Here is a 57,671-nt window from a genome sequence, read left to right on the forward strand (position 1 = left end):
CCATCACGACGTACGGTCACTTCAACACGCTTGGACAGTGCGTTTACTACTGAGATACCTACACCGTGTAGACCACCAGAGAATTGGTAGTTTTTATTGGAAAACTTACCACCCGCGTGAAGCTTACATAGGATCAGTTCAACACCTGAAACCTTCTCTTCTGGGTGGATATCAACAGGCATGCCTCGACCATCATCGATCACTTCTAGTGATTGGTCAGCATGTAGGATGACTTGTACTTTTGAGGCATGTCCGGCTAGCGCTTCATCGACACTGTTATCGATAACTTCTTGGCCCAAGTGGTTTGGGCGCGCTGTATCCGTATACATCCCTGGTCGGCGACGTACTGGTTCTAGACCATTCAGTACTTCAATGGCACCAGCATTATATTGTTCAGTCATAATACGGAATTGTTCTCAAAGTTTACTTGTAACCCGAGCCTCACCGATGGGTGAGCGATACTCGAGAAACGAAAAAGCTACCCCGTCAGCACCCTTCTCATTGGTCGGTCATGCATAACAAAGTAGTCAGGGATTTACACCCCTAAGATCTTTTCGGCAAAACATAGTCGGAAAGCATACCCGCTATGTCAAGAAACGGTTGGATATATCAATAAAAACTATGAGCCTATTCCAATCGCTCTAGAAATCACAAATTTAAGAATTTAATGATTTGAGCAGGATAACGCTCAAAGCCAATAAAACTGTGATCACCGCCTTCTTCTACGGTTTTCTTAGCATCGGTAAATTTCTCTACCGCTTGGCGATAATCCAGAACCTCATCTTCTGTTTGCTGTAACAGCCAGAAGGATTGAGGCGACGCGATGCTTTTTACATCAAGAGCTTTCAGCTCGTCAATATGACAAGCTTCAAGTGTATAGGTTTCGTGCGTGTATGGGTTAGTTTGCTCACCCAAATAGTCAACCAACAGCTCATAAGGCTTCACCGCAGGGTTAACCACGACCGCACGAAAACCAAATTGCGCGTTCAACCACGTAGACATGTAGCCCCCCAGAGAGCTGCCCACTAAACCAATGTTATAGTCATCTTTATATTGCTCAACAATGTCTAATAGACATTGAGCGGCAAGCTGTGGAAAGCATGGCAATTGAGGCACAACAACTTTAATGTCTGGGCGCTGCTGTTCACAGTACTCTTTCATCAAATTCGCCTTCATTGAAAGTGGCGAACTGTTAAAACCATGGATATACAGTAGTAGCGCCGGTTTGCTCATAAAAGCCTCACAGAAGAAAAAGTAAGCCCGAACATAAAGTTCGGGCGTGATATTTGGTTAGTAGCCGTTTGAGGTAAAGTCTGGCTGAAACTGCCCATCCGTCAGGCGATTAACCTCAGTAGAAATGTCACCACTCGGGTGAAGTTCTAATTCTCGCCACCCTGGGCACTCTGTGTCTAACGCAAAGTCATCGGAGTTCGGCTTAAACTGCACACAGGTTGAAGGCGTTGCCATCACTCGAATACCATTATAAAGAACATTCATGTCTTGGTGCACATGACCACATAAAATGCCCTTTACGTTCTCAAAACGGTCTACAACTTGCCAAAATGCTTCAGCATCCTTCAGTGTATGCTGGTCAAGCCAAGCACTACCAACTAACAACGGGTGATGGTGCAATAACACAAGTGTGTGTCGGTCTGGGTAGTCAGATAACTTTTCTTCTAATAGGGAAAGTTGCTGATCACTTAAACGCCCATGAGGCACGCCCACAACTTGTGAATCTAGCAAGATCAACTGCCAATGTTCACCTAGCAAAAGGTGCTCAACAGATTGAATTTGAGGTGATGGTAGAACCGTCCCCATGTTTGGTTTGAAGTCGTGATTGCCAGGCAACCAAAAACACGCTTTCTCCAACGGTGCAATACCCTCGGCAAAACGCTGGTAAGACTCGGCACTGTGATCTTGTGAAATATCACCCGTCGCCAAGATGTATTCAAACTGCACTTGACGATGAAGAACTTCTTTCACCACGGCTTCAAAGCTGTCGGCGGTTCTTACGCTCAGCAAACTGCCCTCATCTGCAGCAAACAGATGAGTATCCGTGATTTGTATAAGCTTTATGCTGTCACTAGATGATTGCAAAATGAAAACCTGATTCGTCCACTATTTAATTTTTTGTTATTTTCCCTTAGTGACGTGACAATCAATTGAAGGCAAGTGGCGATCGACTAATGCCACTTCGTAAACAGAACGTCAGCCATTCACCAAGGAACGTATTAAGTTGATGTTTTTCATCTTTCTGCATCAACTGGTCGTTGGGATAATCATATTTAGCTTTGATGCGAGAGAACTCTCCGCTTGAGCATACTTCAGCAACTCTTGCATCGTGATAAAGCCTGACAGACATCGTCGGTAAAGGAAACACCGGCATCTCATCACTCTGACATATCTCAACAACTGTGGTGTATTTTGTGATTTCATTCACGGTCAGTTGGTAAACCATGTTCGCTGCTTGATAACAACGAATATCACCAACTTCGGCAGAAGCAGGCAGCAAAGCATTGAGCTTAGCGTAGTTGGTCTCATAAGTTCTCATCAGACCCGCTAAGTCGACATGGTATCGCTGTTTTACCGCTACTTGTGCCATTACTTATTCTCCACCGATTGGGGAAACTCCCCATTGTGATTTCAATTCTTGATGGTTAAGTTGTAACCATTGCAATGCAATGATCGAAGCACCATTTTCGAATTTTCCATCCTTCACCCATTGATACGCAGTTTCGCGACTCAGTACATGAACACGAATATCTTCATTCTCATAGTCTAAACCATGAATGCCATGCGCTTTAGTTGCATCCACTTCTCCAATGAACACATCTAATTTTTCCGAGCACCCACCAGAAGAAGGGTAATAAGAAGTAACCGAAGTGACACGTCCCACTTGGATCCCTGCTTCCTCTTCTGCTTCTCGACGAATCACTTCTTCAGCGGACTCATCACGGTCTATCATTCCTGCAACAATTTCGAATTGCCAAGGAGATGAATGTTCCAATGCCCCAACTCGGATCTGTTCAATGATCACAACTTGATCAGTCACAGGATCATACGGGAGCATGGCAGCAGCATGACCACGTTCGAACATTTCTCGTTCGACAATCCCACTCCAACCACCAGCAAATAACCTATGCTTAAAACGGTATTTCACCATTTTAAAGAAACCTTTAAACACAGTTTCCTTTGAGATTATTTCCACATCTTGGGGAGTAAAATCATTTTGTTGCTTGTCACACTGTTGCATTCAACACCTCTCTGAGTGAATCTTGTAGTTTACTCATTGTTATTCGCTTGCTCAAAGGACTTGGCTCAACTTTTTGTACAATAGTTATAAATTATTTTAAGCCTTTCTCAAAAATTTATTGCACAGGTGGATAATTACGTGTAAAAAAGTGCAAAGTTTAGAGTAAATATCGTCCAAATTAAGTTAAACTACTGAGAATTAACCAATCTATTGACCGCGGGAATGGAAAATGAAAAAACTGCTTCCACTATTTATCAGTGCAGCGCTAGGCAGTATGAGCACAGCAGCATGGGCAGACTCCCTTGCTGAAATTTATGACTTAGCAAAACAAAATGACCCACAATTGCTCAGTGTAGCAGCGCAGCGTGATCAAGCTTTTGAAGCAATCAACTCTAGCCGCAGTGCCCTACTACCACAAATCAACTTAACCGCTGGTTATGACATTGCTCGTGGTGATACTGACTACGACCAGAATAGCGCAACAGTAAGAGATCGTAGCAACGACCAAAATGTTCTATCCGCCGGTGTTGGCTTTACACAAGAGCTGTACAACCGCGCGTCTTGGATCACTCTAGATACTGCTGAGAAAACAGCACGTCAATCGGATGCGACTTATGCAGCAACGCAACAAGGTTTGATCCTTCGCGTTTCTCAAGCTTACTTTGAAGTACTACGTGCGCAAGACAACCTTGTGTTTGTTCGTGCAGAGAAAGCTGCGGTTGGTCGCCAACTAGAGCAAACGAAACAACGTTTTGAAGTCGGCCTATCAGCAATTACTGACGTACACGACGCACAGGCACAGTTTGACGCAGTATTGGCGGACGAAGTTCTAGCAGAAAACGATCTGATCAACAGCTACGAGTCACTACGTGAAATCACAGGCCAAGAACACAAAAACCTAAATGTTCTTGATACTGCTCGTTTCTCGGCGAGCCGTCCAAGCACACCAGCTGAAACATTAGTTGAAGAAGCAAAAACAACCAACCTGAGCCTACTGTCAGCGCGTATCTCACAAGATATTGCTCGTGATAACATCTCGCTAGCAAGCTCTGGTCACCTACCGACACTATCGCTAGACGGTGGTTACAACTACTCTGACACAGCAGAAAGTACAGCTGACAACACAACCGATGGCTTTAACGTAGGCGTGAACCTAGCAGTGCCGCTATACACTGGTGGTCGTACGACATCTGAAGTGAAACAAGCAGAATACAACTATGTAGCGGCAAGTGAAAACCTTGAAGCTGAATACCGTAGTGTTGTGAAAGAAGTGCGTGCACAAAACAACAACATTAACGCCTCTATCGGCGCGCTAAAAGCGTACGAACAATCTGTGGTTTCTGCACAGTCTGCACTTGAAGCAACAGAAGCTGGTTTCGATGTTGGTACTCGTACTATCGTTGACGTGCTAGACGCAACTCGTCGTCTGTACGATGCAAACAAAAACCTCTCAGATGCACGTTACAACTACATTCTTGCAGGTCTTCAGCTACGCCAAGCAGTTGGTACGCTAAGTGAGCAAGATATCCTAGATGTAGACGCGGGCCTTAAGCCAGCAAAATAAACGTCTAAGTAACACGCAAAACGCCAGTTGATTTTCAACTGGCGTTTTTTTTGTTGGGGTAAGTAACCAAGCCAAGTGCGCTTTAGATCCCCTCCCCTTTCAAAGGGGAGGGTTAGGGAGGGGTTGCTTCTCGATCTAATTGACGACACTGGTTTTCAATCAGACCGAGCATTAACCCCCTCTAACTCCCCCTTGAAAAGGGGGAGGACTGGAATGCGTTTGTGGTTAGATTCACTCCTCTAAAAACAACAAAGGCCGCTTGAAAGCGACCTTTAACAATCAGTTTGTAGTAATCAGTTTGGCGAGCAAGGTATTAACCCTTACCACCTTTGATAGCGTTGATGATCTCGCTGGTTGAACAACCATCTTCAAAGTTCAGTACACGAACTTCACCGCCTGCAGCGATCACTTCTTTACCACCCGCGATCTCTTCTGGTTTGTAATCACCACCTTTCACCAATAAGCTAGGCAGCACTTCTGAGATCAAACGCTGTGGTGTGTCTTCACTGAACGGTACAACCCAATCAACCGCGCCAAGACCCGCCAAGACTGCCATACGACGATCAGTTGGGTTCACTGGACGACCTGGGCCTTTCAAGCGTTTCACTGAGTCATCAGTATTCACTGCAACGATTAGGCGGTCACCTAACTCAGCAGCATGATTTAGGTAAGAAACATGACCTGCGTGTAGAATGTCGAAACAACCATTGGTCATCACCACCTTCTCGCCTTTTGCACGTGCTTTCTTCACGGCGTCAATCAGCGCTTGCTCTGAAATCACACCGTAGTCTGTATCTTGACTGCCGTGAATAGCTTCAGCCAATTCAATCTCAGATAGTGTTGATGTACCTAATTTACCAACCACAACACCTGCGGCTGCGTTTGCTAGTGCACAAGCTTCTTCAAACGATTTACCAGCGGCTACCGATGCTGCTAATACAGAAATAACCGTATCGCCCGCACCCGTTACGTCATACACTTCTTTCGCTTGTGTCGGTAGGTGGAATGGCTCTGCACCACGGCGAATCAATGTCATGCCGTTTTCGCTGCGTGTCACCAACAGAGCTTCAAATTCGAACTCTTCAACTAAAGCTAGCGCTTTTTCTACTAACTCTTGGTCAGATTTCACTTTGCCCACAACGTCTTCAAACTCTTTCATGTTTGGAGTCAGAAGGGTTGCACCACGGTAGCGTTCGAAATCCGCCCCTTTAGGGTCAATAAATACGGGAATGTTTGCTGCGCGTGCTTTTTGGATGTACGCCTGTACATGCTCAAGCGAACCTTTTGCGTAGTCAGACATGATGACCGCTTTCACGCTTGGTAGCGCGGCTTCCATGCGAGACAATACAGGCTCTGCATCTGTGTTCTCGAACTTGTCTTCAAAATCCAAACGAATCAACTGTTGACCACGGCTCATGACACGCAGTTTGGTAATCGTTGGGTATTCAGGAAGCGCCACAAAGTCGCATTTTACTTTTAGCGAGTTCAGGGTTTCAGTCAGCACTTTCGCTGGCTCATCTATACCCGTTAGACCAACAATGTGAGCGTGACCGCCAAGTGAAGCAATATTCATTGCTACGTTCGCAGCACCACCCGGACGCTCTTCATTGTTTTCTACTTTCACAACAGGTACTGGCGCTTCAGGAGAAATACGTCCAGTCGGGCCATACCAGTAACGATCTAGCATGACATCGCCGATGATAAGCACACCAGCGCTGTTGTAATCAGGTAGAATTGGTTTCATTATTGGTCTCCAAAAATTAAATCGTGGTGAGTTTAACACAGCCTTTTTCTAGGCTGAACCTTGCACATGACTTCTGCTTAGGCAAACCATTGATTCCATGCTTGCTTCACCCACTCGCGCTCCGCAACAAACTTATCTTCCGCCACATCAGCATCCAAATTAAGTAAGTTACGGCGATGAATCTCATCACGCATCGATGTGTATGCGCGAGTTAACTGCATCGCTTGATTTTCTTCCATGACACCCTGAGCAATCAAGGTTTCAAAAATTCTTACGTTATCGCACCAACGTATTAGTTTAGGCTTACTGTGACTGTAGTTGAGCACAAGGTATTGAGCGAGGAATTCAATGTCGGTAATACCTCCCTTATCTTGCTTAAGCATAAAGCGCTCAGACTTTTTCCCGCCAAGGTGATCACGCATTTTTTCCCGCATATCGACCACCTGCTTCTTCAGCGTATCTTGGTCACGCGATTTACACAGCACATCATGGCGCGTGTTATGGAAAGCTACCGCTAATGGTTCATCACCATAAATCATGCGAGCACGTACTAACGCCTGATGTTCCCAAGTCCACGCATCTTGATGTTGATAATCGTCAAATGCATCGGTCGGGCTTACCAGTAATCCTGATGCGCCTGAAGGACGTAAGCGAGTATCCACTTCGTACAGAATGCCTGATGCAGTGCGGGTCGAGAAAATATGAATGATGCGTTGTGCCAAACGAAGGTAAAACTGACGACCATCGATTTCTTTCTTACCATCGGTATACACATTCACCGGACAATCGTGCATAAACACGATGTCGAGATCTGAGTTGTAGCCCAATTCCCAACCACCGACTTTCCCATAACCAATCACAGCAAAACCTTTACCTTCACGATCTTTCACGTGTGTTGGTTCACCATACTTTTCCGACACTTGTAGCCAAGCTTGGTTCACTACGGCTTCTACGATGGCTTCAGCTAAGTACGTTAAGTGGTCACTTACTTTCATCACTGGTAACACACCAGCAATATCTGCAGCAGCAATGCGGAGGATGCAAATCTGCTTGAACTGACGCAACGCCTCCATTTGCTGTTCCATATCATCCTCTGGAATACGAGCAAGGAAGTCGCGCAGCTCCGTTCGGTAGCTGTCGAGTGGGATTGGGTTATACAGGTGCTGAGGGTCGATCAGCTCATCAAGCAGTATTGGGTAACGCGATAGCTGCTCGGAAATCATCGGACTTGCAGTGCACAGACGCACCAATTGCACCAATGCTGCTGGGTGCTCATCCAGCAATTCTAAATACGTAGTGCGCGTGCAAATGTTATGCAGCAAATGCAGAACTCGTGGCAGACCAAACTGTGCATCAGGATGGGCGAACACCGCATCGAAGACTTTCGGCATTAACTTAGTTAAGACTTCACGCCCACGCGGGCCAAGCGTTTTTTTCGCTAAGTCTGCCTTAAACTGCATGATGGTTTTAGCAAGCGCTTCCGAGTTCTCCGTTTTGATGTCTTCTTGCAACACATGTTCAAGCACATCTTGCTTGGTCGCCATGTCCCAAAGTTCATGGAAATGACGTGCGATGGTTTCCGTCTCGTCCTCTTCGTCATCACCAATTAAGTTCTCAAACACCTTATGTACGTTAGCCATATGCTGTTGAGTTTGAGCCATCAAATCATCCCAAGCATCAAATCGCATCGCAATGGCCAGTTTTAGGCGTTCATCATCGCAATCAGGCAAGGTTTGGGTTTGTTTATCGGCCATCGCTTGCAGTAAGTTTTCCAGCTTACGTAAGTATTTATAGGCCGTTTCTAAATTCTCGACTTCTGATGGGGTCAACTGGCCTAATTCACCAATAGCATTCAAGGTTTCTAGTAAACCACGACCTCGCAGAGAAGGCTCTCGACCACCACGAATTAACTGGAATACTTGAGCAATAAACTCAATTTCACGAATGCCACCAGCGCCTAATTTAATGTTGTTACTCAAACCACGGCGACGTACTTCACTGCTGATCATCGATTTCATTCGACGCAGAGATTGAATCGCACTGAAGTCGATATAACGGCGGAACACAAATGGGCGCAGCATCTGGCGCAATTCTTGGTATTGCGGATACATTTCGCTGCCCATGACGCGTGCTTTGATCATCGCGTAACGTTCCCAATCGCGCCCTTGCTCTTGATAATAATCTTCGAGAGCTGCGTAGCTCATGACCAAGGGACCACTTTCACCAAACGGACGTAGACGCATGTCAACGCGGTAACAGAAACCATCAAAGGTTTGTTGGTCGAGCGCTTTAATGATGCGTTGGCCCAAACGGGTAAAGAACTGTGCATTGGCAATACTACGACGTGCACCTTGGGTCTCACCATTTTCTGGATAGGTGAAGATCAAGTCGATATCGGAAGAAAAGTTCAGCTCGCCACCACCCAACTTACCCATACCGATGATCAGCATAGGTTGCGCTTCGCCTTCGGCATTGGTTGGGGTTCCCCACTCATTGCAACAAATCTTATATTGCCATTGGTAGGTCTCGAAGATCATCGCTTCTGCCAACTGTGATAAGTGACTAAGTGACTCTTCTAGCGTCCAAGTGTGGGTGAAGTCTTTCCACGCAATGTAAACCATTTCACGGTTGCGAAATTGGCGCAGTACACGGTGTCCAGCCATTTCATCTTGGCATTCCGCCAAGAGCTTTGCGAGGCTTACACGATAGGTTTGTTGTCGACTGCTTTCTGCCAGCATGCTAGGTAAATCTTGCGCGAGTTTCTCATCACGATGAATCGCTTCGGTAATGAACTTACTTAACCCAGACACAAAACGAAATTGCTCAGCGAGCTCGGTTGGCCATTGTTGAACGTATCCCGCTTGTTCCGCATTTTGTACCGCAGAATCCGCGACAGAAATCAGTGACGAAGGCAGCTGCATTTTTCTTCCTTGTTTGAAAAGCACTGTGATTAGGTGTTATCACTTATTTATACCAGAGTTAGCACAAATAAAAACGCCCACAAAAGGTTTGTGGGCGTTTTATCAAAGCTTGTCAGACTTAGACTTGGAAGGATTTAATCTTCTCATCTAACTCTTCGGCATTACTTTGCATCATTTCAGACGTTTCCAGCAACTCCGTCACAACAACAACAGATGCTTCCACCAACTCACGAACGTTAGTGAGGTTTTGGCTCATTTCTTCTGCGACGCTACTTTGTTGGCCTGAAGCCGTCGCAATCTGGAAGTTCATGTCGTTGATTTGTGTCACTTGACCAACGATGCCATCCAGTTCAGAGCCTGCATTGGACACTAACTCAACCCCTTCTGCTGCTTCAACCACGCTCTTTTCCATCAATTCGACGGCAGATTCAGCACTCGATTGAAGCTGTGTGATCATTTCTTGAATTTCGACGGTCGCTTGTTGTGTACGCTGGGCAAGGTTACGAACCTCATCCGCAACCACAGCAAAGCCTCGACCTGCTTCACCTGCACGCGCCGCTTCAATCGCTGCGTTCAATGCCAGTAAGTTAGTTTGTTCTGAGATGCCTTGAATGGTCCCTACTACACTACCAATCGCTTCTACGCGTTCTTCTACTTGGTTAACGGCACTTGCAGAAGACGCGATATCGGAAGAGAGTTCACTCATTTTAGACACGGTTTTTTGCAAGAACTGCTGGCCAGTCACCGCTTGAGTTGAAGCTTGCTCGGTTAAAGTTGACGCAGTTTGCGCATGTTCAGCTACAGTTTGTACGGTTGAAGACATCTCGCTCATGGCCGTCGCAAGCTGGTCGATTTCATTAAACTCTTCTTGTGCTGACTCTTTCGTCTCGGACATGCTCAATGTCATCACCTCTGTGAGGGTAGAAAGCTCTTCCGAAGAGTTGATCTGCATTTGAATGACATCATGCAGTTGGCGACGAGTGGTCTCAAGTTCACGAGCCACATCGCCGTATTCGTCTTTACAATCCATTCCAAAAGGAACAGAAAGGTTCTTACTTGCCATTAATTTGATGGCTTCATTAAGGTATTGCGTCTGACGCAACATCACGCGCGCAGCGGCCAGCAGTAGTACCACAAACACCACAATTAAGATCGCCGTTTGCCAAGCAACTTGAGTGAGATACGCTTCATAATGCTGCTGGGCAACTTGTTCGTTCTGAGTTGCCGCTAGTAATGAATCGTAGAATGTGCTCGCGTCCCACAGTTGCTTCGCCACAATTAGGATGGTGCTAAATACCATCAACATGACCATTTTCGGAACGAGCTTGATGTCGGATATCACCCTTTCCCACGGCTTAAATGCCAGCTTTTCCATTGTCAGTTCTCCACCGAGTCTTATATAGTCTTACTTATAGTTATGCGCGCACTTAACGTTGCCTGCGCGATTTATTTCGAGCTTCGTATGAAAAACCATGATATCAAAGACAGCACCAAACCGATGGGGCTGCTATCACTAATATTGTCCTTTATGGCACTATTTGTGATCTCTGGCCTGTTGTTTTTCCCGCTTGATAACGAAACCCGTCAAGTTCTTATCGGTCTGGATTTTATAATCTGTAGTATTTTTCTATTACAGCTCACCATAGATTTGATCCGGGCCACAGATCGCAGGTCATTTCTTAAGCATCACTGGATCGATTTTGTGGCGAGTATCCCAATGGTTGAGCCTTTACGCTTCGCTCGACTGTTTCATATCTTGCGTGTCATTTTGGTCTTACGCTCTTCAAAGTTCATTCTTTTACAGCTCAAGCAAAACCGCCGAGAAACCACTCTAGCCTCTATCTTATTGCTAATGGTGGTTCTGATAACTCTTGGTTCCAGTGCCATGTTGTTTATTGAAGGACAAAGCCCAGAGGCAAACATCCAAACGGGAACTGATGCATTGTGGTGGGCATTTGTGACCATTTCGACAGTTGGTTATGGTGACCATTATCCGGTGACGACAGGCGGCAAACTGCTGGCTGTAATGGTCATCATCTGTGGTGTCGGTATCTTCGGTATGATTTCTGGTTTGATTACATCGATTCTGACTGCGCCAACCAGACAGCAAGATCATCGCTCAAAAAATAAAGAAAAGCTGTTAAAGCAGGTGCTAGACAGACAAGAGCAGATTTTGAACCGGCTACAAGTGATTGAAGAAGAACTTCAAGAACAAAAGCAGCAGACAAAAAAGTAGGACCCTAAGGTCCTATTTTTATTGTTTGATCTTACTCTTGCCAGTAGGGCTCAACTTCCACGCTGATGGCTCGCGTCTGATCCATCGCGTGCAAGATAGAACGCTCTTGACGATGTAACCAACGTTCCAGTTGCTCTTGCTCTTCCCCTTCTAACATACCAACCAATGGCAATAGATGGTTCAACATCAGCAAGTCATCAATACCATGCACTAAATCAGCCCATGGCAGTCGGAAACTATTACGTTCTTCCGAATCGTACAAACTCGCAAAGCCGATGCCCGTATAGAGATTTCGTAATAGACGGTAACGTTGATCAACGTATTCTTGTCCTGACAACTGACGCTCCGCTGGGAATGCTTCCATCAGCTCCGCCCAAGTGCGATCCAATTGCGTGACAGAAAACGGCTGGATATTCGCAGACATTTTTTCACGAGCTTTGTCGTCTAAGAAAGGTTGCCAACCACGAGTGAGAATCCAACGGCTCAAATCCAATAGCAGACCGGTGTAACGTGCCGAACTGAGGAGTTGAAGGGTCTCTTCACGGCCTGGTAGCTCTTCTAGTTGCTGCGTCAACTCAGAAACTAAGAACTTACGAGCATCCAGTTTACGTAACACATTACCTTTATCATCTAAAAGCTCTTCTAAATGCGCGTGCTCGTCTAGCCACTCTAGCTCTTCTTCCAACCATTTTAGTTCTTGGCGTAAAATCGCACTGGCGCGACGCGGCACCATACCACCAAAGATAGTCAGAGTCTGACGAATAAAACGAATTGAATTACCAATTTCGCGCAGAGCCTCAACACTGTCTCTTTCAGTAAAAATTTGCTCATGGTAATGCCAATGAGAAAGCGCATGCTCTAACGAGTTAATAAAGCAGTACTCTACGGTATCTGTCTTACTACTATCGACTAAAGACAAAGGCTTTACTTCATCCCCTGCATAGCCACTCGCCAAGCGGTAACCTTTTGCGGCTTTGCTCAGGTTACCCAAGCGCATACCGCCGGCTTCACACAGGCTACGAGCAAGAGTAAACAGTGCATCGGTTTGACCTGATTTCAATTCCAGTTCAACTTCGCAAATAGGATCTTGTTTCTCTTCCCCTTCGGTATCAACAGCAATTACAGCACCTTGGTCAAAAGCCACTTCGATTTGACTGCCATCAGGCATACCAATCAGCCACTGTTCACGAGTGAAGTTGGTAGAAAATAGAGGGGTCAGTTCTGATTGTAGCGTCGCAACGTCTTTACCTACTGGCCAAATGTCAGAAGGGTGAAGCGTGAGTTCTGGCTCATTACTGGTGTGCTCAGCATTGTATTCTGGTCTTTGATGAAGGCCCGCTACAACGCGTCCTGCTGTTTTTACAGTTTGGACAAAAACGTCATCAAAACGGCGAATTCTTAAACCAATGTCGTGCTGCCTTAACCATTTATCAGCGGTATCAAAATAGGTGTTACCCAAGTCACGACAACTGTGCTGAAGTACCTTTGTTTCAGAAATTTTTGCTCTTAAAGTTTCTGAAAATTCAGGAGAAACAAAAAACTTCAGTTCTATCTCGGTTTCCATAGCTATACCTTTCAAAGCAGATAGAAACAGGATATTGCCTAATTTCTCACACGGCAAGAAAGAAATATCACCGGAATGATGATCTAAAACAGTTTTAAAGAGTGATTTAATGCGTTACCATGCGCGCCTTTATAGCCATCGTTCAACATTTCGCCAAGAAATGGTGTATGTTTTTTTAAGGTTATAGCTATTAGGTTGAATGACCATGCCAGTAAATACAATTATGGGGTTATTTGCAAAGTCCCCAATTAAGCCTTTGCAACGCCACGTTGTCTGTGTCAACGAATGTTGTTCACACTTGGTTAAGTTCTTTGAAGTGTCTTCAAAGGGTGACTGGGAAAAAGCAGCAGAAATTCGCGCTCAAATTTCTCACCTAGAGAAAGAAGCAGACGTTCTGAAACGTGAAATCCGTCTAAAACTGCCTCGCGGTTTGTTCATGCCAGTCGATCGTACTGACATGCTTGAGCTTCTGACTCAACAGGACAAACTTGCTAACCTGGCAAAAGACATTGCTGGCCGTGTATATGGCCGTCAACTTGTCATTCCAGAGGCTCTCCAATCAAATTTCCTCGCTTACGTTCAACGATGTCTTGATGCGGCTGACCAAGCGCAAAAAGTGATCAATGAACTTGATGAACTTCTTGAAACTGGCTTTAAAGGCCGTGAAGTAACGCTAGTTGCTGAAATGATTAATCAACTAGATGTTATCGAAGATGACACCGATGCCATGCAGATTGAATTACGCCAACAATTGATGGCGATTGAACCTGACATGAACCCTATCGACGTCATGTTCTTGTACAAGATTCTTGAATGGGTAGGTGGTATTGCCGACCAAGCGCAGCGCGTAGGTGCTCGTTTGGAAGTCATGCTATCTCGATCTTAAATCATAAGTTAACGACATAACGAAGAGCATTACGAATGCAAGTCAGATGGACGATGACGAGATTCACCGTCTTATGGGCTGACGCGCGCAAAATTTTGCTCCGCTTGTTATAAAACAACTAGGTATTACGATGGATATCCTCGCTAACTACGGCACTGTCCTGATTATTGTTGCAGCAGCTTTCGGTTTCTTGATGGCTATTGGTATTGGTGCGAATGACGTTGCGAACGCAATGGGCACCTCAGTCGGCTCGAAAGCGCTAACCGTTAAACAAGCGATCATTATCGCAATGATCTTTGAATTTGCGGGTGCATACCTTGCAGGTGGTGAAGTTACCGATACGATCCGTAAAGGTGTTATCGAAACCTCTCTATTCGCACATCAACCTGATGTTCTTGTATTTGGCATGATGTCTGCGCTTCTAGCGGCTGGCACATGGCTACTACTTGCGTCATACATGGGTTGGCCTGTTTCTACGACTCACTCGATCATCGGTGCAATCATCGGTTTCGCATGTGTGTCTGTAGGTACTGAAGCGGTTGACTGGGCAAGTGTTCAAGGCATTGTTGGTAGCTGGATTATTACGCCGGTTATCTCAGGTTTCTTTGCTTACGTTATCTTTGTCAGTGCCCAACGCCTGATTTTTGATACTGAGAACCCACTATTCAACGCAAAACGTTTCGTTCCAGTTTACATGTTCATCACGACAATGGTGATTGCACTTGTAACCATCAAAAAAGGTCTGAAACACGTTGGCCTTCACCTAAGTAACGGTGAAGCATGGATGTGGGCAGCGGTAATCTCAGCAGCAGTAATGGCTGGCGGTTACTTCTACATTCAGAAGAAATTCGCGAACCGTGAAGAAGACCACGGCTTCGCAGGTGTTGAAGGTATCTTCTCTGTACTGATGGTTATCACTGCGTGTGCGATGGCATTTGCACACGGTTCTAACGACGTAGCGAACGCGATCGGTCCACTGTCTGCGGTTGTTTCAACGGTTGAGCACATGGGTGAAATCACCGGTAAGAGCACCATCGCATGGTGGATTCTTCCTCTAGGTGGTTTTGGTATCGTAGTTGGTCTTGCGACACTTGGTCACAAAGTAATGGCAACCGTTGGTACAGGCATCACTGAACTAACACCAAGCCGTGGTTTTGCTGCGCAGCTTGCTACAGCATGTACGGTTGTTCTAGCGTCAGGTACTGGTCTACCTATTTCAACGACTCAGACACTGGTTGGTGCGGTTCTAGGTGTTGGTTTCGCTCGCGGTATCGCAGCACTAAACCTAGGCGTAGTACGTAACATCGTTGCTTCATGGATCGTTACCCTACCAGCAGGCGCACTATTGGCAGTCGTATTCTTCTACGGCATCCAAGCGATGTTCTCGTAAGACAGACCGTCAATAGATTGTAAGCGCTTTGTCATTATTGACTCAAACGCACAGAAAGGGAGGCTTTGCCTCCCTTCTTTGTTGCACCGAAGTTTGAAACTGCATAATATTCGTCTATTTCCGGCTCCAATCATTCGGTGCCAAAGCTGTATCCAAGAAAATCGTTAAGGGATTTATTGTGAAAAAACTATTCATCACGGTTTTGTTTACTTTGCTAGCAGCGCCAGCGGCACTAGCGGCAGACCGTTATATTTCTGATGACCTATTCACTTTTATGCACTCTGGTCCAAACAACACTTACCGCATTATGGGTAGTGTTAACGCAGGCTCTAAAGTACAACTGCTGCAAGCAAATAAAGACACAGGTTACACACAGATTCGAGACGACCGCGGCCGCACTGGTTGGGTGCAAAGCAAGTTCGTCACAAACCAAGAGAGCATGGCAATTCGTATGCCTCGCATTGAGAAAGAACTGAAAGAAGTGAAGTCTCAACTTGCGAACGCTCGTCAAAACTCAGACACAGAGAAAGCGGGCCTAGTGACGTCACTAGAAACGCGTAACCAGCAAATCTCTGACCTTGAGAAGAAATACTCAGAGATCAGTGACCAACTGACTTCTATAGAAACAGAGAACCGTGAGCTTCGCGCTAAGCTAGACACCCAAAAAGACGACATGCTACTTAAGTACTTCACTTACGGTGGTGGTGTTGCAGGTCTTGGTTTGCTGTTTGGTTTGATTCTTCCGCATATCATGCCACGCAGAAAGAAATCACCAGCAGGTTGGGCATAATCGCTTTCAGCTAAACGGATAAAGAAAAGCCAGTCGTACTCGACTGGCTTTTTTGTTGGCTTCGTTTAACGAGATACCTTGTTACTCACCCATTGAACTGGATGCTCGTCGTCTGTCCGTTGCGCCGTAAATCTTGCCATCCTTAACTTCAATCGCGTTCAACCCACTCACCACAGGTATTACGTGGACTGGGTAACCTAATTCCATGAACTCCGGAACGAGCATTTCTGCAAAGGTCTTCTTCTCCACCAACAAGCCAGTCGGATCGTAGGGCTTAGTTCGGTCAATCTTGGTGCCGTATTGAATATTCGGTAGATCAATCGCCTCCTGCGCAGACAAGTTCCAGTCGAGAACCCCTACAAGGGTCTTTAAAACATAACCTGGGATTTGCGAACTGCCAGGAGAGCCCACAACCAAACGTAAGTCATTGCTGCTGTCCATGACCATTAAAGGCGTGATGGCTGATCGCGGGCGTTTACCTGCCTCAATGGCATTTTGCGTCGGTTTACCATCGACTGTTGGCATGGGAGAGAAGTTTGCCATTTGCGCATTCAAAATCACGCCATCGACCATCACACCCGCTCCCATTCCAGTCCCAACGGTACTGGTCATCGCAATGGCATTGCCCTCTTTATCAATGATGGAAATATGCCCGGTATCTTTGCTCTCAAAGCCTTGGTATTGCGCATACTGCATTGGCGTTACCTGCCCAGCTTTAGGACTATCTTTTGCCACACCATAATCAGGAATCAATTCTCGTCTTTCATCGAGATAATCGTTATCTAACAGTTGCTCAATCGGAGTCTCTATATAATCAGGGTCACCGGCGTAAGCGATGCGATCGGCTTTTGCAACACGCATTGCCTCCGTCATCAAACGCCAAGGTTCAACATCTGTTTTCGCCATTTGAGAGAGACCATAAGGTTCAAGCAACTTAAGGCTTTGTGCGACCATCACTCCACCAGAAGCCGGATAACCAAATGACACAACCTTATTACCTCGATACTCGGTCTCAATGATGTCACGTTGCTTAACTTGGTAGTTTTTGAAGTCCGACAAAGACAGCTTCTCATGTCGGTCGCCAATACGGCTGTTGACTGTCTCAACGATGTGCTTACCAAACTCACCGCCATAGAGGTATTCATCACCTTGTCGAGCGATCTGTTTTAGCGTTTCGACCATCTTAGGGTTCTTCATCAACGTGCCTGTCGGCTTAATCTCATCACCTTGCCAATACAGTGCTTTTATCTCAGGGTCTTGTCTCAACCGCGCTTGCTCGCGTACGACAATATCGTAGGTGTAGCTGTTCATAGCATAACCTTCGCTTGCCAATTCAATTGCAGGCTTCATCAATTCAGACCACGCAAGCTTGCCGTATTGCTCGTGTGTGGAATAGAGCAATCGTAAGGTTCCCGGAACGGCAATAGAACGAGGGCCAAGAATGTCATTGCGGCTGAGTACTTCTCCGTTTTCTACAAACATATTCGGGTTCGCACTAGAAGGCGCTTCATCTCGACCATCAAGCGCAAGAAACTGTTGCTTATCGTGCTGGTAAAACAAAGCAAATGTACCGCCACCGATACCTGTCATATCCGGTTCAACGACCGACATCACCATCTGCATCGCCACCATGGCATCAACCGCGTTACCGCCTTGCTTCAATATCTTGTAACCAGTACTGCTCACATAAGGATTGGTTGCGCTTACCATAAAATGCTCACCAGTATTATCTGGCGTAATCGGAAAAGGTTCAGGCTTTGCGGCATAGCTCACCGCGGCAACCAAGCTCAAAGAAAAAGTAAGAATACGCATACGTTCCGTATAGACTCCTGTAATTTTATAGAGGTCTAACGTTGACCAAATGCTTATTGCCAAGTTCGTCAATATGGTGTTTTTTTACACAACCCTGACCCGATAGGCATGATCAATCCATCAGCAATATCGAAGCCCTTTTAAGCACTGGTGTAAGGTATATTTTGTTTCTTTGACGGTTTGGAAATCATTAACCAAACCAATAGGGAGAAGCTTGTAGAAGAGACAAAAAAGCCAGCGAATAACTTCACTGGCTTCTATTAGATTCGGGTTAGATCGTTACCCTTTCCATTCATATAATGCAGGAATTCGGATCTGTTCCCCTTGGAACTCGACGATCACCGCTTGTGGTTGGATCTCTTTTAACGTGATTTGACCATCCACCACATCACCTTGGTGGTATTCAACGTTATTGATCTTCACCCAACGTCGCTTAGTATCGCTTGAATACATGTGCGTTTGTAAATTCAATGCAGGCAAGCGGCCATGCCATTGGCGTGCATCATGCTCAAGATCGTTCATCTGAGCTTCTGAGCGCGTAGGCTGATCATTGTTCGCCATCGCATTTTCAACTTTCATCGCTAAATCAGGAGACAACGAAGACAAGTCGAGATCATCTAACGACAGTCCGAGATCATCCTGCCCAACTTTCGTTTGCGAAGTCTGTTTTGTTTTCTCTGGCACAGAAAGTAATGATTGCTCACCCGGCACTGATTCATTACTCACATAATCTTGCCCGACAAAGGTACCCATACTTCTCGATAACTCTGCGCTTGGCCACTCACGTTGCAACTGAGCAAGCTGAGTCACCTCAGGGTAGTCAAGCGTTTCAAAGTTTGGTCTTAACTTAACAGGCTCAGGAGCTTGAACTGGCACTTGAACCGTCATCGGCTCTTGGGCAACCCTGGGGGCTTGCATTTCTGGCGTCAAAAGGTCCATATACCAAGCGACGCCAACAGCGGTTAGGCTTACAGGCAGTAGAAAAAGCCCAATGTGTTTCATCATCGGCATTATGCTTCCTCCTCATTGATTTGCGCTAAGGCTGGAGCATCAGGTTGCGCGCTTTGTTGTAAGCGCTCTAATGTACGTTGACCTGCAATGCCATCCACACCAATGCCTTGCCAGCGCTGGAAGAGTTCCACACGCTCTTTCATTGCACCATCATAAATGTCTGTACTTAGTGGTTGTTCATTTACCGCTTCTGCCAGCAACTTGTCCAACACTTCAATTGCAGGCCCTTCCATATCAAGACGCAGAGTATCTTTTAGAGGCGCTTGCCATAACTCGATGATATTGCCCTGCCACAGTGGTTTTAGCCACGATATAGGTAGGCGTAGGCGCTCCTTACCATTGAGCACTTCCACCTTACCGTCACCAATCGCATACAAAATGACGTAACCCACTTCCCCTTGATAATTCAGTTCTAATATCACTGGACGATTCTGCTGAACCAATAACGGCCATGTTGCCATCTTTCGCTCACAACGCATTGTTGATTGTGGCTCAGATAAACAAAGATTGTCGCGAACTGAAGCGCGGTAGCCCCATAGTTTGTAAAGATCGTTAACGGCTAAATTTGATTGGGTTTGTGCTAACAGTTGTTCACGCTGTTCATTGGTCAATTGCTCATTAAAAATTGGGGCAACAACCGCTGGTTGTATTGGCGTGTGAGCAGCAACCGTAGGTACAGTATTTGTTGGCACCTTCATAGGCATATTGTGCGTCACTGCCCAACCAACCCCTAATGCCGCAAACACACCAATGGCAACCGAGCCCCATGCAGGCCATTCAAAGCTACGGCGAATTGGCTTATCCTGCTGATAAATCTCGGCTTGGAACTGCATCACCTCTTCACACGCTTGATGTACTGTCTGTCGATCAACGACTACATTGCCCTTGTAGTAACTCATGTTCAGTGACTTATCACACACAAGGTTGATAAGGCGTGGAATGCCATGGCTATACTTGGCAATCAGCTTAGTCGAACTGCGATCGAACAACTGCTGGTCACCACCTGCGGTATGCAAACGAAACGCAATGTAGTCAGCGGTTTCCTTTTCATCCAACGGCAATAAGTGATAACGACCAGTAATACGCTGTGCAAGCTGACGTAGCTGCGTCGTTTGCAGCAAGCGTTGTAGCTCTGGCTGGCCAACCAAGAGCACTTTAAGCAGCTTTCTGGTGTCCGTTTCTAAGTTGGTAAGTAGACGCAACTGCTCAAGAACATCAGCGGCGAGGTGCTGCGCCTCATCAATCACTAATAACGTCGTCCAACCTAATTTATGGTTACGCAGCAAGTACTCATGAATCGCTTGGTTAAGCTGCTTGAGCGTCGCATCTTGCGGATAAGTCACTTTGAACTCATCACAAATAGCCTCAAGCAAGTCTCGGCTAGAAAAGGTGGGATTAAGAATCAAGCCTGCTTTGGTGTTCTCATCCAAATTCGCCAACATGGCTTTCGCGACGGTGGTTTTGCCTGTCCCTACTTCGCCTGTCAGCATGGCAAAACCACCACCATCGCCTAACCCCGCCTGAAGATGCGTGATCGCCTCTTTATGACGTTGGCTCAGATACAGATAACGCGAGTTTGGAACAATCGAAAATGGCAGTTCAACAAACCCGAAAAAGTCCTTATACATTAGGATCTCCAGCTAAAACCCTCCCGCAATCAAATCGGGATATTCCTTATTAGACTTAAACAAAGCGCTAAGTTCTTTTAGATGTGAAGAAAAGTACCATTGCTTGCTACAATGTCCAACGTCATATCCATAAATTAAGAGGTAATCCGTGCAAGTTTATTTAGTTGGTGGTGCAGTTCGAGATCATTTGCTCGGAATCGACAGTTATGACAAAGATTGGGTGGTTGTCGGCTCGACACCAGAAATGATGCAAAGCCAAGGCTACACGGCTGTCGGGAAAGACTTTCCTGTGTTTCTTCATCCCAAGACTAAAGAAGAGTACGCCCTTGCACGAACCGAAAGAAAATCTGGCGCGGGTTACACTGGCTTTGAATGTTTCTTTGATCAAAGCGTCACGCTAGAAGAAGACCTTATCCGACGAGATCTCACCATCAACGCCATGGCGATGGATAATGACGGCAATCTATATGATCCTTATGGTGGCCAACAAGATTTGCAGGCGAAAGTGCTACGTCATGTATCGGAAGCTTTTGTTGAAGACCCTCTACGTGTTCTGCGTGTGGCTCGTTTCGCGGCGAAGTTGGCGCATTTGGGCTTTAGCGTGGCAGAGGAAACCATCCAACTAATGCGCGAGATCGCAGAATCTGGCGAGTTGAGCACCCTTACTCCAGAACGTGTTTGGCAAGAATGGCATAAGTCGCTTTCTACTTCCCGCCCAGACGTATTCTTATCTGTTTTAAGAGAGTGCGGTGCGTTAGCCATCGTCCTGCCAGAAATTGATGTCCTGTTTGGCGTACCTCAGCCAGAAAAGTGGCATCCAGAAATCGATACAGGTATTCACACTCTTATGGTGGCCGAGCAAGCAGCAAAGCTGAGTGATTCATTGCCGGTTCGATTTGCTGCACAAGTACATGATTTAGGCAAAGGCGTCACGCCAGAAAGCGAATGGCCGAGTCACAAAATGCATTGTCACACGGGTTTAAAGTTGATTAAAAAGCTGTGTGCTCGCGTGCGCGTTCCTAATGAATTTCGTGACTTGGCATTAATGGTCTGTGAGCAACACTCTAACATCCACCGAGCCGCCGAGCTTAAACCACAAACCATCATAAAAATCCTCAACAAGTTTGATGTGTGGCGTAAGTCAGAACGTTTGCAAGATATTTTAATCTGTTGCCAAGCCGATCATGCAGGTCGAAAAGGCTTAGAAGACCGACCTTACCCGCAAGCAGAGCTGTTTATGCAAGCTTACCAAGCTGCGGCATCTGTCGACGTACAAGCTATCATTAAAGACGGCTTCAAAGGCCCAACTATTCGCGATGAACAAGAGAAGCGCCGCGTTGAAGCAGTAAGAGTTACGCTAGGAAAATAAGCCGATAGGTACATAACGAACAAACAAAAACGCCCGCTATAGAAAGCGGGCGTTTTCATTCGGATTGGGTTTAAGTCGTCAGCAAGAAAGCAAACAAGCCAAAACCTAGAATCAGACGGTAGATAACGAATGGTGTCATGCCCATGCGTGAAATCATCTTCAAGAAGAAGTGGATACAAATATACGCACTGATAAATGAAGTCACGATACCCGTAAGTAAGAAGCCAACATGCACAGGTTCGCCGCTGGTTACTAACTTCATCCCTAAGTAGCCACCAGCCAAAGTGATGATTGGTATCGACATTAAGAATGAGAAACGAGCCGCCGCTTCACGGGTAAAGCCTAAGTAAAGCGCCGCGGTGATGGTTGCACCAGAGCGTGAAGTACCAGGGATCATCGCAAGTGCTTGAGCAATACCAATAAACAGTGCTTTCTTCCAACCCGTTTGGTATTCATCCGCGATTTGCTCTGCGTTCTTATCCACCCACCACAGCAACAAACCAAAGATGATCGTCGTCGTCGCGATCACATAAGCACTGCGTAGGTAAATCTCAATGATGTCTTTCATCAATAGACCGAAGACACATGCCGGGATCGTCGCCAATACAATCATCCAAGCTAATTTGGCTTCTTTGCTGCGGTCGCCTTTAAAGATCGAGGCAAACAACGCTTGGAATAGCGTGATCACTTCTTGGCGGAAATAAATCACCACAGCCATCAACGTACCAACGTGAACGGCAACATCAAATGCTAAACCTTGGTCTTCCCAACCAAATATAGCGGAAGGTAAAATCAAATGAGCAGAGCTGGAAATTGGTAAAAACTCTGTCAGACCCTGAATCAGAGCCAAAATAAAGGCTTCAAAGTAACTCATGTAAACAACTCAAAATTAAAGTGAAAAAGAAACGGGTTTGAGTGAATCAACGGGCTGCATCGCCTGCCAAATATCAGCGACAGTACGCCCATCGCCGGGGATCACTAGATGAGGTTCGAGATCATACAGGGGCTTTGTTACAAAAGGATATTTGTAGATATCACTGCGAGGTAACTCAGGTTTTTGTTGCGAAATGCACTCACCGAACAAGACTATATCGAGATCTAAGGTTCGATCCTGATACTTTTGCGCATTTTCCTCACGACCCCACTTAAACTCAATCTCGCGTAGATGCTGACTCAACTCTTCGAGTGACAACTCCGTAAAAAAACTAATCACGAAGTTGTAGAAGTTCTGACTGCTAAAGCCAATTGGCTCGCATTCATATATCGGTGATACGTGGAGATCCGTTCCAAGTTGCTGCAACTCTTGAAAAGCCGCCAACGAATGCCGCTCCCTATCTATGTTGGTACCGACACCGATATAAGCTTTTATCATGCCTGGCCTCGCTCAATCACAACGCCTACCGCGCGTGCTTGAGGAACGGCACCAGGTTTTGCCAAACGAATTTTTACCCAAGGCACAGAGAAGCGCTGCATGATGATGTCAGCCACTTCTTCTGCCACTCGTTCAACCAGAAGGAAACGACCATTTTCGATGTGATTAAGCACCGCTTCACTTACCTGCGAGTAGTCCAATGCGTCTTGAACATCATCACTTTTACCCGCCGGTTTATTGTCGTGCGCCATTTCGATATCCAGAACCAGCTTTTGCTTAATTTGCTGTTCCCAATCGTAAACGCCGATGGTGGTGATTACTTCTAGTTGTTCAATAAAAACTTTATCCAGAGCCATCTTATGTCCTTCTTTTACAGAGGTCGGATACCCGATACGGGCAATTTGATCGTACTATTCTATACCCAAGCAACCTACTGCGGCCTTTAACCACGTCAATTGGTGGCAAAAGTCACTTGGGTATAAACTGCGAAGACTCTTTATATACAAGAAATCCCATAATGCAAGCTCTATCGCAGAGAGTATTTTTGCTCAAAGCCGAATCGCGGTATGATAGCAACTACTCAGGAACTGAGCATTAAATTCCAATCCATCAAGGACTTCTATGGACGCACTGGCACTGATAATGACAATGGCCGCCTATTTGCTGGGATCGATCTCCAGTGCGGTACTCATTTGTCGTTTGTTAAGGCTGCCAGACCCTCGTAAAGTTGGCTCTAATAACCCTGGTGCAACCAATGTGTTACGCATTGGCGGCAAAGGGGCTGCCGTAGCCGTTTTACTCTGTGACATGCTCAAAGGCACCATACCAGTTTGGGGAGGGTACTTCCTCGGTATCGATCCGATCATTCTTGGTGTCATCGCGATTGCAGCCTGTCTCGGCCATATGTACCCAATATTCTTCCACTTTAAAGGGGGGAAAGGCGTCGCAACAGCACTTGGTGCAATCGCCCCTATCGGTCTGGATTTAACCGGTCTTGTTATGCTGACATGGCTGGGGATCGCCGTCTTGTTCCGCTACTCTTCTTTAGCTGCCTTAGTCACCGTTTTAGTGACACCGTTTTACACTTGGATGTTCAAACCTCAATACACCTTACCTGTAGCAATGTTGTGCTGTTTAATCGTCTTTAAACACCATCAAAACATCCGCCGATTACTCTCTGGCGAAGAACCAAAGATTGGTGAGAAGAAACTGATAGAAAAAAACTCGGCCTAAAACCGAGTTTTCTGTATCTAAATATGGCTTGAAAATCTAAGCGTGCACTTTATTTAAGAAGTCTAACAGCATCTGGTTAACGAACTCAGGTTGCTCCAATGAGCTAATGTGCCCTGCTTCTGGGATCTCAATCAATTGGCTACCCGTAATACAGTCGTTCATCAAGTAAGATTCAAACACCGGGCGAGGCTTATCTTCACGGCCGACGGCAATCAAGGTTGGCAAAGCGAACATTTCTGAATCTTCAATCACATCACGGCGGCCAAACACCATACGCCCAACACGAGCAACTTCGACTGCACGCTCACCTTGTAGAGCTTCAAGACTTTGTTTGAATGAAGCGACTAGCTCAGGGTTTACTTGCTCGGCATTATTGGCAAAAAACAGCGGAGTGACAGCCTCAATAATTGGCGCTGGTACAGCTTGCACTTGGTTAATCGTATCTAACATCGCAAAGTACTTCTTGTGCGTCACTTCAGGTTCAAGCCCAATGAAGGTATCCATCAACACCAATGACTTCACACGCTGCGGAGCTTGAGCAGTCAGCTCTGCACCCCACATGCCGCCAACAGACAAACCAACAATAGAGAACTGTTCGATCTCCAAATGATCCATCAATGCCAGCATGTGCTGAGCGTAATCCACCAAAGAACGGGTTGAAGCTGGTGCAGCATCTGACTCACCGTGTGCCCAAAGATCTGGCACAATACAACGGTATGACTGGCTTAGCACCTCAATCTGCGGAGCCCACATTTGGCAATCCCACAAATAACTGTGTCCAAATAGCAACACAGGGCCTTCCCCTTTATCTAAGTAAGCAAGTTTCTGACCTTCAATTTCAAACTTATTCATTGTTATATCCATTTATTATTCTTGCACATCATCCTATCACTGAAACGATATAGAACTGCTCGCATCAGTCAGGCTTTAACATTAATTACGCAAAGCCTTTCAGTCCAATAGGTAAAAATAAAGGCCTCTTATAAGCAGAGACCTTTATCGTGGTGAATCTATTTCAAACCTTCAGTAGAAGCTTACTTACGCGATTGGCGTCAGTTGGTCGATTGGCCAACGTGGGCGCGCTTCCACAGCCATGTCCGACACTTCGCCATTCTTCAGGCGCTGCATTCCAGCGTAGGCGATCATCGCACCGTTGTCGGTACAGAATTCCGTACGTGGGTAGTAAACTTCACCACCGACTTTCTTCGCCAGCTTCTCAAGTTCAGCACGCAGACGACGGTTAGCACTTACACCACCCGCAATCACAATACGCTTCATGCCAGTTTGTTCTAGAGCACGCTTACATTTGATTACCAGTGTCGCACACACAGCTTCTTCAAATGCTAAAGCGATATCTGCACGTGTTTGCTCGTCATCACCGTTTGCCGCAATGGTATTAGCAGTAAAAGTCTTGAGACCAGAAAAGCTCATGTCCAAACCTGGCACGTTGGTCATTGGGCGTGGAAACTTAAAGCGACCCGGAGTGCCTTTTTCTGCCAGTTTAGACAGTAGTGGACCACCAGGGTAATCCAAGCCCATTAACTTCGCGGTTTTATCAAACGCTTCACCCGCTGCATCATCAATCGACTCGCCTAGGATTTTGTACTCGCCGATGCCTTTCACTTCCACCATCATTGAGTGACCGCCCGATACCAATACCGCAACAAACGGGAATGGTGGTGGATTGTCTTCTAGCATAGGTGCCAGTAGGTGACCTTCCATATGGTGAACAGGCACTGCAGGAACACCCCAAGCGTAAGCAATACTACGACCAATCGTTGCACCAACGAGCAAGGCACCAACAAGACCAGGCCCAGCGGTGTACGCAACGCCATCAATGTCTTTAGGTGTCAGATTTGCTTCCTTTAGCGCCTCTTTAATAAGAGGAATAGTTTTCTTAACATGGTCACGTGAAGCCAACTCAGGCACCACGCCACCGTAATCCGCGTGAAGTTTTACTTGGCTGTAAAGCTGGTGTGATAGCAGACCTTTTTCATCGTCATAAATCGCGATGCCAGTCTCGTCACATGAGGTTTCAATACCGATAATGCGCATGGTTTTCTCAGTGGGCTTTCTGTATAGAGGAAATTTGGGCGTCATATTACCTTGCCTTGGTGCTTCAAACAAATTTTGTACAGACAATAAGCGATAAAAGGCTTTACAAAGCTTATGTGATCGGATTAAAATTCCGCACCATTTTTGATCAAGCTGGTAATAGACCAAATAATTGTGATTTGGTTTACTGAAATCCAGCGTTAACGAATAACCCCTGAGGTGAAAGGCATATGCCAGTAGTTAAAGTACGTGAAAACGAACCGTTCGACGTTGCTCTACGTCGTTTCAAGCGCTCTTGCGAAAAAGCAGGTATCCTTTCTGAAGTGCGTCGTCGTGAGCACTACGAAAAACCAACTACAGTTCGCAAACGCGCTAAAGCAGCAGCTCAAAAGCGTCACGCTAAGAAGCTAGCTCGCGAAAACGCTCGTCGCGTTCGCCTGTACTAATAACTGAGCTCCGGAAAGGAATTTAGTTATGGCTCTGATTGAACAACTCAAAGAAGAGCAAAAATTAGCGATGAAAGCCAAGGACAAATTGCGCCTTGGTACTATTCGTTTAGCCTTATCAGCAATTAAGCAACGTGAAGTTGACGAACAGATCACTCTGAACGACGACGACATTCTTGCTGTGTTGACCAAAATGGTTAAACAACGTCGCGACTCTGTTACGCAGTTTGAAGCAGCAAATCGTCAAGATCTTGCTGATGCTGAACGAGCAGAAATTACGGTTCTTGAGGATTTTATGCCTCAACCACTGACAGATGAAGAAGTAGCAGCTCTTATCGAGAACGCGATTACTGAATCTGGTGCAGCTGGCATGCAAGACATGGGCAAAGTAATGGGCGTTCTGAAGCCGCAAATTCAAGGGCGTGCAGATATGGGTAAAGTGAGCGGTTTAGTTCGCGCTAAATTGGCTTAACACCCCACCCAATTGCAGCAAGCCGTGCTATCCTTTGGAACGCACGGCTTGTTTGTATCTGAATGAATGGAATAACGCACGGTCGTATGCATGCTTTTCTCCATAACTCATTCACACCAATCATGATTTTTCTTTTTTGTTAGGTTTTATGGCTGGACACATCCCACGCAGTTTTATTGATGACCTCCTAGCTCGACTTGATATTGTCGACATCATTGACGCGCGCGTGAAACTTAAGAAAAAAGGTAAAAATTACGGCGCTTGCTGCCCTTTCCATAACGAAAAGACCCCTTCATTCAGTGTCAGCCAAGAAAAGCAGTTCTATCACTGTTTTGGTTGTGGCGTGCATGGCAATGCCATCGACTTCATTATGGAGTTCGAGCGCTTAGAGTTTGTCGAAGCTATTGAAGAACTGGCGTCTTACCTCGGGTTAGATGTTCCTCGCGAACAACGCAGCGGTGGTGGCGGTCAGTTTCAATCAGGACCACAAGCCAGCAGCAGCGAAAAACGTAGCCTTTACGATTTAATGGGCAGTATTTCTCAGTTTTATCGTAATCAACTCAAGCTACCAGCAAGCAAAGTTGCCATTGAATACCTAAAAGATCGTGGATTATCTGGCGAAATCGTCCAGAAGTTTGGCATCGGCTATGTGGCCGATGAATGGGACTTAGTCCGTAAGAACTTCGGCCAGAACAAAGATAACCAAGACATGCTAGTTACAGGCGGCATGTTGATTGAAAACGAAAAAGGTAACCGTTACGACCGCTTCCGTGGCCGTATTATGTTCCCAATTCGAGATCGACGAGGCCGAGTGATTGGTTTTGGTGGTCGTGTATTGGGCGACGGCACCCCGAAATACCTCAACTCACCGGAAACGCCAATCTTCCATAAAGGTAAAGAGCTATACGGCCTTTATGAAGTCTTACAGGCATATCGTGAACCACCACGAATTTTGGTGGTTGAAGGGTATATGGATGTTGTCGCGTTAGCGCAATATGGCGTAGATTACTCTGTCGCTTCATTGGGCACGTCAACGACTGGCGACCACATTCAAATGCTGTTTCGTCAGACCAACACCGTTGTGTGTTGTTACGATGGCGACCGCGCAGGTAAAGAGGCCGCTTGGCGCGCGCTGGAAAACGCACTTCAATACCTGAAAACAGGTAACACATTGAAGTTCTTGTTCTTACCTGATGGCGAAGACCCGGACAGCTACGTTCGTAAATACGGCAAACAAGCCTTCGAACAACAAATCGAACAAGCGACACCGCTTTCGAGCTATCTGTTTGATAACCTAATTGAATTGCACCAAATCAACTTGGGCAATAATGAAGGTAAGTCGGCACTGCGTGCCTACGCAAGTGCACTTATCGACAAGATACCTGATCCCTACTTTCAGGAGTTACTCGAAAAGCTGCTTGATGAACGCACTGGTTTTGATAACCGCTTACGTCAACCACGTAAGAAGAGCAATGAAACTCGACCTCAGCCGCACAAAGAGATCAAACGAACTCCGATGCGCGAGGTTATCGCTCTACTTATTCAAAATCCGAGCTATGCTCAAATGGTACCGGATCTTTCCTCAGTGAGAGATTTATCCATACCAGGCCTAAGTTTATTTGTTGATGTACTTGATAAATGTCAGGCACATCCCCATATCAACACAGGCCAATTATTAGAGCATTGGCGAAATAGCCAAAATGAGACCCTTCTGTCTCGTCTGGCGAGCTGGGATATTCCGCTCGTAGAAGACAACCTTGAAGAAATATTTTTAGACTCACTGGACAAAATAATTGCCCAGTGCGTAGAAAAGCAAATTGAAAACCTGCAGGCCAAAGCAAGAAGTGTCGGTTTATCAGCCGAAGAGAAAAGGGAGCTGCTAGCTTTAATGCTAGATTTAAAAGCGTAACCCTGATTAATTAGTCAGCAACAATTAAATTTGCTATAGTAAGTGGTTTGCATTTCGCATACTGATTCCTTCACCAGATTACGAAGTTGGATACCGTCTATGGATCAAAATCCGCAGTCACAGCTAAAGTTACTTGTTATTAAAGGCAAGGAACAAGGCTATCTGACCTACGCCGAAGTAAATGACCACCTACCTGCTGAAATCGTAGATTCAGAACAGGTAGAAGACATCATTCAGATGATCAACGATATGGGTATCAAAGTAGTTGAAACTGCTCCTGATGCCGATGATCTAGCACTGAACGATGACACAAACATTACCGATGAAGATGCTGCCGAAGCCGCAGCCGCTGCACTTTCTAGCGTAGAAAGTGAAATTGGTCGTACAACAGACCCAGTGCGCATGTACATGCGTGAAATGGGTACTGTAGAGCTACTGACTCGCGAAGGCGAAATCGACATCGCAAAACGTATTGAAGAAGGTATTAACCAAGTTCAATCGTCTGTTGCTGAATACCCTGGCACTATCCCATACATTCTTGAGCAGTTTGACAAAGTTCAAGCAGAAGAACTTCGTCTAACTGACCTTATCTCTGGATTTGTTGACCCTGACGCAGATGACACTGCTGCTCCAACAGCAACGCACATCGGCTCTGAATTGTCTGAATCTCAACTAGAAGAAGAAGACGAAGAAGACGCAGAAGAAGATGAAGAGAGTGATGACGATTCAGATGATTCTGAAGAAGATGTAGGTATTGACCCAGAGCTAGCGCTTGAGAAATTCAACCAGCTACGCAGCACGTACCAAAACCTTCAGCTTGCGATCAACGAACACGGCTACGAAAGCCCGAAAGCAACCGTTGCAAACGAATTGATGCTAGACGTATTCAGAGAATTCCGTCTAACACCAAAACAGTTCGATCACCTCGTGAACGAGCTTCGTACTGCGATGGATCGCGTTCGTACTCAAGAACGTTTGATCATGAAGTCAGCGGTTGAATACGGCAAAATGCCGAAGAAATCATTCATCGCGCTATTTACAGGTAATGAATCAAGCGAAGCTTGGCTAGATGAGATTCTTTCATCTGATAAGCCTTACGCTGAAAAAATCAAACGTAGCGAAGAAGAGATCCGTCGTTCAATCATGAAGCTAAAAATGATTGAAGAAGAGACTTCTCTAAACGTTCAAAACATTAAAGACATCAGCCGTCGTATGTCTATCGGTGAAGCAAAAGCTCGCCGAGCGAAGAAAGAGATGGTTGAAGCGAACTTACGTCTAGTGATTTCTATCGCGAAGAAATACACCAACCGTGGTTTACAGTTCTTGGATCTAATCCAAGAAGGTAACATCGGCCTGATGAAAGCGGTAGATAAGTTCGAATACCGTCGTGGTTACAAGTTCTCGACTTACGCAACGTGGTGGATCCGTCAGGCTATCACTCGTTCAATCGCGGACCAAGCACGTACGATTCGTATTCCGGTACACATGATCGAAACGATCAACAAGCTAAACCGTATCTCTCGTCAAATGCTACAAGAGATGGGTCGTGAGCCGCTACCGGAAGAACTGGCAGAGCGCATGCAAATGCCAGAAGACAAGATTCGTAAAGTACTGAAAATCGCTAAAGAGCCAATCTCTATGGAGACACCAATCGGTGACGACGAAGATTCGCATCTAGGTGATTTCATCGAAGATACAACGCTAGAACTGCCGTTAGATTCAGCAACTGCGACAAGCCTGAAAATGGCGACAAAAGACGTACTTGCAGGTCTAACACCACGTGAAGCAAAAGTTCTTCGTATGCGCTTTGGTATCGACATGAACACTGACCACACTCTAGAAGAAGTAGGTAAGCAGTTCGACGTTACTCGTGAACGTATCCGTCAGATTGAAGCGAAAGCACTACGTAAACTGCGTCACCCAAGCCGCTCAGAAACTCTGCGCAGCTTCCTAGACGAGTAATCGAAGCGATTAAAAGCAAAAAAGGTGACCGAGTGTCACCTTTTTTATTATCGGTGAAGCTAAGTGAATAAAAACTAAGCGCAATTGCCCTACCTAGTGGCTAGACACCTTGCAACGCTTCCCCTATAATCGTTGACCTATTAAGGCCCCTTAGCTCAGTGGTTAGAGCAGTCGACTCATAATCGATTGGTCCCCAGTTCAAGTCTGGGAGGGGCCACCAAATTTCGAAAAGCTCGTAGAGAAATCTACGAGCTTTTTTGTTTTTGGAAACGCGCTTCATTTAAGCCACTAAGCTTATTAGTTTTACGAACGTTCTAGCTCGCACCTTGAGGCTTGATACTCTTGTGTTGCAGAGACTAAGTCTGGGCGATTGATCGCTCTCCACAGAAAATAAGGGGGGATCAAGAACGCGACAAAATAAAACGATTCATGGAAAAACAATTGAGCCGTATCTTCTTGATGTTCACAAAACGCCACCAAGGCACATAAATCCAACAACACACTCAATGCACCGAACACCACAGAAACCACAATTGCTAAACCAAGCAATTCTCTGAGGTAATGTTTGTAAGCCATTCTAGCAATTCCTTCTAGCGAATAAGTGCGGTCAAAATTACGCCTCTAAACCCCTATCTGAATTGACTTTTATCAACTTCACGGCCGAACAAATAAGAACTTAGTTTTATAAAAGATCACTTGCACAAATAAGAAAAAGAGCGGCAACTAGAATGCAATTGATTGAGCATTAAAAAAACCAATCGAATGACTGGCTTTTACTTTTTTATTCAGTGGATAGTAAGACGTAGAGTTAATCGGACAAGTAATATTGAACGGTTGAAACAACGCGTACTTTTTTAATATAAGGCGTGTTGCTATCACGATCGTAAATGGAGAACTGACCTTGCGTCGCACGCTTGATTTTACCAAGCGAGCTTTGTGAATCTTTCGCGAACTTCTCTGCCACTTCACGAGCGTTCTTAGTCGCTTCTTCAATCATGTCTGGCTTGATGTCATTAAGCTTAGTAAAACTGTATTCAATGCGATTTGCATAAGGATCTTGGTTAAGCAAAACGCCCTGTTTGCCTAGCTCACCGATTTCATTGATAGCCGCTCTAACGACATCAATGTTCTGGCTGTAGACCGTCACCGTTCGATTGGCTAAGTAACGATACTCAATGTCCTGTTCGTTACCATATTGCTGTGCTTTACGGTCTGTTACGGCTGGAGAGGATAACGAGAAGTTGGATTCATCCAGTCCCTTTGCTGCGAGAAAATCGAGTACTAGCTTCGTCTGTTGATCAATCTCATCAAACATCGTCGGCATGTCATTACTCGCTACGGTAAACTGAATCGGCCAAATCACCGTATCCGCGGGGTACTCACGTTCAGATAGCCCTTTTACGGTAACCACACGCTCGTAAGCTTTGTACTTAATCGCCGTCTGTTGGATAAAAAAACCCAGGACACCAAGACCAATGATCAGGCTTAACCCCAGCCATACTGACGACTTATTGGTAATTCGCTCCATTCATACTCCTAATTTCGCTCAATCAATCAATTTGTTATGTCGATAAGATAGTCTAGTTATGGCAATAAAATAGCGACCGGAAGCTAAATTTGTGTCATATCGCTCGAAATGATGAGCTCGATAACATAAAATCGAACAGTGTTTTATTTTTGAGTTTATCACTATGTTGAAAACAAAATTAATATTGCTCTGTGGACTGCTGATCTCCAGCTTTTGTGTCAGTGCCAACGAGTTTGCACCTGAAGAATCATTAGCTGAAGAGCAAGTCACTAATGAAAACACCATTGAAGAAAATGCACAGGCTTGTTCAGAAGAATCGTGCAAGGGCAAAGGTTTTGATGGACGCATACTGCTAGAAAACGAACCCACTAAGCAGGTGCTGAGCTCTCTAGAAAGCCTGGGTGAAACACTCAACTCTCTTAGTATCCTCATGTTTGCTGGTGATAAAGCTTAAACTTCCCAATACCACCTTCATTATGCTTCGCCTTTGGTCAACAAAGCTTCACCACTTTGTCACCAAAGGCTCATGCTTTTGCCTCTGAACTGTCATCTGTAATTTCTACTATCCAATCAGCAACTTATACGCTGAGGTAAATATGGATAGTTCAACCCCTTTTCGTCTCCCCCGTAAAACGCCTTTTGGTATTGGTGAAAACGTTGCTGAATGGGCAACCGGTTTAAACCAGCTGGATAAGTTCTACGCTCAACGCCCCGTCAATGCCGATACCAAAGCCTTTCTCCGCTTTACGCTGGATATCTTAGGCATCGACTATCGTATCTCCCATGGCTCACTCGACTCAGTTCCAAAACAAGGTGCTACCGTTATTGTGGCGAACCACCCGCTTGGTTGTGTGGAAGGCGTGATCTTGGCTGAACTCTTGTTGATGGTACGAGACGATATCCAAATCTTAGCCAATCAATACCTCAAAACCGTGCCAGAGTTAGATCAGCTCTTCATTGGCGTCGATGTGTTTGAAGGCAAAGACGCCATGAAATCGAACATGAAAGCACTCAGAGCAGCCAACAAACATTTGGCGAAGGGCGGCTTGTTGCTTGTCTTTCCTGCCGGTGAAGTGTCCCAGTTAGTCGATGCCAAACAGCAACGCTTGGAAGACAAAGAGTGGAGCCGAAGCGTGAGCAGTCTGATCCGAAAGAATAAAGCGACGACGGTTCCGATATTCATCAGTGGTCAAAACTCGAAACGCTTCTATATGGCAGGAAAAATCCATCCACTTTTGCGTACCCTAATGCTCGGACGAGAGCTACTGAACAAACATGCGCAAACCATCGACTTATCCTTTGGCCAAGCGATTAAATTTAAAGAGCTAAATACACTTAGCGATGATCAAGTGGTGAACTATTTGCGGCTCAACACTTACTTGCTCAATCGTGAAACCCAATCAGTGAAGCCTTCTTCTTCATCAGAACAGCTCTCTCCAATAGCGGCAGGGTTACCTGTAGGCGAATTGCTTGGAGAGCTGAACAACTTACCAAAAGCGGCCAAGCTGTTAACAAGTGGTGAGTTCGACGTCTACTGTACGGAGTCGCAGAATATCCCTTCCCTACTGCATGAAATTGGTCGCCTACGTGAGCTCAATTTTCGACAAGTTGGCGAAGGAACGGGGCTAGCAATAGACATTGACCATTTCGATCATGATTATCTGCATCTGTTTGTGTGGGACAGAGAAAACCAATGCTTGGTGGGCGCGTATCGCTTAGGTCTGGTTGATCAGTTGATTGAAAAGTGCGGCGTAGCAGGTCTGTATTCACGAACATTGTTTAACTATGACCAACGTTTTATAGACCAGATGGGCAAATCCATTGAGATGGGACGCTCAGTGATTGCGCTGCAATATCAAAAGAGCATGAGCGCGCTGCTGCTGCTGTGGAAAGGCATCGCAACGTTCGTACATCAAAACCCAGATTACACACACCTATTTGGTCCGGTGAGCATTAGCAACGACTACAGCGATACTGCACGCCAACTGCTTGCCCAATCAATGACACTGCACCACTACGACAACAACTGCGCAGAGTACGTCACGCCTTCTAACCCACTTCCTGAGCACCACCGTGACTGGAACACCGGCATGCTTACCGCTCTGGGGGACTTACAGCTATTATCACGCGTTATTGCCAGAATTGATGAAGGGAAAGGTGTACCCGTTTTGCTGCGTCAGTATTTAAGCCTCAATGGCAAGCTGGTGTGCTTCAACGTAGATCCTGCGTTCAATAATGCTCTAGATGGGTTGATCATGGTGGACTTACGCGATGTAGAAGAGAAAACGCTAGCAAGGTATATGGGACGCGAGCAAGCTCATGAGTACCTCACCTACCATACTAATAGCTGCCATAAGTAAGAGCAGTAAGTAAGAAGAGAGTTGTGAATCAATAAAAAGCCGAATAGCGACTCTCTTTTATTTTTCTATCAATTAGATAAGAACACTTCGTGAAGTGCGCCGAAAAGACTCGTATAGACACACTCTATCAGAAAGGTCGCAATGACATTGATCACATCAATCCCGTCACAAACTTTCATAAAACACCAAAGCGGACTTAGATCACACTTCACACCCAGACCAAATCGACACAAAATGCGACATTGATCGTCACTGGTATTTAATTTGAATTTCAAAAGAAATCAAAGGTGATCAAAGTCACAAAGTATTTTAACTTTAAATTTGTCAGAAGGTCGAATTGATCACTAAGATTTTTATTGACAGATTTGAAAGTGGCTTTTTGTTATTAAGTTACAAGTTAATAAGTTGAACTTGGTCACTTAAAAACCGTTTCTCAGCCTAAGAAATGCGGGCGTAGATCACGAAAAACCCGTTGTCAGTTCCAATTGGAAAATGTGTGGTAAATTGATTGGGTACTAAGCAATCAAACAAACGGTTTTGGCGAACCGTTTACTACAACAAGATTCATCAGAACATCGAACGGGGAATTGTTATGATATCACCAGATGCCAAGATCAAGATACAAAATTTTGGTCGTTTTCTGTCAAACATGGTAATGCCAAACATCGGCGCGTTTATCGCGTGGGGCTTTATCACTGCTCTATTTATCCCAACTGGATGGCTACCAAACGAAACGCTAGCCTCTATGGTTGGCCCAATGATTACCTACTTGCTGCCACTACTTATCGGTTATACCGGTGGTAAATTAGTTGGTGGCGATCGTGGTGCGGTAGTCGGTGCAATCACAACAATGGGTGTGATTGTCGGCACAGACATCCCAATGTTTATGGGTGCAATGATGGTCGGCCCAATGGGCGGCTGGGCTATCAAGAAATTCGATAACTACATCGATGGTAAAGTAAAAAGTGGTTTCGAGATGTTGGTTAACAACTTCTCTGCGGGCATCATCGGCATGTTGTGTGCGATCCTTGCTTTCATCTTTATCGGCCCATTCGTAAAAATTCTTTCTGGTGGCTTGGCGGCAGGCGTTAACTTCCTAGTTTCTGCTCACCTACTACCACTGACTTCAATCTTCGTTGAACCAGCGAAGATCCTGTTCCTAAATAACGCGATCAACCACGGTATCTTCTCTCCACTAGGTATCCAACAAGCGTCTGAAACAGGTCAATCAATCTTCTTCCTAATTGAAGCAAACCCAGGTCCTGGTCTAGGTATCCTGCTGGCTTACATGGTGTTTGGTAAAGGTACGGCTCGTCAAACTGCAGGTGGTGCATCAATCATCCACTTCTTCGGCGGTATCCACGAGATTTACTTCCCATACATCCTAATGAACCCTCGCCTAATCCTTGCGGCTATCGCAGGTGGTATGACTGGCGTATTCGTTCTAACTATCTTTAACGCAGGTATCGTTTCTCCGGCATCACCAGGTTCAATCTTCGCAATCTTATTGATGACTCAGAAAGGTTCAATCGTTGGCGTGCTAGCGTCTATCGCAGCAGCAACAGGTGTGTCATTCACCGTAGCAGCACTACTCATGAAGACTCAAACTTCAACAGAAGAAGACGGTGATGAAGCTGCACTTGAGAAAGCAACATCACAAATGAAAGACATGAAATCTGCATCGAAAAACAATGCAGTGGTAAACAATGAAAGCAAAGGTGACGTAGACCTAGCGACAGTACAAAGCATCATTGTCGCTTGTGATGCGGGCATGGGCTCAAGCGCTATGGGTGCGAGCATGCTACGCAAAAAAGTTCAAGACGCAGGTCTGAACGTCCACGTAACCAACCTTGCTATCAACAGCTTACCAGAGAGTGCAGATATCGTGATTACTCATAAAGACTTAACGGATCGTGCACGTAAGCATGCTCCAAACGCACACCACATTTCACTGACTAACTTCCTAGATAGCGAAATGTACAACCAGTTAGTGACGAAACTACTGGCAGCACAAAACCAATCCGCAGCCAATGACGACCAGATGGTAAAAGTGTCAGTCATGGCGGCGAACGACGACAGCTTTGAGCCACAACAATCATCTGTATTCCAAATCCAGCGTGAGAACATTCACCTAGGTTTGAAAGCAACCAACAAAGAAGAAGCAATTCGCTTTGCAGGCAATAAATTGGTTGAACTTGGCTACGCAGAACCAGAATACGTAGACGCGATGTTTGAGCGTGAAGCGTTGGTTCCAACTTACCTAGGCGAATCTATCGCAGTACCTCACGGTACGGTAGAAGCGAAAGACCGCGTGAAGAAAACCGGCATTGTAATCTGCCAATACCCATCGGGTATCCAATTTACTGAAGACGACGATGATGTAGCGAAACTGGTTATCGGCATTGCCGCTAAGAACGATGAGCACATCCAGGTGATTACCACCATTACAAACGCGCTTGATGAGCCGGAGGCAATTGAGAAGCTAACCAGCACCAACGATGTAGAAGAGATTCTGAACATCCTTGGCGGCCAACAAGCGGCTTAATCACTCCCTTTAATTTGCTCCTGAGCAAACCGAGGTCAGCTGTCACCCCCTATGCGGTTGGCCTCACCCTAGATTCGTTTTAGTCAACATTTCAGACATTGGTAGGTAAGAATTATGAAAAACGCAGTTCATTTTGGCGCAGGTAACATTGGTCGTGGCTTCATCGGTAAACTATTAGCAGACGCAGAAGTCGAGGTGACCTTCGCAGACGTTGACGCTCCACTCGTCGACCAACTGAGTCACAAGCAAGAATACAAAGTAAAAGTGGTCGGTACTGAGTGCCAAATCGACACAGTAACTCACGTCACCGCGGTTAACTCAGCCAGTGAAGATGTCATCGACCGCATTGTAAAAACCGATTTGGTAACAACAGCAGTGGGCCCTAACGTACTGGACATCATTGCAAAAACCATCGCTACCGGCATTGCTAAACGCTTTGCAGCAGGTAACGATAAACCATTGAACATCATCGCGTGTGAAAACATGGTTCGTGGCACCACACACCTAAAAGGTGAGGTGTACAAACACTTAGATGAATCATTGCACGCAAAAGCAGACGAGTTGGTTGGCTTTGTCGATTCAGCGGTAGACCGTATCGTCCCACCAGCAGAAGCGGCGAACGACGATCCATTAGAAGTGACGGTAGAAAGCTTTAGCGAATGGATTGTGGATGAACAGCAATTCAAGGGCGAAATCCCTGACATCGCTGGCATGGAAAGAACCAACAACCTAATGGCATTCGTAGAACGCAAGCTGTTCACTCTCAATACTGGTCACTGCATTACCGCTTACCTAGGTTGTTTGAAAGGCCATCGCACCATTCGTGAAGCGATTGAAGACCCAAGCATTCATGCTGAAGTAAAACAGGCGATGCAAGAGAGTGGTGAAGTGCTGATTAAACGTTACGGCTTCGACCGTGACATGCACAACGCTTACATCGAGAAGATTCTGGGACGCTTTGCCAACCCATACTTAGTGGATGAGGTTGATCGCGTAGGTCGTCAACCAATTCGTAAATTAGGTGCAAACGATAGATTAGTGAAGCCTTTACTCGGTACAATTGAGTATGGCACTGAAAATAAAACACTTTTGAAAGGCATTGCCGCTGCGTTGAAGTACACTAACGACACTGATCCACAAGCTGTAGAGCTACAAAACTCATTAAAAGAAGTGGGAGTGAAGAAGACGCTAGCGACATACACAGGTCTTGCAGAAAACAGTGCTGAAGTGACTCAAATCGAGACACTTTACAACCAACTTTGATTTACCTAGGGGAGCTTGGCTCCCCTTCTATATCCATCTCCATGAAGAGTTGGAATAGCTAATAATTAGAAATGTATTCCGTATATGGCAGATAACATCAACGAAACCGAGATCATTGAGCGATTAAACAGCGCACCATCGGTACGAGGCTTTTTCATTGCAGCAGTCGACGTTTTTAACGATTCGATCGACGGGTTAGTGCAAAGAATTTTTCGTAAAGATAACTTCGCTGTTCAATCGGTTGTCGGTCCGCTGTTACAAGACTCGGGACCGCTGGGCGATCTGTCTGTTCGTTTGAAGTTATTGTTTGGCTTGGGTGTGCTTCCCGATGATATTTACCACGACATCGAAGACATCATTAAGCTCAAAAACCATCTCAATAGCGACGCTTCTGACTACGAGTTCACTGACCCTAATATTCTAGATCCAATCAAAAAGCTGCATTTGGTGAAGAAGATGGGCATGGTGCAACTGGAAGTCAACGAACCAGATGACGACATCGACCTTGAGTTTTATCAGCTCCAACTGCAACGTCAACAACAAATCATTAAGTCAGGGCTCTCGCTTGCGATTGTCGAGATCTGCAATGAACTCGGCAAAGAGAGCCCATTCTAACGCCACATTTTATACCCAAGCCAACTTTAAAAGGATTCGAGGTTGCTTAGGTATAAGAAGATAACAATGTCAGCCGCTCTACACCCAAAAACGTAGGAGCCCTACCCAATGTTAAAAGCGGTACTTTTTGATATGGATGGACTGATTTTCGATACTGAATCCATCTACAAGCAAAGTTGGCAATACGCCGCTACCGAGCAAGGCTTAACCATCACTGATGATTTCTACCAACAGTTCATCGGTGTCCAGACCCTGAATGTGAGAGAATACTCTCTGAGCATTTTCACGATGCTATCGATATGCCACGCTATAAAGCCGTGCGAGATGAACACTTCCATAATCTAAGAAATCAAGGCATTGCGCTCAAACCCGGATTCGACGCACTATTTTATGCTATCAAACAACATGGCTTATTAACCGCGATTGTCACCTCTTCTCACCTTCCTGAAGTAAAACACAATTTCGCAGGCAGCGAGTACCTTGCGCAGTTCGATTTAGTGATTACCGCCGAAGATGTAGAACGCGGCAAACCAAACCCTGATTGCTATCAAATGGCTTATCGCCACTTAGGTGTGGACGCCAAGCAATGCTTAGTATTGGAAGATTCGAACAACGGCATCAAAGCCGCACTCGCTGCAGAATGCCAAGCTGTAATGATTCCGGATTTACTTCCACCTCTGCCAGAGCTCAAAGACAGAGTCATCATTAAAGCGTCTCTTGAGGAAGTGATTCCCCTTCTGAGTCAGTTTTAGCCGCTGGCAGTATCAAGCAAAACTGGGTTTGGCCATCTTCTGAAGTGACGCTGATGCTTCCATCGTAGGCGTGAACAATCGATTGAGTGATCGACAAACCCAGCCCGGCTCCCACGCTACCTGAATGTTGGCGAGACTTGTCGACCCGATAAAAACGATCAAACAGATACGGTAGGTTTTGCTTGGGAATCGCCTCACCAACGTTGCTGACGGTTATCTTCACAAGTTCATCAACCTGCTCAATATCAACCGAAATCGTCGTCTCGTCATACGCATGACGAATCGCGTTGGATAATAAGTTACTGATAGCGCGTTCAAACATGTTTCGGTCCATATACAACATCGCCTCTCCTGAAGCGGTAATGGCCAACGCTGAATCTTCCGCCAGTATTTCGAAATACTCGATCAAATGAGCCACTTGTTCATGAGCCGCGAAGTGCTCGTTGTGTCGATGGATCAGTTTGTTTTCTGCTTTGGCGATATACAGTAAGTCATTGATGGTTTTGGTTATCCGTTCAAGCTCTTCCAAAGTAGAAGCAATCGCTTCTTGATACTCCTCAGAACTGCGTGCAGCGCCAAGGATTACTTGGTTTTGAGTAGTGATATTAGTTAGCGGCGTTTTAAGCTCATGAGCAATATCAGAGGAGAACTCACTCAAACGATGAAAACCGGTTTGTAATCGATCCAACATCGCATTGTGCTTTATCGCTAACTCTCTTAGCTCGATCGGCAACGTCTCAGGGTCAATACGAATATCTAACTGTTCAGGGGTAATATGTTGAATGTGTTTGTTTAAGGTAAGAATCGGCCTCAAACCTCGATTTACAATGGTTCGGCTATACAGAGCAGAAGCTAAAAACGCAAAGCCCAACGACCAGAATAGAATCCACCCCAGTTTATTGAGGAACAGTATATGGTGGTTAATGCTGGTGCCTATAACCACGGTGACATCTTTGGCTTTAAAGGCGAAGGCTCGAATATCCAAAGAGTCTTCATGCCATTCAATCGCATTGTTTTGATTCAAAATCTGCGGCGAACTCAACGTGAGAGACAGCTTGTCAGGAATAGAAAGGGTCGAATTTTTGTAGGTCTGCTCTCCCTCCTCAAACGCCCACATGTAAGCGGAACTGTTGTCGATAAGCAGATAAGCCGACTCAGGAGAAACCATCATGGTCTTCTCTATCGCATTATATTTGCTGACCATTTCGTTATAGTCTTGAGTAAAGAAATGGCGCTCGATGGTGTAATAGAGAATAAATGCTAAAGCGAGGTATACCACCAGCGTCGTGCCGACAAACATCAACACGAGTTTGTTTTGCATAGACAGGTTGGCAGGGAGTTTAAACATCTGGCGCTTCCAGCTTATACCCCATCCCTCTAATGGTATGAATAAGGGGCGTTTCAAATGGCTTGTCGACTTTATTGCGCAGTCGTTTGATGGCAACATCAATCACGTTCGTATCACTATCAAAGTTCATGTCCCACACCAATGACGCAATGGTGGTTCGCGATAACACCTGACCTTCTTTACGCATCAGCAACTCAAGCAGCGCATACTCTTTTGCCGTTAGCGTAATACTTTGTCCGCCTCGTGTTGCCACACGCTTCATCATGTCGAGCTCTAAATCCGCAATTTGCAGTGTCTGAGGAGAGGTTTGTACACGAGAGGAAGTATGATGACGAAAGACATTCTGAATGCGAGCCAGTAGCTCAGCAAACGCATAAGGTTTTACCACGTAATCGTTCGCCCCTAGTTCAAAGCCACGCACGCGATCTTCTATCTGCTCTTTGGCGGTCAGCATGATAACTGGAGTCTGAATGTCGCTACTGCGTAGAGTGTTGAGCACTTGCCAACCGTCGAGCTTGGGCAGCATGATGTCGAGAAGAATAAGGTCATACGGTTCACTGGTTGCGTGATATAAGCCATCGACACCGTCGCGAACCCAATCAACGACATAGCCTGATTCCACCAGCCCTTTTTGCAAGTATTCCCCTGCTTTTACTTCATCTTCTACAATCAGTAATTTCAATCTTTGCCCTCTATCTCAATGGTTTGCGCTCGGCATTGGCGATCGCAAAAAGAGTACGACACAAATTGCATCATACTCTTTTCATTCCATGTTTTTATCGATTACTGTCGCGCTGTGCGTAGTTCACTTTTACGTTCACAGTACCCTGATATTCCAATTGTCCCTGCTCGTTCATGCGCTCTTGTACCGTAACAAAACCACCGTCTTGTAGATGTGTACTATTAGAAGCGATGTCAAAAGCTCTAAGGTTCAGTTGTTTATTTAGCTCACGAGACGACATGTCTTTTAAAGAGTTTAGTTCAGCTAACGCTTGTTGATAGGCCGCATCTGAGGTTGCTGTTGGCTCAACAGAAATTGTCTTCATTTCTTCACGGCTAATGTATTTTCCACCAGTGAAAGTCGGTTGAGCGAATGCTGATGCGCTAGTGATTGCCATTGTTGTTACAAGGAGAGCGGTTTTCAGTGCTTTCATGTTGATGACCTTTGAGTGTGTTTGTTTTCAATGGCTTCATTATTCAACAACGCACCTGACATCAATCTATCGTGAAGATGACATTTTTGTCATAAACCAAAATAGCGATTTATTACTGATAATCAGCTTACTCAGATCTCGTAAGTCAGACCGAAATGGAATTTATAATCGTCTTTTTCTGGTACAGCACCTTCTGCATCGGCTTTGGTATCGGAGATATGGTCCCAAATGGCTTTGATGCTAAGTTCAAGATCATCAACCAGATCGATGTCAAAACCCAGCTCGTTGGTATGACGAGCACCACCCGCATCATTGCTCGCCCAATTGAGGTTATAGGTATGACTTAAATCGATGTCGTCTGTCAGTTCATACTCAAAATTGGATTCGAAGGTTAAGGTGTTACTGGTCGCATCGCCTGACTCCCCTTCTTCTACCGTTTTAAAGTCGGTGTACTGGTAACCCGGACCGATAGAGACATCCCACTCTGTCTGCGAATTGGCAATGATGAAATAACCCATCTGCATCGAGGCGTTGACTTGGTAATCAATATTTTGGAACTCATCACTGAGCAGCGAGAGCTTAAGCGGCCTAAAAAATAGACGGTTGCTTAGGTAAATGTCGTAGGAACCATCAAACGAACTGTTATTGGCTGTGGTCTCATCATTCGTCTTGGAGTTTTCATGTTTGGCTTTTAGCTTAGTGCGCGATCCCACCGTGTTCCGTTCCGCATCGACTTCACCTAACAGTGAAAACTCATCGGTGTTGCCTTTGCTGATGTCCAACCCCAAAAAGATCTCGGTAGTCCAATGATCAGAATCTTTCTCAGCTCCTCGATAGATCGAAACCACGTCGGAAACAGGGAACGACAATTCTTCTCCATCATTAATCAAATATAATTCGTCTTCGCGAATCGACAAATAGCCATCGTAGATGTCACCACTAGAAGTCCGGATGGTAAAGAAACTTGCCGTCTCTAATACCGCAATGTCTTCCAGTTCGATCTCTTGATCGCCAAGATCATCACTATCGAATTCAACCTCTTGATCGAACGAGTTGGTTTCTTCCTTGATCGTACCGGTCAATTCCCCTTGATCACTTCGCCAGATTTGAGTTGCAACCAATCATCGCTTTCGTCGATGAATACGGTTTGGCTTTTGCGCTCTTCTGTTTGTGTTTCTTCCTCTGCCATCACTGATTGATGGTAAAACGAGGACGCGATACATAAAGCCAAGAGTTTGATTTTCATAATGACCTTTTCAGTTCAATGGAAACCGCATCAGTGGGATTACGATAGTGATGCAGACCGCCCAACGTGTCAGAAAGTAAACAAGTGAATGTCAACGTATTGCGCATCATAACCATGTCAGCAGACATAAAAAAAGCGAAGTCATGTGACTTCGCTTTAGGTTCTGGCTACTTACATAACGCAACATAGACAAGTGTAATCTTAATCACACCTTGTATTAGTTACTCTACCGTTACCGCTTTCGCTAAGTTACGAGGTTGGTCTACGTCCGTACCTTTGATCAGTGCAACGTAGTAAGAAAGTAACTGCATTGGAATCGTGTAGTAGATTGCTGCTGTGATTTCGCTTACGTGTGGCATCTTGATGATTTTCATCGTCTCATCGCCTTCAAAGCCAGCGTCTTCATCTGCAAATACGTAAAGCAAACCACCGCGAGCACGCACTTCTTCAACGTTTGATTTCAGTTTTTCTAGAAGATCGTTGCTTGGTGCAACAACCACAACGGGCATGTCAGCATCAATTAGCGCTAGAGGGCCGTGCTTCAGTTCACCCGCCGCGTACGCTTCTGCGTGAATGTAAGAGATCTCTTTCAGTTTTAGAGACGCTTCCATCGCGATTGGGTAGAACTCACCACGACCTAGGAATAGTGTGTGGTGTTTATCTGCAAAGTCTGGTGCTAGTGCTTCGATTTCTTTTTCGAAAGACAGCGCTGCATTGATTTGCTTTGGAAGGGCATGAAGCGCTTCTACGATCTCTTTTTCTTTCTCTTTGCTGATGCGGTTTTGTTGCTTACCAAGAGCAGTCACTAGCATTAGTAGCGCAGAAAGCTGAGTCGTAAACGCCTTAGTTGATGCCACGCCAATTTCTACACCGGCGCGCGTCATGAATGCGAAGTCAGATTCGCGAACAAGAGATGACCCCGCTACGTTACAGATGGTCATTGCCGCCATGTAGCCTTTCTCTTTCGCTAGGCGAAGTGCTGCCAATGTATCGGCGGTTTCACCAGACTGAGAAAGCGTGATAAGCAAGCTGTTTGGACGCGTTACAAACTTGCGGTAACGGAATTCGGACGCGATTTCTACGTCACAGCTTACGCCTGCAATGTCTTCGAACCAGTAACGTGCGGTCATACCCGCGTTGTAAGACGTACCACATGCCACGATTTGTACGTGTTCCACTTTGCTTAGGATTTCTGCCGCGTTAACACCGATTGCTTCAGTGACAACAGAATCTGCCGTGATACGACCTTCCATTGTGTTGATCAGCGCTGTTGGTTGCTCGTAGATCTCTTTCTGCATGAAGTGACGGTATTGACCTTTGTCACCCGCATCGTGTTCAGCGTTTGATTCTGTGATTTCGCGTTCTACGCGCTCACCTGTTGCATCAAATACAGTCACGTCACGACGAGTGATCTCAGCTACGTCACCTTCTTCTAGGTACATGAAACGGCGTGTTACGTTAAGTAGCGCAAGTTGGTCAGAAGCAAGGAAGTTTTCACCCACACCAAAACCAATTACGATTGGGCTGCCTGAGCGTGCCACTACTATGCGTGAAGGATCTTTACGATCCAACGCTACCGTGCCGTATGCACCATCCAATTGTTTTGCAGTCTTCTGTACCGCTTCTAGTAGCGTTTCTGAAGTGCGAAGTTCCCACTCAACCATATGAGCGATAACTTCAGTATCCGTTTGAGATTCAAATACGTAACCACGAGATTGAAGCAGTTCACGTAGCTCTTCGTGGTTTTCGATGATGCCATTGTGTACCACTGCGATGTCACCAGACATGTGTGGGTGTGCGTTCACTTCTGAAGGTTCACCGTGTGTTGCCCAACGAGTGTGCGCAATACCGGTACCACCGATCACTTTCGCTTCGTCTACTGCGTCTGCCAGTTCTTGTACCTTACCTAGACGACGAATACGCGTTAGGTTTGTCTCACCATCAACAATCGCAACGCCCGCAGAGTCGTAACCGCGGTATTCCAAGCGACGTAGGCCTTCAACTAAAATTTCTGCAACATCTCGTTGTGCTACTGCACCTACGATTCCACACATGTGTTTATCTCCGTTTGTAGTTTTGTTCTTCCCTGACCATGATTTCAAATAGAGGCAGCAAGCAAAGGGCCTTTATCCAGAGGGAAGTGAAATATGAAACTGGTATACCCTAGTGACTTCAAGTTGTATTGTTCAGAGCCTTGTCATTGATTCGAGTTCGAGGAAGACGACGCTGTGGAATAGACACCTATTTCCAAGTCGTCTGACAATGAAATCGTATCAATGACAGGCTCCCAAAGGGCGAGTTGCCTTGGCTCACAAGCTTTGTTAACGATTTTCAATTTAGGACCCACTAGATCTTCAAATCGTTGCCTTACTTGCAAACCAAGTCATTCTCGCTGAACCAAGCAACTTGAAGTTACTCGGGTATATATAATTAGATTAGGCGCAAATAACCTTAACGCCATGTTGTTCAATCTGTACTTTGTGTTCTGGTCCTAACTCTGCATCGGTAACCAACACATTAATTTGGTCCCAAGCGAGTTCTAAGTTCGGGATCTTGCGTCCCACTTTCTCAGACTCAATCATGACGATGACTTCACGAGACACTTCTGCCATGACTTTACTTAAGCCAATTAACTCATTAAACGTGGTGGTTCCGCGCTCTAAATCGATACCATCAGCACCAATAAATAACTGGTCGAAGTCGTAAGCACGTAATACAGATTCGGCTACTTTGCCTTGGAAGGATTCTGAGTGCGTATCCCAAGTTCCGCCTGTCATTAACAAGGTTGGTTCGCTCTCTAATTCGTTAAGTGCATTGGCGACATGCAACGAGTTGGTCATGACAACCAAGCCTCGTTTATCATTTAATTGCTGAATCAGCGCAGCCGTTGTACTGCCACTGTCGATCACAATTCGGTTATGTTCTCGGATCAGTGATGCCGCTGCTTTTGCCAGACTTAACTTTCGACTCGAAACATTTGGACTCATTTCTTCATGGATAACTTCCGTTGGAATCGCAATGGCGCCACCGTAACGGCGCAAAAGTTGTCCGTTTTTCTCTAAAGAAGCTAAGTCCTTTCTAATCGTGACCTCTGAGGTTTCAAATTTTTGTGCCAGCTCATCAACGCTGACTTCCCCAAGCTCATTTACTAGGTTAGAAATGGCGTGTCTTCTTAATTGAGTGTTTCGTTTCGACATTTAAGCTCTGACTTTAAGTTTCGACTTGAAACTTATTATAGTCAAATCGAAACTTTTAAGTCCATTTATTTCGATCCAAAAAATTAATATTTCTCGTTAAAACCTTGTCCTAAGACAATTCTTAAACAGTGATATTGGATTCATTCGGTGGTAGAATTCGCCACCGAAAAGAAAAAAAATTACAGAATTGACGGTTATTTTTTTGCAACTTTCTGCATATAAAGTGGGATTAGTCACAAAAAGGTAACCAAAATCGCCGATCTTTTAGTCATAAAATGACTAAACTTGGTGAAAGACTTTCAGAATCTGAAGTTCTAATAATGAGGCGGAAAATCGGTGAATGGCAGGCACTAAATGCCATCAAAAGCGCCTAACTTCAGACTAAATAACCGACTTTCAAATTGTAACTATACTTACCGGAGAGTATCTTCCATGAAAAAGACCAAAATCGTATGTACGATTGGCCCTAAAACTGAATCTGTAGAGAAGCTAACTGAACTAGTAAACGCAGGCATGAACGTTATGCGTCTTAACTTCTCTCACGGTGATTTCGCAGAGCACGGCACTCGTATTGCGAACTTCCGCGAAGTAATGGACAAAGTAGGTAAGCAACTTGCTATCCTTCTTGATACTAAAGGCCCAGAAATCCGCACTATCAAGCTAGAAGGCGGTAACGACGTAGATCTAGTAGCTGGTCAAGAATTCACTTTCACAACTGATACTTCAGTTGTTGGTAACAAAGAGACTGTAGCGGTAACTTACGCTGGTTTCGCAGCAGACCTAAACGCTGGTAACACAATCCTAGTAGATGACGGCCTAATTGAAATGGAAGTTATCTCTACGACTGAAACAGAAGTTAAGTGTAAAGTTCTTAACAACGGCGCACTAGGCGAAAACAAAGGTGTTAACCTTCCTGGCGTTTCTGTTCAACTTCCAGCTCTTTCTGAGAAAGACAAAGCTGACCTTAAATTTGGTTGTGAGCAAGGCGTTGATTTCGTCGCTGCTTCTTTCATCCGTAAAGCATCTGACGTTAAAGAAATCCGTGAGATCCTAGACGCAAACGGCGGCAACGATATCCACATCATCTCTAAGATCGAGAACCAAGAAGGTGTAGATAACTTCGACGAAATCCTAGAGCTTTCTGACGGTATCATGGTTGCTCGTGGTGACCTAGGTGTTGAAATCCCAGCTGAAGAAGTAATCTTCGCTCAGAAAATGATGATCGAGAAGTGTAACCGTGCACGTAAGATGGTGATCACTGCAACTCAAATGCTTGATTCTATGATCAACAACCCACGTCCAACTCGTGCAGAAGCGGGTGACGTTGCGAACGCAATCATGGATGGTACTGACGCAGTAATGCTTTCTGGTGAAACTGCTAAAGGTAAGTACCCAGTTGAAGCTGTTACTATCATGGCTCAAATCGCGAACCGTACTGATTCTGCTCTTAAAGCTGAACTAGGTTCTCGTCTAGACAGCCCACGTCTTCGCATTACTGAAGCAGTATGTAAAGGCGCAGTAGACACAGCTGAAAAACTAGCAGCTCCTCTAATCATCGTTGCAACTGAAGGCGGTAAATCTGCACGTTCAGTACGTAAATACTTCCCAACTGCAAACATCATTGCACTGACAACTAACCAAAAGACAGCTGCTCAGCTTGTTCTTACTAAAGGTGTTCGTCCAGTTCTTGTTGAGTCTATCGACAGCACAGATGCTTTCTACAAAATGGGTAAAGAATACGCTCTTGAAGCTGAATTCGGCAGCAAAGGCGACATCGTTGTTATGGTTTCTGGTGCTCTAGTAGCTTCAGGCACAACGAACACAGCTTCTGTACACGTTCTATAAGACTGAAGAACTCAATCATCAGTTAAATAAAAAAGAGGGCTTCGGCCCTCTTTTTTTATATATTTAATCTTGCCCTCATAATCAGTACGCTGTATTATCAATCACAACCGAACTACGTACTGTTTAGTTGTCGTTACGATAATAAAAATTTCATGAGGTTGCTTGTGTCCAGTCCTACCCTTACCGATAAAGTTGCAAAAATGATCTGTCAGGACATCCTGACTGGTGAACTCAAACCAAGTCAAAAGCTTGTAGTTGCTGATCTGAAAGTGAAGTACAACGTAGGTGCATCACCTATTCGCGAAGCACTTGTACAGCTGTCTTGGAGCAAGTATGTAAAGCTTGAACCGCAAAAAGGCTGTTGGGTTGCCCCAGTCTGTAAAAAGGAGCTGAATGACCTCTACGAAAGCCTTCGTGTTGTTTCTTCTGTTCTGCTTAAGAAGGCGATTTTAGCGGGTGATGAGAGCTGGGAACTGGATGTATTAACGTCATACCACAAATTGTCTCGCCTGAACTTCGATGAAACTTTCTGTTGGAAAGAGTGGGAAGAACGCCACCATCAATTCCATATTTCTCTATTGGAAGGGGCAGACTCTAAGAACATGTTTGACTTCTTCAGTGACCTGATCAATCAAATCAAGCGCTACCGTTACTTCGCAATGCAAACATTAAGCTCAGAAAAGGATGTACTGTTCAATATTGATGAGCATGAGATGATCATGAAGTTGGTACTGGCGAAGAACAGCGAAGAAGCTATGGACTTACTTGATAAGCACTTGCTAAGCTCAATGGAGCGTATTGAATTGGCGATTGAAACCGCTTAAATCGCACAAAGTCTAACCATAAAAAATCGGGAAGTACCCGATTTTTTTGTATTCGCCATCAAAGCGACGTAGGTTACGCTATGTCATCAAAGCTGTGGCAAATCGAGACTCGATTACGCCCTGCACTTTTCGATTCATACAAAGCAATATCAGCACACTTATAAGTGCGAGTGCGATCCGCGGTTAAATCACTGTAGCCGACACTCACCGTCACCGACTGTTCTGAATTCTGTTCTACCGCAACTCGCAATCGGTTCAATACCACTTCCGCCTCTTGGGTCGAAGTATGAGGCATGATCACCGCAAACTCTTCACCACCAACACGGGCGACAAAATCGGTATTTCTAACGCCTTCTTGCAACGTCTCCGCGACACTAAGAATCACTTTGTCACCCTCATCATGACCAAGTTCATCATTGATGCGCTTAAAGTGGTCAATATCAAACAACGCCAAACAAGTTGTGGGGGTATCAGGATAACGCTCAAACATATTGGCATGCTGCGTCAATTGTTCTTCAAACTTCCTACGGTTCCAAAGACTGGTTAAACCGTCTTTTTCACTCAAGTTACGTAATTTTTCTTCCAACAATTTTCGTTCAGAAATATCCACCAACGACGTAATGTAGTAACTGACTTTGCCTGATTTGGCCATGATAGCTTGGATACGCATGATGGCCGTAAACACATGGTTGAGCTTCGTTCGACAACGAACCTCCCCCTCCCAAACATGTTCCACACCCAACTTACTCCAAATCGAAAGGATGTTTTCAATGTCTTCCGGCAAGAAAATCAGATTATGAGCGTTCCAACCTCGCAATCGATTTGATGAGTAGCCCATCATGTTCTCAAACTCTTGGTTCACCATCATGATGCGATGTGAGGTGTCTGAAATCATCACCGCTGTCATGCCATCCAACGCGGCACGTGCCAACTTGGATTCGATACTATGCCGTCGGTAATGGAGTGCCAACGTGGTAATCGGCAAAGCGAACACCAGCATCAAACTGAGGACAAATAAGGCTTCTTGGGCTAAGTCATCAATATCTCTTTCTGCTCGTTCAAGCAGCTGCTCTTGAGAAAGGTCGATGATCAGATGCAATGGCTCACCAGGGACAAACTCAATGGTGTTGAACGCAATGAGGTGCTTACCGTCATACCCAAAACCCATTTTTTCTGAGCCCATATTTTGCCAAATGTCTGGGTGCATTAGGCCAAAATTAAAGCGCTCACGATCTGGAATGATGTCGCCATACAATTTATCACTGTGTAAGCTCGCGACATAAAAACCGGGCTGGTTAATCAGTTCGATGTTGAAATCTCGAACCGGTGAATAGTTCAATCGGGAGGAGAGGTATTGAACGTCGATATTTAATACCAAGTACCCTTCTCGTACCCCATTCATCGCGACAGGCATCATGATTCGAACTGATGGTCGATATGGATGAATCAAGTCACCATTTTCTTTTTCTAATTCAATACCCCAAGACCCTATTTGATCGTCTTTAAGGTTTTGCGCATAAAGAAAATATTCTCGTTCGGACTTGTCTTGAAGCTTACGAGCAGGAGCCGCAGTACGAGTTTTGAAGTCGTAGTTAATACGGACATTCTCTCGACCAGCAAGGTTCAAAAAGCGGATCTGCGTGTACCACTTTTGGTTCACCGCAACTGAGCTCCACACCTCTTCTAAAATCGCTAAATTTTTGGGATTAGGGTGTCGTAAATAGTCGTAAAGACTTTGACTGTGACCGAGCAGGTCGCTAATGGAGGATATTTGGTCCTGAACGTTATTGTATTCACGTTCAGAATACGCCAATTGATGAAGTGCTTCCTTGGCCGTATTTTCTACATTATTCGCCAACAAGCTTTGGTATTTTTGATAATAATAGGTAGAGATTAGCGCGCTAAAAAATAGCGTTGTCGCCAACAAAGAGCCGACTAACTTTCTGACTTTCACGCGTACTACTACCCATTTTGTTTACGAAACCATCAATTATATCATCTGTTGTTATTTTCTAAACAAAAAGCCATCGATTTCACGATGGCTTATCACAAATACCCAAGTGACTTGGATAGAAGGTTTCAGTTATTACGGTTTAAGGCAGCGCTCTCCGCGAGCAACCCCAACCACACCACTTCGTGCTACCTCAACCACTTCTGTCACTTCTGAAATGGCTTGAATGAACGCATCCAACTTCTCACTGGTTCCTGCCAACTGAACGGTGTATTGAGAAGCGGTCACATCAACAATCTGCCCACGGAAGATGTCAGCCGTGCGTTTCACTTCTGCTCTCGCAAAGCCGCTCGCTTTCACTTTCACCATCATCAGCTCACGTTCAATATGTTCAAACTCTGTCACCTCTTGAACTTTAAGCACATCAATCAGCTTATGCAGTTGTTTCTGAATCTGCTCTAATTGCATCTCATCAGAGTTGGTTGTGATGTTCAAACGCGACAAGGTTTCATCATCGGTTGGAGATACGTTCAACGATTCAATGTTGTAACCACGCTGAGAAAACAGACCGACAACGCGAGACAGTGCACCTGGTTGGTTTTCCATTAACAAAGAAATAATGTGTCTCATATTACGTTCTCTCCGTTTTGCTTAGCCACATTTTGTCCATACCCTCGCCTTTAATCTGCATTGGGTATACGTGCTCGGTTTCATCTACGTTGATGTCGACAAACACCAAACGATCTTTCATATCTAACGCTTTTTGTAGACCCGCTTCGAGCTGATCTGGCGTTTCAATACGGATACCGACGTGACCATAAGCTTCTGCAATTGCAGCAAAATCAGGAACAGAACTCATGTACGAGTTAGAGTGACGACCTTGGTAAATAATGTCTTGCCATTGTTTTACCATGCCTAGGAAACGGTTATTCAAGTTAATGATTTTTACAGGGATGTCGTATTGCATTGCCGTCGACAACTCCTGGATATTCATCTGGATACTGCCATCACCAGTCACAACCACCACTTCTTCTTCTGGCATTGCGAATTTCACACCCATACCAGCAGGCAAGCCGAAGCCCATTGTGCCGAGACCACCCGAATTAATCCAACGGCGTGGTTTATTAAATGGATAGTAAAGTGCCGCAAACATCTGGTGCTGTCCCACATCAGACGCAACGTAAGCATCTCCCTTGGTGAGCTTGTGCAGTGTTTCGATAACTTGTTGCGGTTTAATGCGTTCCGGAGAGGTCTCGTATGCTAGGCATTCACGCTCACGCCATACTTGGATGTCTTCCCACCACTTCGCGATGGCTTGCGTATCATTACTGCTGTTTTGCTCATTCAGCAAGCCAACCATGGTCGCTAGCACCTTATCGGCAGAACCTACGATAGGCAGATCCACTTTGACGTTTTTCGAAATCGAAGACGGGTCGATATCGATGTGCATGATCTTCGCGTTAGGACAGTACTTCTCTAAGTTATTCGTCGTACGATCATCGAAGCGCACACCAATACCAAAGATTAAGTCGGCTTCATGCATCGCCATATTGGCTTCATAAGTACCGTGCATACCTAACATTCCCAACGAGTTCTTATGCGTCCCTGGGAAGGCACCTAAGCCCATCAAGGTACTAACAACAGGCAGATTCAATTCATCAGATAAGGTTTGAATGTGCTCATGCGCACCGGAAATCACCGCACCACCACCAATATAAAGAACAGGCTTCTTCGCCTCTACTAGAGCTTTAAGTGCTTTTTTGATCTGGCCTTTATGGCCTGAGGTCGTTGGTTTGTACGAACGCATCGAGATGTTTTCAGGATACTCGTAAGGAAGCTTGATTTGCGGATTCAAAATATCCTTCGGCAAATCAATCACAACAGGGCCAGGTCGGCCAGTTGTCGAGATATAAAACGCTTTTTTGATCGTCTCAGGAATGTCTTCTGCCTTTTTAACCAAGAAGCTGTGTTTTACGACAGGGCGAGATACACCCACAATGTCACACTCTTGGAAGGCGTCGTTACCGATAAGATTATTCGGCACGTTACCAGAAATAACGATCATTGGGATCGAGTCCATGTACGCTGTCGCAATACCCGTGATGGTATTTGTTGCACCAGGACCCGAACATACTAGCACTACGCCCGGCTTACCGGTTGCGCGAGCATAACCATCAGCCATGTGAGTCGCAGCTTGCTCGTGCCGTACTAATACGTGTTTAATTTGGTCGGTTTTTGCGTGCAGTGCATCGTAGATATCCAGAACGGATCCACCAGGGTAACCAAAGATTTGCTCTACGCTCTCTTCGATCAGAGATTGCACTACCATCTCTGCGCCTGACAACATTGCTGTCATAATTGCTCTCCTTACCAGTTTTCCTCTCCGTAAGGCCAACGGATTGGGCTGGTTTTACATAGTCTAGGTCTTATTCGTAGCCTAATAGAAATACTTCCACTTTTTCAGCTATGTCCTGCGCTTGTCATAACAAAACGCAAGGTAACACAACAAATGTAACGTTTTATTATCAACGGGTCTAATGAGAGTTGAGTCAAAATTTAAACAAGATGCTATAAATCAGAACAAAACCAGGATTAGGCACCAACCAACAAATACAATTTGGAATCAAGACCATATTCAAGGCAGAAATAAAGTGAATAATTTCACTAAAAATCACCTAAAAGAACAATTTCTCCTTCATGAAGGATATTAATAAGTGTGAAATACAGGCACAAAAAAATCCCCAGCAGCACAATATTAGGCAACTGGGGATTTTTTCATCAATTTGAAATCTAAGTCAGCTTAAGTTACTTTTTATCTGACTTTTCGTTGTACATTTCTTCAATTTCATCTTGGTATTTATCGTTAATCACTTTACGACGCAATTTTTGAGTCGGTGTTAATTCACCTTCATCCATCGAAAAAGCTTTTGGTAACAGTTTGAATTTCTTCACTTGCTCAAACTTCGCTAACTCTTTTTGTAGGTCATTTACACGCTTCTCTAACATCTCTACCACTTGGTGGTGTTTGATCAACTCAACGCGATCGTGATATTTGATGTTCAGTTCTTTTGCGTACTCTTCTAGCGAGTCGTAACACGGTACGATCAGCGCAGATACAAACTTACGTGTATCGGCAATCACCGCGATCTGCTCAATAAAGTGGTCTTTGCCAATCGCACCTTCAACAACCTGAGGCGCAATGTACTTACCATTTGAGGTCTTCATCAGCTCTTTAATACGGTCAGTAATGAACAAGTTGCCATTTTCATCAATGTAACCTGCATCGCCCGTTTTCAAGAAACCATGTTCGTCGAAAGTCTTCTCGGTTTCTTCTGGCATTTTGTAGTAACCACGCATCACCATTGGACCACGCACTAAGATCTCGTTGTTTTCACCGATCTTAACTTGTGCGCCAGGCATTGCCATACCGATAGAGTCCGGACTAAAGCATTGATCATCCCAGCAAGAAACTGTTGCTGTCGTTTCTGTCATACCGTAGCCAAGCTTTACGTTGATGCCGATTGCGTGAAAGAAGCGACCAATCGTCTCATCCAACTTCGCACCGCCACATGGCATGAAGTTAATGCGGCCACCCAGCAATGCACGTAGCTTACTCAGAACCAGTTTATCCGCCAGAGCGTATGACTTACGCAGCATCAACGATGGCTTGCGATTTTCTTGATAACATGCCGCCATCTTCGCGCCCATGTTAACTGCCCACGTGAACATCACTTTACGGTGGATTGGAGCACGGGATACTTTCTCATGGATAGCAGAGAAAATTTTCTCATAGAAACGAGGTACCGCACTCATAACGGTAGGGCGCACTTCGCTTAGTGCATCACGCACTTGCATGGTGTCTTGTAGGTAGCAGTTAGTCGCGCCTTTGTAGAGCACATAGAACGTCCAAGCTCGCTCAAATACATGTGATAGCGGAAGGAAACACAAAGACACATCATCTTCAGTCAAACTTAAACGCTCATCGTGACCTTCAAGCTGAGCCGAAATGTTAGCGTAATCCAACATTACGCCTTTTGGCTGTCCCGTGGTACCAGAGGTATAAATCAATGTAAGAAGATCTTCTTCTTGCGCCTGCTCTAAACGAGAAGTTAATTCGCTCTGATGACTATCGTCACCTTTAGCGATGAAATCATCCCACGTCATTGCAAACGCGTGTTCGCCAAGCTCAATGTCATCCGACATCGCCACGATCAGTTCTAGCTGCTGACATTCGCCAAAGATGCTCACGGCTGCGTCAAATTGAGGCTGCTCACCGACAAACAGTATTTTTACGTCTGCATTGTCGATGATGTAAGCAGACTGCGCTGCTGTGTTGGTTGGGTAGATAGGGACGGTTACGCCACGCAATTGCAGCGCTGCAAAATCAGCGATGGTCCATTGCGGCATATTGTTCGAGAAGATACCGATCTTATCTTGAACGCCCAATCCTTGAGCCAAAAGTGCAAGTGACAAAGCATCTACTTGCTGCCCAAACTGCTCCCAAGTAATACCCTGCCATGCATCACCCACTTTATGTTTGAGTGCAACACGAGTACCACCTTTCGCAATTTGTTCACGAATACGTTTAACGATATGAAAATCTAACTTGGCCATTCTCTACATTACCTTTTGGCTTACAGGCGTAAGCTATTTGAGCGCACAAGTGTAACCTCGACGCCTAAAAACGCAACTGACCATTATCAAACTTATCATTATTAAGAGAGCACTATCACTAATGAGAGCTTAGCACGCCTTTAACTGTTGAAGGTTTAATCAACTTAAGTCGCTGTTTCTGCAATTAGTTAGCAGAAATAAAAAGACCCCGAGAGACAGAGTCTTCTCGGGGCCAAGGAATTGTAAAAATTGATGATTACAAGTCCAGTCTGACCAGTTAGTCAGACGATAAATTAAGCTTGTTTTAGCGCAACCACTTCGCCACAAGTGATCATTAGTTGGTCGCGTAGCCAGATGTGGCCTTTGTCTTTCTCACTTGATTCATGCCAGCTTAGGTAACCGCTGATTTCTTTGTTTTCAAATGGGAAGTCTAGGATTTGCAGTTGGTCGCTGTTTACTGCGTTTTCAGCCATCCAACGTGGTGCAATTGTAACAAGTTCAGACTGGCTTACTACGTATAGCAAGTTGCTTAGGCTTGAGCCTTCGTATGCAGCTTGGCAATCAAGCTCACGGTACGCTTGCTCAGAGAAACTACGTTGACCATGTACACGTGAAAGTTTCGCGTGTTTTTCGTTGATCAGTTGCTCAGCAGATACGCCACCTTGAATACGAGGGTGCGTCTTAGATGCAATCACAACTAACTCATCTTTGAAGATTTCAGTGCTTGAGAAACCTTGGTCATCGAAACGTGCGTAGTCGATAACGAAGTCGATTTCTTGGTAACGCATGCGCTCAGATAGAAGACGGTCGAA

General features: G+C 45.3%; 47 protein-coding genes, 1 tRNA gene and 2 pseudogenes (2 of these 50 only partly in view). 20 read left to right on the top strand and 30 right to left on the bottom strand.

What is annotated here, in order from left to right; genetic code table 11:
• The 5 genes from parE to nudF all read right to left on the bottom strand — a co-directional run.
• Positions 1–401, bottom strand: the 5' end (the start) of a protein-coding gene (parE, locus tag C1S74_RS08825; RefSeq protein ID WP_038866219.1) for a DNA topoisomerase IV subunit B. It extends 1,480 nt beyond the left edge of the window; only the first 401 of its 1,881 coding nucleotides appear in the window; the start codon lies at positions 399–401; its stop codon lies off the left edge, out of view.
• A gap of 247 nt (positions 402–648) precedes the next feature.
• The gene (gene yqiA, locus C1S74_RS08830; protein WP_045400396.1) at positions 649–1,233 is read right to left on the bottom strand and encodes an esterase YqiA; all 585 of its coding nucleotides are present in this window, start codon (positions 1,231–1,233) and stop codon (positions 649–651) included.
• Between the two features lie 57 nt (positions 1,234–1,290).
• Entirely contained in the window at positions 1,291–2,097 is an 807-nt protein-coding gene (gene cpdA, locus C1S74_RS08835; RefSeq protein ID WP_038866216.1) for a 3',5'-cyclic-AMP phosphodiesterase, read from the bottom strand.
• A 61-nt stretch (positions 2,098–2,158) separates the two neighbouring features.
• Positions 2,159–2,602 carry a DUF1249 family protein gene (locus tag C1S74_RS08840; RefSeq protein ID WP_038878249.1) on the bottom strand — a complete coding sequence of 148 codons (444 nt, stop codon included), beginning with the start codon at positions 2,600–2,602 and terminating at the stop codon, positions 2,159–2,161.
• A 3-nt stretch (positions 2,603–2,605) separates the two neighbouring features.
• Positions 2,606–3,253 carry an ADP-ribose diphosphatase gene (gene nudF, locus C1S74_RS08845; RefSeq protein ID WP_038866210.1) on the bottom strand — a complete coding sequence of 216 codons (648 nt, stop codon included), beginning with the start codon at positions 3,251–3,253 and terminating at the stop codon, positions 2,606–2,608.
• A gap of 229 nt (positions 3,254–3,482) precedes the next feature.
• On the opposite strand from nudF, the gene tolC reads away from it, so the two are divergent.
• Positions 3,483–4,817: an outer membrane channel protein TolC gene (gene tolC / locus C1S74_RS08850; RefSeq protein WP_045400399.1), complete on the top strand. Its 1,335-nt coding sequence runs from the start codon at positions 3,483–3,485 to the stop codon at positions 4,815–4,817.
• Between the two features lie 313 nt (positions 4,818–5,130).
• On the opposite strand, the gene hldE is transcribed toward tolC, so the two are convergent.
• The 3 genes from hldE to C1S74_RS08865 all read right to left on the bottom strand — a co-directional run bounded on the left by hldE (position 5,131) and on the right by C1S74_RS08865 (position 10,857).
• Entirely contained in the window at positions 5,131–6,561 is a 1,431-nt protein-coding gene (gene hldE / locus C1S74_RS08855) for a bifunctional D-glycero-beta-D-manno-heptose-7-phosphate kinase/D-glycero-beta-D-manno-heptose 1-phosphate adenylyltransferase HldE (RefSeq protein ID WP_045400401.1), read from the bottom strand.
• Positions 6,562–6,638: 77 nt separating this feature from the next.
• Complete coding sequence (gene glnE, locus C1S74_RS08860) at positions 6,639–9,482, bottom strand: bifunctional [glutamate--ammonia ligase]-adenylyl-L-tyrosine phosphorylase/[glutamate--ammonia-ligase] adenylyltransferase (protein WP_045400403.1); 2,844 nt, start codon at positions 9,480–9,482, stop codon at positions 6,639–6,641.
• Between the two features lie 118 nt (positions 9,483–9,600).
• Complete coding sequence (locus C1S74_RS08865; protein WP_038866204.1) at positions 9,601–10,857, bottom strand: methyl-accepting chemotaxis protein; 1,257 nt, start codon at positions 10,855–10,857, stop codon at positions 9,601–9,603.
• A gap of 42 nt (positions 10,858–10,899) precedes the next feature.
• On the opposite strand from C1S74_RS08865, the gene C1S74_RS08870 reads away from it, so the two are divergent.
• Positions 10,900–11,718 (top strand): potassium channel family protein, encoded by an 819-nt coding sequence (locus C1S74_RS08870; protein ID WP_045400406.1) that lies wholly within the window; start codon positions 10,900–10,902, stop codon positions 11,716–11,718.
• A gap of 31 nt (positions 11,719–11,749) precedes the next feature.
• Here C1S74_RS08870 and C1S74_RS08875 read toward each other — a convergent pair whose 3' ends face one another.
• Positions 11,750–13,282, bottom strand: coding sequence for a CYTH and CHAD domain-containing protein (locus tag C1S74_RS08875; RefSeq protein ID WP_045400409.1), 1,533 nt, complete (start codon positions 13,280–13,282; stop codon positions 11,750–11,752).
• Between the two features lie 205 nt (positions 13,283–13,487).
• On the opposite strand from C1S74_RS08875, the gene C1S74_RS08880 reads away from it, so the two are divergent.
• The 3 genes from C1S74_RS08880 to C1S74_RS08890 all read left to right on the top strand — a co-directional run bounded on the left by C1S74_RS08880 (position 13,488) and on the right by C1S74_RS08890 (position 16,348).
• On the top strand, positions 13,488–14,168 hold the full coding sequence (locus C1S74_RS08880) for a TIGR00153 family protein (RefSeq protein WP_038866436.1): 681 nt from the start codon (positions 13,488–13,490) through the stop codon (positions 14,166–14,168).
• 130 nt (positions 14,169–14,298) lie between these two features.
• Positions 14,299–15,558 (top strand): inorganic phosphate transporter, encoded by a 1,260-nt coding sequence (locus tag C1S74_RS08885; RefSeq protein WP_038866198.1) that lies wholly within the window; start codon positions 14,299–14,301, stop codon positions 15,556–15,558.
• Between the two features lie 178 nt (positions 15,559–15,736).
• Positions 15,737–16,348, top strand: a complete 612-nt coding sequence (locus C1S74_RS08890; protein WP_045400412.1) for a TIGR04211 family SH3 domain-containing protein — start codon at positions 15,737–15,739, stop codon at positions 16,346–16,348.
• A gap of 81 nt (positions 16,349–16,429) precedes the next feature.
• Here C1S74_RS08890 and ggt read toward each other — a convergent pair whose 3' ends face one another.
• The 3 genes from ggt to C1S74_RS08905 all read right to left on the bottom strand — a co-directional run bounded on the left by ggt (position 16,430) and on the right by C1S74_RS08905 (position 20,799).
• The gene (ggt, locus tag C1S74_RS08895; RefSeq protein WP_045400414.1) at positions 16,430–18,160 is read right to left on the bottom strand and encodes a gamma-glutamyltransferase; all 1,731 of its coding nucleotides are present in this window, start codon (positions 18,158–18,160) and stop codon (positions 16,430–16,432) included.
• A 279-nt stretch (positions 18,161–18,439) separates the two neighbouring features.
• The gene (locus C1S74_RS08900; RefSeq protein ID WP_042605352.1) at positions 18,440–19,171 is read right to left on the bottom strand and encodes a general secretion pathway protein GspB; all 732 of its coding nucleotides are present in this window, start codon (positions 19,169–19,171) and stop codon (positions 18,440–18,442) included.
• Positions 19,171–20,799, bottom strand: coding sequence for an ExeA family protein (locus C1S74_RS08905; RefSeq protein WP_045400418.1), 1,629 nt, complete (start codon positions 20,797–20,799; stop codon positions 19,171–19,173). The genes C1S74_RS08900 and C1S74_RS08905 overlap by 1 nt, the downstream gene beginning before the upstream one ends.
• Positions 20,800–20,947: 148 nt before the next feature.
• On the opposite strand from C1S74_RS08905, the gene C1S74_RS08910 reads away from it, so the two are divergent.
• The gene (locus tag C1S74_RS08910) at positions 20,948–22,168 is read left to right on the top strand and encodes a multifunctional CCA addition/repair protein (protein ID WP_045400420.1); all 1,221 of its coding nucleotides are present in this window, start codon (positions 20,948–20,950) and stop codon (positions 22,166–22,168) included.
• Positions 22,169–22,238: 70 nt separating this feature from the next.
• Here C1S74_RS08910 and C1S74_RS08915 read toward each other — a convergent pair whose 3' ends face one another.
• The 3 genes from C1S74_RS08915 to folB are packed head-to-tail and all read right to left on the bottom strand — an operon-like array spanning position 22,239 to position 23,896.
• Complete coding sequence (locus C1S74_RS08915; protein ID WP_045400422.1) at positions 22,239–23,042, bottom strand: undecaprenyl-diphosphate phosphatase; 804 nt, start codon at positions 23,040–23,042, stop codon at positions 22,239–22,241.
• Positions 23,043–23,057: 15 nt separating this feature from the next.
• Positions 23,058–23,540, bottom strand: coding sequence for a 2-amino-4-hydroxy-6-hydroxymethyldihydropteridine diphosphokinase (folK, locus tag C1S74_RS08920; protein ID WP_038866185.1), 483 nt, complete (start codon positions 23,538–23,540; stop codon positions 23,058–23,060).
• A complete protein-coding gene (folB, locus tag C1S74_RS08925) occupies positions 23,537–23,896 on the bottom strand; it encodes a bifunctional dihydroneopterin aldolase/7,8-dihydroneopterin epimerase (RefSeq protein WP_038866183.1) in 360 nt (119 codons plus the stop codon). Before folB ends, folK begins: the two co-directional genes overlap by 4 nt.
• Positions 23,897–24,161: 265 nt before the next feature.
• Between folB and plsY the strand changes: the two genes are divergently transcribed.
• Positions 24,162–24,773 carry a glycerol-3-phosphate 1-O-acyltransferase PlsY gene (plsY, locus tag C1S74_RS08930; RefSeq protein WP_038866181.1) on the top strand — a complete coding sequence of 204 codons (612 nt, stop codon included), beginning with the start codon at positions 24,162–24,164 and terminating at the stop codon, positions 24,771–24,773.
• A 36-nt stretch (positions 24,774–24,809) separates the two neighbouring features.
• Here plsY and C1S74_RS08935 read toward each other — a convergent pair whose 3' ends face one another.
• Positions 24,810–25,625 carry an alpha/beta fold hydrolase gene (locus C1S74_RS08935; RefSeq protein ID WP_045400424.1) on the bottom strand — a complete coding sequence of 272 codons (816 nt, stop codon included), beginning with the start codon at positions 25,623–25,625 and terminating at the stop codon, positions 24,810–24,812.
• Between the two features lie 186 nt (positions 25,626–25,811).
• Entirely contained in the window at positions 25,812–26,828 is a 1,017-nt protein-coding gene (gene tsaD / locus C1S74_RS08940; protein ID WP_038866177.1) for a tRNA (adenosine(37)-N6)-threonylcarbamoyltransferase complex transferase subunit TsaD, read from the bottom strand.
• A 230-nt stretch (positions 26,829–27,058) separates the two neighbouring features.
• On the opposite strand from tsaD, the gene rpsU reads away from it, so the two are divergent.
• The 5 genes from rpsU to C1S74_RS08965 all read left to right on the top strand — a co-directional run bounded on the left by rpsU (position 27,059) and on the right by C1S74_RS08965 (position 31,837).
• The gene (rpsU, locus tag C1S74_RS08945) at positions 27,059–27,274 is read left to right on the top strand and encodes a 30S ribosomal protein S21 (protein WP_001145625.1); all 216 of its coding nucleotides are present in this window, start codon (positions 27,059–27,061) and stop codon (positions 27,272–27,274) included.
• A 28-nt stretch (positions 27,275–27,302) separates the two neighbouring features.
• Complete coding sequence (locus tag C1S74_RS08950; RefSeq protein ID WP_042605348.1) at positions 27,303–27,746, top strand: GatB/YqeY domain-containing protein; 444 nt, start codon at positions 27,303–27,305, stop codon at positions 27,744–27,746.
• A gap of 148 nt (positions 27,747–27,894) precedes the next feature.
• Positions 27,895–29,655 carry a DNA primase gene (dnaG, locus tag C1S74_RS08955; RefSeq protein WP_038878269.1) on the top strand — a complete coding sequence of 587 codons (1,761 nt, stop codon included), beginning with the start codon at positions 27,895–27,897 and terminating at the stop codon, positions 29,653–29,655.
• A gap of 99 nt (positions 29,656–29,754) precedes the next feature.
• Positions 29,755–31,617, top strand: a complete 1,863-nt coding sequence (gene rpoD, locus C1S74_RS08960; RefSeq protein WP_038866174.1) for an RNA polymerase sigma factor RpoD — start codon at positions 29,755–29,757, stop codon at positions 31,615–31,617.
• 144 nt (positions 31,618–31,761) lie between these two features.
• A tRNA-Ile gene (locus C1S74_RS08965) sits at positions 31,762–31,837 on the top strand.
• 83 nt (positions 31,838–31,920) lie between these two features.
• On the opposite strand, the gene C1S74_RS08970 is transcribed toward C1S74_RS08965, so the two are convergent.
• Both C1S74_RS08970 and C1S74_RS08975 read right to left on the bottom strand, forming a co-directional pair.
• Positions 31,921–32,193, bottom strand: coding sequence for a hypothetical protein (locus C1S74_RS08970; RefSeq protein ID WP_038866173.1), 273 nt, complete (start codon positions 32,191–32,193; stop codon positions 31,921–31,923).
• 232 nt (positions 32,194–32,425) lie between these two features.
• Entirely contained in the window at positions 32,426–33,145 is a 720-nt protein-coding gene (locus tag C1S74_RS08975; RefSeq protein ID WP_038866172.1) for an SIMPL domain-containing protein, read from the bottom strand.
• A 163-nt stretch (positions 33,146–33,308) separates the two neighbouring features.
• On the opposite strand from C1S74_RS08975, the gene C1S74_RS08980 reads away from it, so the two are divergent.
• From C1S74_RS08980 to C1S74_RS09005, 6 genes and pseudogenes are all read left to right on the top strand, one after another.
• Positions 33,309–33,599, top strand: a complete 291-nt coding sequence (locus C1S74_RS08980; RefSeq protein ID WP_045400427.1) for a hypothetical protein — start codon at positions 33,309–33,311, stop codon at positions 33,597–33,599.
• Positions 33,600–33,741: 142 nt separating this feature from the next.
• Positions 33,742–35,505, top strand: coding sequence for a lysophospholipid acyltransferase family protein (locus tag C1S74_RS08985; protein WP_045400430.1), 1,764 nt, complete (start codon positions 33,742–33,744; stop codon positions 35,503–35,505).
• A gap of 592 nt (positions 35,506–36,097) precedes the next feature.
• The gene (locus tag C1S74_RS08990; protein ID WP_045400432.1) at positions 36,098–38,050 is read left to right on the top strand and encodes a PTS mannitol transporter subunit IICBA; all 1,953 of its coding nucleotides are present in this window, start codon (positions 36,098–36,100) and stop codon (positions 38,048–38,050) included.
• Between the two features lie 114 nt (positions 38,051–38,164).
• The gene (locus tag C1S74_RS08995; RefSeq protein ID WP_042599767.1) at positions 38,165–39,313 is read left to right on the top strand and encodes a mannitol-1-phosphate 5-dehydrogenase; all 1,149 of its coding nucleotides are present in this window, start codon (positions 38,165–38,167) and stop codon (positions 39,311–39,313) included.
• Between the two features lie 84 nt (positions 39,314–39,397).
• Positions 39,398–39,928: an MltR family transcriptional regulator gene (locus C1S74_RS09000; RefSeq protein WP_005437418.1), complete on the top strand. Its 531-nt coding sequence runs from the start codon at positions 39,398–39,400 to the stop codon at positions 39,926–39,928.
• Between the two features lie 108 nt (positions 39,929–40,036).
• A pseudogene (locus C1S74_RS09005) lies at positions 40,037–40,680 on the top strand (HAD family hydrolase).
• Here C1S74_RS09005 and C1S74_RS09010 read toward each other — a convergent pair.
• The 6 genes and pseudogenes from C1S74_RS09010 to C1S74_RS09035 all read right to left on the bottom strand — a co-directional run bounded on the left by C1S74_RS09010 (position 40,634) and on the right by C1S74_RS09035 (position 47,625).
• Complete coding sequence (locus tag C1S74_RS09010; protein WP_045400434.1) at positions 40,634–42,028, bottom strand: heavy metal sensor histidine kinase; 1,395 nt, start codon at positions 42,026–42,028, stop codon at positions 40,634–40,636. The pseudogene C1S74_RS09005 and the gene C1S74_RS09010 overlap by 47 nt on opposite strands.
• Complete coding sequence (locus C1S74_RS09015; RefSeq protein ID WP_045400436.1) at positions 42,021–42,710, bottom strand: heavy metal response regulator transcription factor; 690 nt, start codon at positions 42,708–42,710, stop codon at positions 42,021–42,023. Before C1S74_RS09015 ends, C1S74_RS09010 begins: the two co-directional genes overlap by 8 nt.
• A 94-nt stretch (positions 42,711–42,804) precedes the next feature.
• On the bottom strand, positions 42,805–43,182 hold the full coding sequence (locus C1S74_RS09020; RefSeq protein ID WP_045400439.1) for a DUF3316 domain-containing protein: 378 nt from the start codon (positions 43,180–43,182) through the stop codon (positions 42,805–42,807).
• Between the two features lie 131 nt (positions 43,183–43,313).
• Positions 43,314–44,428: pseudogene (locus C1S74_RS09025) on the bottom strand (DUF481 domain-containing protein).
• Between the two features lie 221 nt (positions 44,429–44,649).
• Positions 44,650–46,482 carry a glutamine--fructose-6-phosphate transaminase (isomerizing) gene (gene glmS / locus C1S74_RS09030; protein ID WP_038866157.1) on the bottom strand — a complete coding sequence of 611 codons (1,833 nt, stop codon included), beginning with the start codon at positions 46,480–46,482 and terminating at the stop codon, positions 44,650–44,652.
• A gap of 381 nt (positions 46,483–46,863) precedes the next feature.
• The gene (locus C1S74_RS09035; protein ID WP_045400443.1) at positions 46,864–47,625 is read right to left on the bottom strand and encodes a DeoR/GlpR family DNA-binding transcription regulator; all 762 of its coding nucleotides are present in this window, start codon (positions 47,623–47,625) and stop codon (positions 46,864–46,866) included.
• Between the two features lie 432 nt (positions 47,626–48,057).
• Here C1S74_RS09035 and pykF point away from each other — a divergent pair, with 432 nt between their 5' ends.
• Positions 48,058–49,470 (top strand): pyruvate kinase PykF, encoded by a 1,413-nt coding sequence (gene pykF / locus C1S74_RS09040; protein ID WP_038866152.1) that lies wholly within the window; start codon positions 48,058–48,060, stop codon positions 49,468–49,470.
• Positions 49,471–49,622: 152 nt separating this feature from the next.
• Positions 49,623–50,294, top strand: coding sequence for a GntR family transcriptional regulator (locus C1S74_RS09045; protein ID WP_081094899.1), 672 nt, complete (start codon positions 49,623–49,625; stop codon positions 50,292–50,294).
• 73 nt (positions 50,295–50,367) lie between these two features.
• Here C1S74_RS09045 and C1S74_RS09050 read toward each other — a convergent pair whose 3' ends face one another.
• The 5 genes from C1S74_RS09050 to calR form a co-directional block, all read right to left on the bottom strand.
• Positions 50,368–52,248: a sensor domain-containing diguanylate cyclase gene (locus C1S74_RS09050; RefSeq protein ID WP_045400445.1), complete on the bottom strand. Its 1,881-nt coding sequence runs from the start codon at positions 52,246–52,248 to the stop codon at positions 50,368–50,370.
• Positions 52,249–52,380: 132 nt separating this feature from the next.
• Positions 52,381–52,875 carry an acetolactate synthase small subunit gene (ilvN, locus tag C1S74_RS09055; RefSeq protein ID WP_009843336.1) on the bottom strand — a complete coding sequence of 165 codons (495 nt, stop codon included), beginning with the start codon at positions 52,873–52,875 and terminating at the stop codon, positions 52,381–52,383.
• Position 52,876: 1 nt separating this feature from the next.
• On the bottom strand, positions 52,877–54,601 hold the full coding sequence (locus C1S74_RS09060) for an acetolactate synthase 3 large subunit (RefSeq protein WP_045400448.1): 1,725 nt from the start codon (positions 54,599–54,601) through the stop codon (positions 52,877–52,879).
• A gap of 449 nt (positions 54,602–55,050) precedes the next feature.
• Positions 55,051–56,859 carry an AMP-dependent synthetase/ligase gene (locus tag C1S74_RS09065; RefSeq protein WP_045400450.1) on the bottom strand — a complete coding sequence of 603 codons (1,809 nt, stop codon included), beginning with the start codon at positions 56,857–56,859 and terminating at the stop codon, positions 55,051–55,053.
• A 293-nt stretch (positions 56,860–57,152) separates the two neighbouring features.
• On the bottom strand, positions 57,153–57,671 hold the 3' portion of the coding sequence (gene calR, locus C1S74_RS09070; protein ID WP_045400452.1) for a LysR family transcriptional regulator CalR. The gene runs 447 nt beyond the window's last position; the window shows 519 of its 966 coding nt (coding positions 448–966); its start codon lies beyond the right edge, outside the window; it ends in the stop codon at positions 57,153–57,155.

The sequence above is a fragment of the Vibrio hyugaensis genome (assembly GCF_002906655.1).
Classification (GTDB): domain Bacteria; phylum Pseudomonadota; class Gammaproteobacteria; order Enterobacterales; family Vibrionaceae; genus Vibrio; species Vibrio hyugaensis.

What these genes read in the sequence shown, in the direction of transcription:
- C1S74_RS08880 (WP_038866436.1), top strand. Translation starts at nt 13,488, where the DNA reads ATGCCAGTAAATACAATTATGGGGTTATTTGCAAAGTCCCCAATTAAG.
- C1S74_RS08900 (WP_042605352.1), bottom strand. Translation starts at nt 19,171, where the DNA reads ATGCCGATGATGAAACACATTGGGCTTTTTCTACTGCCTGTAAGCCTA.
- C1S74_RS08970 (WP_038866173.1), bottom strand. Translation starts at nt 32,193, where the DNA reads ATGGCTTACAAACATTACCTCAGAGAATTGCTTGGTTTAGCAATTGTG.
- folB (WP_038866183.1), bottom strand. Translation starts at nt 23,896, where the DNA reads ATGGCTCTGGATAAAGTTTTTATTGAACAACTAGAAGTAATCACCACC.
- C1S74_RS08995 (WP_042599767.1), top strand. Translation starts at nt 38,165, where the DNA reads ATGAAAAACGCAGTTCATTTTGGCGCAGGTAACATTGGTCGTGGCTTC.
- yqiA (WP_045400396.1), bottom strand. Translation starts at nt 1,233, where the DNA reads ATGAGCAAACCGGCGCTACTACTGTATATCCATGGTTTTAACAGTTCG.
- glmS (WP_038866157.1), bottom strand. Translation starts at nt 46,482, where the DNA reads ATGTGTGGAATCGTAGGTGCAGTAGCACAACGAGATGTTGCAGAAATT.
- rpoD (WP_038866174.1), top strand. Translation starts at nt 29,755, where the DNA reads ATGGATCAAAATCCGCAGTCACAGCTAAAGTTACTTGTTATTAAAGGC.
- C1S74_RS09020 (WP_045400439.1), bottom strand. Translation starts at nt 43,182, where the DNA reads ATGAAAGCACTGAAAACCGCTCTCCTTGTAACAACAATGGCAATCACT.
- nudF (WP_038866210.1), bottom strand. Translation starts at nt 3,253, where the DNA reads ATGCAACAGTGTGACAAGCAACAAAATGATTTTACTCCCCAAGATGTG.
- tolC (WP_045400399.1), top strand. Translation starts at nt 3,483, where the DNA reads ATGAAAAAACTGCTTCCACTATTTATCAGTGCAGCGCTAGGCAGTATG.
- C1S74_RS08915 (WP_045400422.1), bottom strand. Translation starts at nt 23,042, where the DNA reads ATGAGTTACTTTGAAGCCTTTATTTTGGCTCTGATTCAGGGTCTGACA.
- C1S74_RS08985 (WP_045400430.1), top strand. Translation starts at nt 33,742, where the DNA reads ATGGATAGTTCAACCCCTTTTCGTCTCCCCCGTAAAACGCCTTTTGGT.
- rpsU (WP_001145625.1), top strand. Translation starts at nt 27,059, where the DNA reads ATGCCAGTAGTTAAAGTACGTGAAAACGAACCGTTCGACGTTGCTCTA.
- C1S74_RS08975 (WP_038866172.1), bottom strand. Translation starts at nt 33,145, where the DNA reads ATGGAGCGAATTACCAATAAGTCGTCAGTATGGCTGGGGTTAAGCCTG.
- C1S74_RS09010 (WP_045400434.1), bottom strand. Translation starts at nt 42,028, where the DNA reads ATGTTTAAACTCCCTGCCAACCTGTCTATGCAAAACAAACTCGTGTTG.
- plsY (WP_038866181.1), top strand. Translation starts at nt 24,162, where the DNA reads ATGGACGCACTGGCACTGATAATGACAATGGCCGCCTATTTGCTGGGA.
- C1S74_RS08885 (WP_038866198.1), top strand. Translation starts at nt 14,299, where the DNA reads ATGGATATCCTCGCTAACTACGGCACTGTCCTGATTATTGTTGCAGCA.
- C1S74_RS08840 (WP_038878249.1), bottom strand. Translation starts at nt 2,602, where the DNA reads ATGGCACAAGTAGCGGTAAAACAGCGATACCATGTCGACTTAGCGGGT.
- C1S74_RS08870 (WP_045400406.1), top strand. Translation starts at nt 10,900, where the DNA reads ATGCGCGCACTTAACGTTGCCTGCGCGATTTATTTCGAGCTTCGTATG.
- C1S74_RS08990 (WP_045400432.1), top strand. Translation starts at nt 36,098, where the DNA reads ATGATATCACCAGATGCCAAGATCAAGATACAAAATTTTGGTCGTTTT.
- ilvN (WP_009843336.1), bottom strand. Translation starts at nt 52,875, where the DNA reads ATGAGACACATTATTTCTTTGTTAATGGAAAACCAACCAGGTGCACTG.
- C1S74_RS08905 (WP_045400418.1), bottom strand. Translation starts at nt 20,799, where the DNA reads ATGTATAAGGACTTTTTCGGGTTTGTTGAACTGCCATTTTCGATTGTT.
- C1S74_RS08865 (WP_038866204.1), bottom strand. Translation starts at nt 10,857, where the DNA reads ATGGAAAAGCTGGCATTTAAGCCGTGGGAAAGGGTGATATCCGACATC.
- C1S74_RS08875 (WP_045400409.1), bottom strand. Translation starts at nt 13,282, where the DNA reads ATGGAAACCGAGATAGAACTGAAGTTTTTTGTTTCTCCTGAATTTTCA.
- C1S74_RS08980 (WP_045400427.1), top strand. Translation starts at nt 33,309, where the DNA reads ATGTTGAAAACAAAATTAATATTGCTCTGTGGACTGCTGATCTCCAGC.
- ggt (WP_045400414.1), bottom strand. Translation starts at nt 18,160, where the DNA reads ATGCGTATTCTTACTTTTTCTTTGAGCTTGGTTGCCGCGGTGAGCTAT.
- glnE (WP_045400403.1), bottom strand. Translation starts at nt 9,482, where the DNA reads ATGCAGCTGCCTTCGTCACTGATTTCTGTCGCGGATTCTGCGGTACAA.
- hldE (WP_045400401.1), bottom strand. Translation starts at nt 6,561, where the DNA reads ATGAAACCAATTCTACCTGATTACAACAGCGCTGGTGTGCTTATCATC.
- dnaG (WP_038878269.1), top strand. Translation starts at nt 27,895, where the DNA reads ATGGCTGGACACATCCCACGCAGTTTTATTGATGACCTCCTAGCTCGA.
- C1S74_RS08935 (WP_045400424.1), bottom strand. Translation starts at nt 25,625, where the DNA reads ATGAATAAGTTTGAAATTGAAGGTCAGAAACTTGCTTACTTAGATAAA.
- folK (WP_038866185.1), bottom strand. Translation starts at nt 23,540, where the DNA reads ATGATAAAAGCTTATATCGGTGTCGGTACCAACATAGATAGGGAGCGG.
- C1S74_RS08950 (WP_042605348.1), top strand. Translation starts at nt 27,303, where the DNA reads ATGGCTCTGATTGAACAACTCAAAGAAGAGCAAAAATTAGCGATGAAA.
- pykF (WP_038866152.1), top strand. Translation starts at nt 48,058, where the DNA reads ATGAAAAAGACCAAAATCGTATGTACGATTGGCCCTAAAACTGAATCT.
- C1S74_RS09065 (WP_045400450.1), bottom strand. Translation starts at nt 56,859, where the DNA reads ATGGCCAAGTTAGATTTTCATATCGTTAAACGTATTCGTGAACAAATT.
- C1S74_RS09045 (WP_081094899.1), top strand. Translation starts at nt 49,623, where the DNA reads ATGAGGTTGCTTGTGTCCAGTCCTACCCTTACCGATAAAGTTGCAAAA.
- tsaD (WP_038866177.1), bottom strand. Translation starts at nt 26,828, where the DNA reads ATGCGCATTATCGGTATTGAAACCTCATGTGACGAGACTGGCATCGCG.
- C1S74_RS09035 (WP_045400443.1), bottom strand. Translation starts at nt 47,625, where the DNA reads ATGTCGAAACGAAACACTCAATTAAGAAGACACGCCATTTCTAACCTA.
- C1S74_RS09060 (WP_045400448.1), bottom strand. Translation starts at nt 54,601, where the DNA reads ATGACAGCAATGTTGTCAGGCGCAGAGATGGTAGTGCAATCTCTGATC.
- C1S74_RS09000 (WP_005437418.1), top strand. Translation starts at nt 39,398, where the DNA reads ATGGCAGATAACATCAACGAAACCGAGATCATTGAGCGATTAAACAGC.